This window comes from Dyella sp., from assembly GCF_035277725.1.
Taxonomy (GTDB): Bacteria; Pseudomonadota; Gammaproteobacteria; order Xanthomonadales; family Rhodanobacteraceae; genus Dyella_B.
Genome location: NZ_DATEJY010000065.1, coordinates 1 through 55572, shown reverse-complemented (window position 1 = coordinate 55572; position 55572 = coordinate 1). Strand labels below are relative to the sequence as shown.

Below are 55572 nucleotides of genomic sequence, written 5' to 3'. Positions count from 1 at the left end.
ATGGCCTGCGGCGTGTTGGCAACCGGGTAGAGCTTGCGCGTGGCCTTGTTGACGCCCACGTCGGTGGCTTGCGCGGATAGCACCACCGCCACCAGCAATTCGAACGGCGTGGTGTAGGCCAGTTCGGTGGTGGGATGCGGATTGAGTTCGCGCAGGCGTGAGAACAGTTCGATCACATCCGCTTTTTTCACGGCTTGTCCTTCACGGCTTGGGTTCCTGTTTCCTGGCTTTGGCGCGGGCAAGGGCATCGAGCACGCTTTGGCTGGCGGTGTGTACTTGCGCTTTGCGTGTGGCCAATTCTGCTTCGCGCTGCGCGCGTTGTGCCTCCAAGCGTGTTTCGCGGCGTTGGAAATGCAGGCGTGCCGCATCAGCGTGAGCGGGATCTTCTGCCTGCACCAGCGGCATCGGTTCAAGCACAATGCAGTCGACCGGACAGGCGGGAACGCAGCGTTCGCAGCCGGTGCAGTCGTCGGCGATCACCGTATGCATGAGTTTGTTTGCGCCGACGATGGCATCTACCGGGCAGACCTGGATGCACTTGGTGCAGCCGATGCAATCGGCCTCGATGATGCGTGCCAGGCTGCGTGGTTTTTCGATACCGTTTTCCGGATTCAACGGTAATGGTGCGCGGCCGAGCAGGGCGGCGAGCTTGGCAATGCCATCGCTGCCACCGGGTGGGCATTGGTTGATGTCTGCTTCGCCGTTGGCGATCGCATCCGCGTAGGGGCGGCAGCCGTGGTAGCCGCATTGTTCGCATTGCGTTTGCGGCAGCAGGGCGTCGATGCGGTCGGCGAGGGTGGCCATGGTTATGACAAGTCCGGTCTAGCCTCACCGTCATTCCGGCTCGCCGGCATGACGGTGGAAGCATTACCGCACGGTGGCGCCGGGCGCCGCACCCTGATCCGCATCCAGCAGAAACAGATCGCCGCCACCTTCACCCGCCGAAAGAATCATCCCTTCCGACAAACCAAAGCGCATCTTGCGCGGCGCCAGGTTGGCGATAAACACCACATTGCGTCCCACCAACTTTTCCGGTTCGCCATACGCTGCACGAATGCCTGAGAAGATCTGGCGCTTGCCTAGCGGGCCGGCATCCAGTTCAAAACGCAGCAGCTTGTCCGAGCCGTCCACGAACTCGCATACCAGCACCTTGCCGACACGCAGGTCGAGCTTGGCGAAATCGTCGATGCCGATGAGGTTGGATTCGGTTGCGGCGGCAGGGGCGGTAGCTTCGGTCATGGGCTTGCTTTCTTTCTTGGCGGGCTTTTTGGTTTCAGGTTCCGGCGTGGAACCCAGCGATTCTTTTGACGCCTCGACCATCGCTTCGATCAGCTTGGGATCGATGCGCGACAGCAGCGGTTCGAAGGCGTGGATGGTGTGGTTGTGCAAGGTGGCGCAGGCCGAATCGAAATCGGCGATGGGGGCGGCGAGGAATGTCTCCGCGGCTTCCACCGTCACCGGCAGCACGGGCTTGAGCAAACCGCCGAGCAGGCGGAACGCGGCGAGCGCGAACGAGCACACCTGATGCAGTTCATCGCGTTGCGTTTCGTCCTTCGCCATCACCCACGGTGCCTTGGCGGCGATGTGGCCGTTGACCAGGTCGGCGATCAAGACAATGCGACGCATGGCTTCGGCGAATTCGCCGCTTTCGTACAAGGCCGGCACGCCTTCATAGTGCGAGATCAGCACGCTCCACAGTTCGTTCTGTTCCGGCGAGAAAGCCGCGGCCAGGCGTCCATTGAAGAACTTGTGCACGAAGCCTGCGGTGCGGCTGGCGATGTTCACCCACTTGCCGATCAGGTGCGAGTTGACGCGCTCCTCGAAAGCCTTGAGATCCAGGTCCACGTCCACCGGCGCATCGTTGAGCATGGTGGCGAAGTAGTAGCGCAGGAACTCCGGATTCAAGCCGGACTTCAGATACGTGCGCGCCTGGATGAAGGTGCCGCGCGACTTGGACATCTTGGCGCCGTTCACAGTGAGATAGCCGTTCACGTGCAGCGCGGTTGGCGTGCGCAACTGCGCGCCATGCAGCATCGCCGGCCAGAACAGGCCGTGGAAATTGATGATGTCCTTGCCGATGAAGTGGTGCATTTCCGCACCGCTGTTCGGCGCCAGAAATTCGTCGAAGCTCAGTCCGGCGCGTTCGCACAGGTTCTTGAAGCTCGCCAGGTAGCCAACCGGCGCATCCAGCCACACATAGAAGAACTTGCCCGGCGCATCGGGAATGGGGAAGCCGAAGTAGGGCGCATCGCGCGAGATGTCCCAATCCTTCAGGCCACCGTCCAGCCATTCCTTCAGCTTGGCCACTACCCCCGGATTGGCCACCGGCTTGCCATCGGTGAGCTTACCGCCGAACCAGTCGCGCAGCAGATCTTCGAACTTGCTCAGCTCGAAGAAGTAATGCTCCGAATCGCGCAACACCGGTGTAGCGCCGGATACCACCGAATACGGATGGATCAGGTCGGTGGGTGCGTAGGTGGCGCCGCAGTTCTCGCAGTTATCGCCGTACTGGTCCGGCGTGCCGCACTTGGGGCAGGTGCCCTTGATGTAGCGGTCCGGCAGGAACATCTGTTTGTCCGGATCGTACAGCTGCTGGATGCTGCGCCTGGCGATGTAGCCGCTGTCGCGCAGGCGCGTGTAGATCAGCGAGGCCAGCTCGCGGTTCTCATCCGAATGGGTGGTGTAGTAGTTGTCGTAGCTGAAGTGGAAATCGGTGAAGTCCGCTTCGTGGCTGGCGCGCATGTCGGCGATGAAGGCTTCCGGCGAGACGCCCGCCTTTTCCGCCGCCAGCATGATCGGCGTGCCGTGCGCATCGTCCGCCGCTACGAAGTACACCTCGTTGCCCATCATTCGCTGCGCGCGGACCCAGATATCGGTCTGGATGTAGCCCAGCATGTGGCCCAGGTGCAGCGGGCCGTTGGCGTAGGGCAGGGCGTGGGTGACGAGCAGGCGTCGGGTCATGGGCGGCAGTGGTTCGCGATGGGTTTTGCATTATGGCATGCAGTGTCAAGGGAGCTTCCCCCGCTGCGGCATGGCGCATGGATGTCTGCACGTTTGCACGATGTTGCACGTTTGTGTACATTTATTCGTATTGAAGGCAAGACGGGCAAGCTGTGAAAACGACTTCTGAAACCGCCGCTGCAGGCAGTAATGCGGCATCGCTCTCCAGCGCGCGGCGGGCGACGCGACTGATCTTTCTGGTTTCCGGCATGGCCATGTCAGCGTGGGCGCCGATGGTGCCGTACGTGAAACTCCGCCTCGGGCTGGACGATGCGCAACTGGGCACGGCGCTGCTGGCGTTCGGTGGCGGTTCGATGCTGTCGATGCCGTTCGTTGGCTGGCTTGCGCATCGGTTGGGCAATCGCACCATGATCCTGAGCGCCGGCTTGCTGATGTGTCTTGCGCTACCCGTGCTTGCGCAAGTGTCGAGCGTGGCGATGCTGGTAGGCACCTTGCTCTATTTCGGCGTGATGCTGGGCGCGGTGGACGTCGCCATGAATGCTTATGCGGTCGAGGTGGAGCATCGTAGCGGCGACCGCCTGATGTCCGGATTCCATGGTCTTTTCAGCGTCGGCGGCTTGACGGGCGCCACGTTGTTGAGCGGCCTGCTGGCACTTGGACTTCCCTTGCCGGGGGCCGCCGTGACCATCGCCGTGGTGCTGGCGTTGACCGTGCTGTGGTTGCGTGATGGTTTGCACGGCGATGCGTCTGCAGTCACGAAAGATGCCGAAGAGAAGAGCCGGCTCGGCATGCCGCATGCGCTCGCCTGGCTGTTGGGGCTGTTGTGCTTCGTCAGCTTCATGGCGGAGGGTGCGATGCTGGATTGGAGCGCGGTGTTTCTGCGTGACGTGCGCGGTGTGGCGCCAGCATCGGCCGGTTTCGGCTATGCGTGTTTTTCGGTGGCGATGGCAGTGGGGCGTTTTTGCGGTGATCGGCTGATTGCACGGCATAGTCCGGCGTGGGCCGTGCGCGTGGGTGCGGGTCTTGCTGTTGCAGGATTTTTGCTGGTCGCGTGCGTGCCGCTGACGGTAGCCGCCTTGATCGGCTTTGTGCTGATTGGCTTAGGTGCTTCCAACATCGTGCCCGTGATGTTCAGTGCGGCCGGACGTTTGTCCGGCACGCCACCGGCGATCGCGATCGCGACTGTGACCACGTTGGGTTACGTAGGCTTGCTGAGCGGTCCGGCCTTGATCGGTTTCGTAGCGCATGCCAGCAGCTTGTCGACCGCGTTCGTCGCGGTGGCTGGCTTGCTGGTGCTGGTGGGTTTGTCGGCGAGGATAGTGCGGTGATGAGTGGGCGTATCGATACGGTGATCTTCGATCTTGGCAACGTGCTGATCGGCTGGGACCCGCGGCGGTTGTATCGCCAGTTGATCGAAGACGAAACGCAGATGGAGTGGTTCCTGCGCGAGGTGTGCAACGGCGAATGGAACGAGCAACAAGATGCGGGCCGTCCGTGGGTCGAGGCAACAGCGCTGTTGCGCGCGAAGTTTCCCGAGCATGCCGAACTGATCGATGCCTATCACCTGCGCTGGAAAGAAACGCTGGTGGGACCGATCGAAGGTAGCGTTGCGCTGTTGTCGGAACTGAAAGCGCGTGGTGTGCGCCTGCTCGCGCTCACCAACTGGTCGCAAGAGACCTTCCCGGTTGCGCGGCAGCTTTATCCGTTCCTGCAGTGGTTCGAGGGCATTGTGGTGTCGGGCGAGGAACGCCTGGTGAAGCCCGATCCGCGCATCTACCAACGCCTGTTGGAACGCTACGCGGTCGATCCCGCCACGGCGTTGTACATCGACGATTCGCAACGCAATGTGGCCGCAGCCGAAGTGCTGGGCATGCACGGCTGGTGGTTCCACGATCCGGCCGGTTTGCGCGAACACCTGGTGGAACTCGGTTTGCTCGAGCGCGAAATGCGGGCGATCAACCATGGCTAAGCTTGCACCCACCGTCGATCGCAACGCACTGCCCGAGGAGCGCCAGCAGCGCATTCTTGCGCGGCTGCGTAGCGAGGGGCGCGTGGTGGCGGCCGAGTTGGCGGAGGCGTTCGAGGTCTCGGAGGATTCAATCCGCCGCGACCTGCGCGAACTCGCCGCGCAAGGCTTGTGCAAGCGGGTGTACGGCGGCGCGCTATTGCCCGCAGTCACCGTGACGCCACTCAAGCAACGCCGCACCGAGCATCCGCTGCGCAAGCAGGCGCTGGCACGCAAGGCCGTGAGCCTGGTGAAACCGGGGCAGACCTTGCTGATCGACGCCGGTACGACCAACGCCGCCATCGCGGCCGTGCTGCCGATCGGCGCCGGGCTCACGGTGATTACCAATGCGCCGCATATCGCGCAGTTGCTGTTGGATCGCGAAGGTTTTGAGGTGTTGTTGATCGGCGGCCGCGTTGTTGCTTCGATCGGCGGCGCGATTGGTGCACAAGCGGTCGAGCAGGTGAAGCGCATGCGCGCGGATCTGTGTTTTCCCGGTGCCTGCGCGATCGATGCCGCGCATGGCCTATGGGGTTTCGACAGCGAGGAAACGCTGTTCAAGCGCGCGATGATCGATGCCAGCGACGAAACCGTGGTGGTTGCTACCGACGACAAGCTCGGTGCGGTGGCAGCGCATCAGGTCGCCGAACTCGCGCGCGTGCAGCATCTGGTTGTCGAGCATTCGGCGGATCGTGCCACGCGTGCGGCTTTCGCCGCGCATGGTGTGATGGTCCATCGTGCTGAAGCCGTATCTGGCTGACACGATCCATCGTAGGCTGCGATGAAACCCCAGCATCGGGAAGCACAAGCATGCTGGGATTTCATCCCAGCCTACGAGTCATCCCGATGACCAGCGCTATGGCGCTTGCCGGCAGCCATACCCATAGCAGCTCCGAGGTAATCACCGGCCACGCCTGTGCACTGAAAAAATGCACGCCAATCGGTGAAACACGGATGGGATGCCAGGGAAAGAAATGACGCTGCGCGCTAAACGGCCATGCGATGGCGACGCCGAGGCCACCATCAGTGCACATATCCAGCAATGGATGGGAAGCCGCCGATAAACCGACGAATGCGAACGCGCGCGTTACCGTACTGTGCAACGGACGGTGCAACAGTGCGGCAAGTATGGCGATGCATAAGGCAAACATCAGCGAATGCGCGGCGCCGCGGTGGCCGAAGGCATCCGCGTAAGGAATGCCGAGCTTGAAGCTGAGCGTGTCCGCATCCGGCAACATGGCGGCGATGATGCCAGCGCCTAGCAATCGACGGCTTATGCGTTGCTCGCCGGCAGCCGCGCCAAGCAGGGCAGGGACGGCGGCATGGGTGAAGATGGTGGGCATGATGGTGTGGTGTGGTGTGGCGCGCGGTGAAGCCGGGGATTTTTAGGCTGGGATGAAATCCCAGCTTTCTATGCACCCTGATGCCGGAATGCCATCTCAGCGTGCGGCGGCAGCCTTACTGCATGCGCTCCCACACCTGGCTGCGCCCAAGCAGCGAAAAGCCGATGTAGCCGTGCACATCCAGCTTCTGCCCGCCATCGGTCAGGCTCAGCTTGACGCTGTACACCTTGCCGTTCTTCGGATCGAGGATTTTGCCGCCGTCCCACACGTCGCCGTCCTTGCTGACGTTCCACATGATCACCATGCCTTCGATCGGTTGATCCTTGCGCTCGCCATCGCATTTCTTGCAGATCGGATGCGGGCCATCATCGGAAAGCAGTACCTGCAGCACCTTGCCTTGCAGTTTGCCGTTGTCGTCGGTGATCTGGATGACGGACTTCGGCTTGCCGGTAACGTCGTCGACCTGCCGCCACGTGCCCACCGGGGTGTCGTTGGCGGCCCAGGCGAGGGCCGGGCCTAGCAGCAGACAGGCGGCGATGGCGAATGGCGACAGACGTTTCATGATGGTGGGTCCCTACGTTGGCGTATGGTGCAGCCTGCCGAGCGGCGGCCGAACCGGTCAAGCTGCATTGCGCAAACCGTCGATCACGGCGAGTCGCCAGCCCCTGCTGGCATAATTGCAGGTCCTGACCTACAGCCCCTTTCTCCATGACGCAGGCGAACGAAGCCCTGGTACGCCGGATTCTCGGCGACCTTATCGATCCTCACACCGGCGCTCCCTTGGCCGAATCCATTCGCGCCGTCGGCGTGGATGGCGCCAAGGTTTCGGTGGACGTCCAGCTGGGTTATCCGGCCGCCGGTGCCGGCGAGGTGCTGGCGGCGCAAGCCAGACAGGCGCTGGAGGCAGATACGGCGATCGAGGCGGCGGTCATTTCGCTGTCCAGCCGCATCCATGCGCACAAGGTGCAAGGCACGCTGGCGCCGCTGGCAAACGTGAAGAACATCATTGCGGTGGCGTCCGGCAAGGGTGGCGTGGGCAAGTCGACGGTGGCGGTAAACCTCGCCCTGGCGCTCGCTGCCGAAGGTGCCAAAGTTGGCATTCTGGATGCCGATATCTATGGCCCCAGCCAGCCGCGCATGCTCGGCATCCATGGCCGTCCGGAATCGCCGGATGGCAAGACCATCACGCCGATGACCGCGCACGGCCTGCAGGCGATGTCGATCGGTTTCCTGGTCGATGAGGAAACGCCGATGATCTGGCGCGGCCCGATGGTCACGCAGGCGATGATGCAGCTGCTCGGCGACACGCGCTGGGACATGCTCGACTACCTCGTCATCGATCTGCCGCCGGGCACGGGCGACATCCAGCTCACGCTGTCGCAGAAGGTGCCGGTGGCCGGCGCGGTGATCGTGACCACGCCACAGGACATTGCGCTGCTCGATGCGCGTAAGGCGCTGAAGATGTTCGAGAAGGTGGAAGTGCCGGTGCTCGGCATCGTCGAGAACATGGCGACGCACGTGTGCACGAATTGCGGCCATGAGGAACATATCTTCGGTGCAGGCGGCGGCGAGCGCATGGCGGAGCAATACCAGGTGCCATACCTCGGTTCGCTGCCGCTGGACATCCGCATCCGTGAGCAGGCTGACGGCGGCAATCCCACCGTGGCAGCGATGCCCGATTCGGACTTGGCGGCGCGCTATCGCGAGATTGCACGCAACACCGCCGGCAGGCTCGCACGCCAGCCGCGCAACAAATCGCTGGGGCTCGGCAAGATCGTCGTGCAGGGCCAGCCGGCGGCATGAGCGCCGCGCGGCGGGTGCTTTGTCTTTCTGGCAGTCTGCGGCGCGTGTCATCCAATACGGCAGCGCTGCTTGCGGCGCGCGAGCTGGCGCCGCCGGGGCTCGCGCTGACGTTATATGCGGGTCTCGGCGCGCTGCCGTTGTTCAATGCGGATGTCGAGAGTGAGCAGGTGCCGGACGTTGTCCAGCAGCTGCGCACGGCGGTCGGTCAAAGCGATGCGCTGCTGATCGCTTGTCCGGAGTACGCGCATGGGGTGCCTGGTGCATTCAAGAATCTGCTCGACTGGCTGGTCGGCAGCCTGGAGTTTCCCGACAAGCCGGTGCTGCTGATCAACGCTTCGGCGCGCGGCTCGCATCATGCACAGGACGCGTTGTGCGAAATCTTGCGAACGATGTCGGCGCGCCTGCTCTCGCCGGAGCCGCTGATGGTGGCCTTGCCCGGTAGCGGCTGTACGCCGGCGCAAGTACTGACGAGTCCGGAGCGTTGCCTGGAACTGCGCACGGTGCTGGCCTGCCTTTCCGCCGCGCTGGTTGCGTAGGTGGGTGTGGGCATCGTAGAACCCCAACCTCTGCGGCGGGCATGGCAATGGTGGGGGTTCGGCGGCGCCCCACCCCAGCCTGCAGGCGGGCGCCAAACATCGCTGGCGCAACGCCCCACTCACCATGTATTTTTGCCGCTTTGCGCCTGGGGCCTGCCCGGGCGCGGCAGGCAGCACCGGAGTCCGCGTGAGCATCAAATCCGATAAATGGATCCGCCGCATGGCGGAGCAGCATGGCATGATCGAGCCGTACGAACCGGGGCAGATCAAGCTGCGCGGTGGCGACAAACTGGTGTCGTACGGCACCTCCAGCTACGGCTACGACGTGCGTTGCGCGCGCGAGTTCAAGATCTTCACCAACATCAACTCCACCATCGTCGATCCGAAAGCCTTCGACCCGACCAGCTTCGTCGACGTGGAAGCGGACGTGTGCATCATTCCCCCCAATTCCTTTGCATTGGCGCGCACGGTCGAGTTCTTCCGCATCCCCCGCCAGGTGCTTACGGTATGCCTGGGCAAGAGCACTTATGCGCGCTGCGGCATCATCGTCAACGTGACGCCGCTGGAGCCGGAATGGGAAGGCCACGTGACGCTGGAGTTCTCCAACACCACGCCGCTGCCGGCCAAGATCTATGCCAATGAAGGCGTCGCGCAGATGCTGTTTTTTGAGTCCGATGAGGAATGCGAAACCAGCTACAAGGACCGTGGCGGCAAGTACCAGGGCCAGCAGGGCGTGACCTTGCCGCGCACCTGAACGCGCTCCGCAACCCATCCATCCACCTTCTTCCGGCGGCGCTACACTTGCCTGGCTTCGCTGATATTTGCAGGAGATTCCGCATGATCCGTCTTTCCACGCTGTCAACCCGCGGCGCCGCCGTGCTTATGCTCGGTAGCTTGCTGGTGCTTGGCGGCTGCCATCGCGGCGCGTCCAAGGACACGGTGGGAACCACGCAGACCCAAAGCCAGTTCGACATGACCATGAAGGCTTTCAAGAATGGTCAGTTCCTGATTGATGGTGCCGTGGTTTCCGCGCTCGACGCCGGCAGCCATTTCGCTTTCCTGAAAGAAACGGGCAAGTTGCCCAAGACCGTGCTGCTGTTGCCGAGTGACGATTCGAAGATTCGCAAGCAGCACCTGCAGTACATGGCTCGGCTGCAGCTTGATTATGGTTTCGTTGCTTACTACGACGACGGCGGCAAGCTGGCGCGCATCAACCCGGTGGAGACCAAGGCGCGCGCGCTGGAGGATTACCACGCGCCGGCCAGTGCGCCGAGCGGTGACACCTCCAAGGATGCCAGCGGCAAGTCTTATGGCGACCAGGGCGGCAGCGACGCCTCCGGCGGTCACTGATACCGGACCTGGCCATGTGTTGAAACGAAAGCGCCCGTCATCGACGGGCGCTTTTATTTTTGTAGGCTGGGAAGCAATCCCAGCACTGCCATCCATGCCCAAGCTGGGATTTCATCCCAGCCTACTTGGTGCGAAACATGGATTGCAGTTTTTGCATCAGGACAGACAGCGCATCATCTTGATAGGGCTCGGCACGTCCCTGTCCCCACACCGGACCGGGCCACGCCGCGTCGCCTGTTTTCCTCGCGACGATATGCACGTGCAACTGCCGCACGATATTGCCCAACGCGCCGATGTTGAGCTTGTCGCACGGCGCCACCTCACGCAGCGCCGCGGCGGCCTGATTGATTTCCTGCCATAACAGCGCGCGTGCACCGTCGGCCAGATCGAGTATTTCCGCGCACCCTGCTACCCGTGGTACCAGGATCAGCCACGGAAAGCGGGCATCCTTCATCAGCAGCACCTCGCACAAGGGCAGGGCGGCGACGTGCTGTGTATCGTCCCGCAAGCGCGGGTCGAGTTCGAAATCGGCATCGCTCATGCGTTGGCCAGGTATGTGTCGAAGAAGGCCATCGTACGCTGCAGGGCCAGGTCGGCGCTTTGCGCATGATAATGGCTGGGGTCGACATCGCGATTGAACGCATGGCCGGCGCCGGGATAACTATGGATGTCCATCTGCGGCAGCATCTGGCGATGCTTGGCGACCATCTCCGGTGGAATGGACTTGTCGTCTTCGCCGAAGTGAAACATCACCGGTGCCTTGGGTTGCTCGCCGAGAAACGGCACATTGCGTGCGCCGTAATAACTCACGGAAGGGAGCCCCAGGCGGATGGCCGAAAGAAACGCCACCGTGCCGCCCCAGCAATAACCGACCGTGCCGATCTTGCCGGCGGATTGGATCGCCTCGGCGGCGCTGGCGACATCTTCCACCGCGCGATCCAGCCCAAGTTCCATTACCAGTTGTCGTCCCTTGGCCATGCTCTCATCGGTGTATGCCAATTCGACGCCGGTTTCCAGGTGATCGAAAAACGCGGGCGCCACCGCGGTGTAGCCCATCGCGGCAAAGCGATCCGCCACGCTGCGAATGTGAGCATTTACGCCGAAGATTTCCTGGATCACCACCAACCCGCCCTTGGGCTTTCCCTGCGCTTCGGCCAGATACGCGCCAATACACTGCGTGCCACTGGTGGGTAGGTTGATGTGCTTGCCCATGACGAAATCCTCGCGCTGGAAAAGGGAGTCGTAATGCGAAACGCATAGTATGAAGCTTGCGCGCGGCCGGTGCGGATTCGGCGTGCAATTCACATGAAGCCGGCATGTTGGTTTGTGCTGGCACACGTCGTGTCGTCATGAGTAAGATCGGCACCGTTATGCAGTGATCTGCCAACCGAGGATGTCCATGCTTCCCCTTTCCGCGCTTCAGTCCATGAATGTGCTCTGGGCTACCCCCAGCTATGTTTCCGCGGTATCCATGCATTACGTCACCAGCATGTTCGAACTGACCCACGAATCCATCCGGCTCGGGTTGAAGTCCTCGCTCCATATGTATGCCGACAGTCTCGTCACGCGCGGCAGAAACGAGATCGTGAAGTTCTTCCTCATGCATGAGGAATACACGCACCTGTTCTGGATCGATGCGGATATTTCCTTCAAGCCGGACGCGGTGATGCGCCTGTTGCTCTCCGATTACGATGTGGCCGCGGGCGTCTACCCGCTCAAACGCTTCAACTGGCCCGTGGATGGCGTGCCCGCCGGCACCACACGCGAGATGTTCGAATCGCTGTACACCGACTACCCCTTGAACGCCGTGGGCCACGGTGCCGAACCATTGCAGAAGTTCATGAACGAAGGCGGCTTCGTCGAAGTAGCCGAAGCGCCCACCGGTTTCATGGTGATCAAGCGCGACGTCTTTACCAAAATGATGAAGGCCTATCCGGAATTGAACTATCGGCCTGACGGACCGCCCAACAATCCGCAGCAACCGTATTACTGGCTGTTCTTCGATTGCATGGTCGATCCGGAGTCGCGCCGTTATCTTTCCGAGGACTACGCCTTCTGCCGCCGCTGGCGCGATATCGGCGGCAAGGTTCATGCCGATATGCAATCGGATCTCGGGCATTTGGGGCAGCATGTGTTTCGTGGGAATCTGGCGGAGAGTATTCGGTTGCGGAATACGTGATTGATACGCGTCGCCAAGCGCGAAAGCGGAGAGCGGTACGGATTGCTTTGCAAGGCGCTCATGCGTGTGGCGTGCACGCCCCAGATCAACGCGCGGCGTGCTGTTTTACCGTTATGTCCAGACCGAGCACGTCCAGAACCGACAACATCGTCTTCAAGGTTGGATTGCCATCCTCGCTGAGCATTCGGTAGAGCGCGCCGCGTGCGAGACCTGTCTCCTTGGATACCTGCACCATGCCTTTGGCGCGTGCCGCTACACCAAGGCAATAGGCAATGTGCCCAGGGTCCTTGGTCTCGAAGGCTTCGGACAGGAATAGCTCGATGGCCTCATCCGAGGTAAGGAGTTCGGCAAGATCAAGTTTGGTGAATTTGTCGGTCATTGGTCATTGACCCCAAGATTTGGCGAGCTTCCTGGCAACGATGATGTCGTTGTCTTGCGAGCTTTTGTCACCGCCACAAAGCAGGATGATGATCAAGTTACCGCTACGCTTGAAATAGACGCGATAACCCGGGCCGTGGTGGATACGAAGCTCACTGACACCTTCGCCTACTGGCTTCACGTCGCCCGGGAGTCCATGGATGAGACGAGCAAGGCGAGCGGCGATGGCAGCTTCGGCGCGTGCATCTTTGAGTCCCTTGCGCCATTTTTTGAAGGTATCCGTTTCAATCAACTCCATCATGCGCGCACTGTCACATATATATGACAGTGCGTCAATATCGAGCAGCATCGGCAAAACGCCGGAAAGGGAGGCAGGCTAAAATGTCCGTTTTGCGGCTCCGCCCCTCCCCAAAACGCCTACAGTGAGAACCTCTTTGAAGTCAAACGATAAGCACGCCGATGCGAGCGGCAGCGCTGCACCCAAGGTGGGATTTGTTTCGCTCGGCTGTCCAAAAGCTCTGGTGGATTCCGAGCGCATCCTTACCCAGCTCAAGGTCGAGGGCTACGAAATCGTGCCCAGTTACGACGCGGCTGATGCGGTGGTGGTGAACACCTGCGGCTTCATCGACGCGGCCGTGCAGGAATCGCTGGATGCAATCGGCGAAGCGCTGCATGAGAACGGCAAGGTGATTGTCACCGGTTGCTTGGGCAAGCGCTCCGAGTTGATCAAGGAAGCCTATCCGGACGTGCTCGCCATCACGGGTCCGCAGGACTACAGCAGCGTGATGCATGCCGTGCATGCGGCATTGCCGCCGAAGCGCAATCCGTTGCTGGACATCATTCCGGATACCGGCATCAAACTGACACCGAAGCACTACGCGTATCTGAAGATTTCCGAAGGCTGCAATCATCGCTGCAGCTTCTGCATCATTCCGTCGATGCGTGGCGATCTGGTATCTCGGCCGGTGGATGAGGTGCTGGTCGAAGCCGAGCGTCTGGTCAAGGGTGGTGTGAAGGAACTGCTGGTGATCTCCCAGGACACCAGCGCCTATGGGGTGGACGTCAAATACGCGGAACGCACCTGGCGCGAGAAGCGCTATCGCACGCGCATGACCGATCTATGCGAAGGGCTGGCCGAACTTGGTGCGTGGGCGCGTTTGCACTACGTCTATCCGTATCCGCACGTGGACGAAGTAATGCCGTTGATGGCGGAAGGCAAGATCCTTCCGTATCTCGATATTCCGTTCCAGCACGCCAGTCCGCGGATCCTCAAGCTGATGAAGCGTCCCGGCAACATCGACAAGACGCTGGAGCGCATCCAGAACTGGCGCAAGCTGGTGCCGGATCTCACGCTGCGCAGCACCTTCATCGTCGGCTTTCCCGGCGAGACCGACGCGGAATTCGAGGAATTGCTCGACTTCCTGCGCGAAGCGGAGCTGGATCGTGTCGGCGCGTTCACCTATTCACCGGTCAAGGGGGCCAAGGCCAACGAACTGCCAGATCCGGTGCCGGAAGAATTGAAGGAAGACCGCCTGGAGCAATTCATGGCGGTGCAGGCGGAGATTTCCGCGGCGAAGCTGCAGCGCAAGATCGGGCGCACCATCAAGGTGCTGGTCGATAGCGCAAGCGCCGAGGGTGCCGTGGCGCGTTCCGCGGCCGATGCACCGGAAATCGATGGCGTGGTGCGCATCCACAATGGGCAGAAGCTGAAGCCGGGGCAGTTCGTGGACGTGATGGTGGAATCCGCCGACGAGCACGATCTGCACGCGGCGCTCATCAGCTGACCTCATGTAGCCGTGCGTTACGTTGCGCCAGCGCGAGAGGTGGTCGATCCGGTCGTCTTCACGCATGCGCCATTGAAGCAATGGGGTGAATTCGCCGATTGGCTGCAGGGAGCGCGCTGGCCGTCGATCGACGAGCTCAATGCGCGCTGGTCGTTGCATGCACCGGAGCGATTTGTCGCGCAGACGCGCGAATTGCTTGAAGACGGGCTGCATTATGAGGAACGCATCGCGACGCGTGGCTTGATCGCCACGCGCGAGGCGAACTGGCATGACCTGTTCAACGCGATGATCTGGTTGCGTTACCCGCAACTGAAGCGCGCGCTCAACCGCCAGCAGATGGCTGAGATCGCGCAGGTCGGCCGGCGCGAACGTTCGCGTCCGCAATGCGCGCAGACGCATTTCGACGAAGCTGGTGTCATCGTGACCGTGAAAGATCCCGGGTTGCTGGAACTCTGGGATCGACACGATTGGTACGCCCTGTTTTGGCGCCGACGTTCGGCATGGGTGGAAGGCCTGGTGGCGGTGGAGCTGTTTGGTCATGCCTTGCTGGAGCATGCATTGACGCCGGGCAAGCTGCTGGTGGGCAAGGCGCTGGTGGTGATGGCAGGGCAGGAGGCGGACAGCTCAGAGGCGCTTGCCTGTTGTGCGCGGGCCATCGCTGAAGCGCGCTGGTTGCGCGATCCGCTGGAGCTGCGGCCGTTGCCGCTGTCGGGTATTCCAGGTTGGCATCCAGGCAATGCGGAGGAAGCCTTTCATCGCCATGCAGCGTGTTACCAGCCGTTGCGAGAAGGTCGGCACTATCCCGCACCGCTTCGCCTCGCGTAGGTTGGGGTGCTAACCCCAACATCGCCATGACTGTACGGAGCGGAACGTTGGGGTTCGCGCCCCAACCTACACGTCGTATTCCACCGCGATGACTGCGAATCGCGTGCGGCCTGCCGGCAACTCCGCTTCGAACTCGTCATCCAGCTTCTTCTTCAACACCGCGCGCGCCAGCGGTGAATCGATACTGATCCAGCCGCGCTTGGCATCGGTCTCGTCCGGACCGACGATGCGGTAGCGCGCCGTCTCGCCGTTATCGGTGTTTTCCAATTCGATGATCGCGCCGAAGAACACGGTTTCACGGTCGGCGGGCGCGCCTTCGGCCACTTTCAGGGAAGGAATGCGCTTGCTGAGGTAGCGCACGCGGCGGTCGATTTCGCCGAGTTGCTTCTTGCGGTAGGTGTACTCGGCGTTTTCCGAGCGATCGCCTTCGGCCGCGGCGGCGGCAAGTGCTTTCACCACTTCCGGGCGCAGGGTATGCCACAGGTGATCGAGTTCGCTCTTGAGCTTTTCGAAGCCCTCGCGGGTAATGATCGCGGTGGAGCGGGGGGCAGGGGGACGCCAGCGAGTCATGGTGATACAACGCCCGAAGTTTCCAGATCATTAAGTACGAGCGAACAACGCAGACCGCGTCTGCCCGCGGTCAAGCGATGTCCGTTGTAGGTAAAGCGCGTTTTCCGCAAACAATTGTTGCGTTTATCGCAAATGTCTGGCATGAAAGCCTCCAAAGACTGGGGCCCGATTTTAGCGGTGTAGCCGCGCGGTATCGAATAAAGACCGCGCGACATCGACAAGAACGTGTTTTGAGTCTGCCCGCGCAGCCGGGCTTAGGCTGCGCTCTTCAGTACCCGGTATAACTCGCATGCCTTATCGTTCCACCCTACGTTCGTTGCGCCTGGTTTTCTCAGTGGCAGCCCTGATGCAACTGGCAGCCTGCGCAGCCACTCAAGGCAGCGTAACGCCCAAGCCGCCATCCGCGACCGTCATCGCCTTATACGGCCAGCTTGATCAGGCCAGCAGCAGCTACGAAACCGCCTTGCAGCAGATTCGCGCAGGCGACACGCAGGGAGCGCAAAAGACGCTGGACACCTCGCTCGACCAGTTGCGCGATGCCGCCGCGCGCTGCGGCGGCACACCGGGTTGCGACTCGCAGCGCTTCTTTTCGGTGTTCGATCACCTGTTGCGCTTGAAGGATGGCAGCTTTATCGGCGACCAGACCCCGGACGAAGAAACCAGCGGCCCGCCGTTGGCGCCCCTCGCCGGTGAAGCCGGTGCCGGCAGCCTGCCGGAGGCGCAACGCAGCGTCACGTTGTTGCGCGGGCATCAGCTTTCCGAACTGATCGCCATGAACGGCCCGGTGAAGGCCGCGCTGGAAATGTGGCTGACGCAGTGGCGCGGCAATCTGATGGATGCGTACGTCAACTATCAGTTCCTGCGTCACGAGATGTGGCCGCAATACCAGAGCGAAGGTCTGCCGGAGGCTTTGCTGTTCGGCATCATGGCCAAGGAATCCGGCGGCAAGGTGCATGCGGTCTCGCGTTCCGGCGCGGCCGGCCCGCTGCAATTCATGTACGCCACCGGCCTGCGTTTCGGGCTGACTGAGCAGGATGGCTTCGACACGCGTTTCGACCCAGCCGAATCGGCGCGCGCGAATGCCGAATACGTCAACGAGCAGTTGAAAGCCTTCAACGACAATCTGGAGCTGACGCTGGCGGCCTATAACGGTGGCGAAGGGCGCATGCGCCGCCTGGTCGGCGACGACACCGCGGTGAGTTTCTACGATCCGCGCATCTATGCGCAGGTATCGCAGGAAACGCGCGACTACGTGCCAGCGGTGCTGGCGGCTGCCTGGCTGTTCCTGCATCCGGATAGCTACAACCTGCGCTTCCCGCGTGTGGATGGCCAGCAGGGCAGCATCACGCTCAAGCGCAGCGCGTCGATTTCGGAACTCACCGTATGCCTGGGTTCGGCCAACGACATGCCGGATGGCTGGTTCCGCACCTTGCGCAATCTCAATCCGCGCCTCGATCCGCAGCAGGAGCAGCCGGTGGGTGCGGTGCTGCAGATACCCAAGTCGCTGGAGAAGGTCTATGCGGCGCGCTGCGTCGATGGCCCATGGCCGATCCTCGCCAGCGACCTGCATAACGCGGTGGTGCCGGTGTTCCCCAATCCGCCCGCTGCAACCGATCCGGTGGTGCGCTACACGGTGCGCCGCGGCGACACGCTGGGGACGATCGTGCGCAAGCATGGCAGTTGCAGCAGCGAGACCGAGGTCGCGCGCATGAACAACCTCAAGTTCAATCACGTGAAGGCAGGGCAGGTGTTGAAATTGCCCAGTTGCCGCTGATCGAATGCATGTAATTCGTAACCTCATGGTCGTCATTTCCGCTTTCGCGGGAATGACGACCATGGAGGTAATATCCATCTCAAGGCCGAGAGACGAGTAGCGAGGTTGCTTGAAACGGACGCCGCCTGGAGCATCCGTGTCTCGCCTCGTCAGTCACCGTTTCAATTCCGCGGCGGGAGCAAAGGCTGTGACGCCCTCGCTACTCGTCGCTCGCCCCTGTCATGCGGCGCAGTGCGCCGCGCCGGCGTTGCATGAGCGCAGCCGGCTTTCAAACCATCAAGAGAAGCTCAGGCTGCCGCGCCTGAGCGCATCCACTGCGCCATGGTGTCCGGCTGTTCGCCAGTGGCGTCGCGCAATTCGCGCAGCACGCGCAAAAACTGGCGATGTTGCGGTTGCAGGCTGCTGTACGACGAATCCTTGGTTTCGTGATACGCCACGGCCAGCCACAGCGCGATGCCGCGCAAGGCGACTTCGGGATTGTCGGATTGGGCGCGGCTGAAGCCGATGTCGGTGCCCTGGCCCCACGGCTTGTAGCGCTGGTCGGGCGAGGTGCTGTACAGATGCGGAAACTCGCAACGGGAAGCTTGGCCGATTTCACGCAGCGTCATGACGCCCAGGCGGGCGCGGGTGCGTTGAGGCAAGGTGGAGATGCTGCGTTCGATGTGCCGGAACTGACGCTGCAACTGCCGGGCGCGAATCATCGCGATCAGGCGGGTGACAATCTGCATGTGACCCCTCGTTGGACAGGTCCGCACAGGTGCGCGGATTGGGCAAGAGGATAGCCATCCATGTCGACGCTAGGCGCCGAAAACGTCACAAAATGACGACAAATGTCAAAACGCGGCAAGTCGTGCTTGTCATCACGACTTGTCTTGCGCTTCAAGTGTGATGCATATCACCTAATCGCTGGCCAACCTTGATCACTTGCTGCGCGGCAAGGGGATCCAGCTCGCCCACGCCGTCCGGTAGCAGCACGATCACGGTCGAGCCCATGTTGAAGCGCGCCATCTCGGCGAAGCGATCCAGCTCGATGTGCTGTGCTTCGAAGGATTTGCGGCGAATCGACGGTGCATACGGCGGGATCACCAGGCCATCCCACACGGTGGCTACCGACGACACCAGGATCGCGCCTACCATCACCACGGCGAACGGGCCATGCGCGCCTTCGAAGTGACACACCAGTCGTTCGTTGCGCGCAAACAGGCGGGGAATTGCATCCACGGCAAATGGTGCCACGCTGAAGATGCGCCCCGGGATATGCACGGTTTCCTTCAACTTGCCGCGCAATGGCATGTGCACGCGGTGATAGTCGCGCGGCGACAGATAGATGGTGATGAAGCGGCCGTTGCGATAGGGCGCGGCCGCTGCTTCGTCGCCAAGCAGTTCGGCGGCGGTGTAGCTCTGGCCTTTGGCCTGAAATATGCGTCCGTCGTCAATGGGGCCCGCTTGGCTGATGCGGCCATCGGCAGGCGAAATCAGGGCGCCGGGAGCCGCATCTGCCCGGCGGGCATCGGGGCGCAATTTGCGCGTGAAGAACGCATTGAAATGAGAATAGGCAAACGGATCGGGTTGGGCGGCTTCGGTCATGTCGACCTGATAGCTGTGCACGATCTTGCCGATCAAAAAGTTCTTCCACGGCGCAAAGGTCCAGCGTGTGGCCCAGTAGACCACGCGTGACAACGCCCGATGGGGAAGGATGTATTGCAGGAATACCTTGAAAGTCATCCGGCAAGTATAAGGAATCGGGGGCGATTCTTGACGACGCCGGGGAGGCCATCCCATGGGCTTGCATGAGCCGCGTGACCTTGAGTCGCTATACTTCACGACCCCTAAGCCGGACCGTGCCCACGTGACTGCCGAACTCGCATCGATCATCGACTTCATTCGCTACGGCGCCAGCCGCTTTTCCGCAGCGGGTCTCACCTTCGGGCACAGTCACGACAACCCGATCGACGAAGCCACCCACCTGGTGCTGGCCAGCCTGCATCTGCCGCCGGACATTCCGCCGGCCTACGGCGCCGGCAAGCTCACCGAGGAAGAGCGCGTACGCGTGCTGCAGCTGATCGAACGCCGCATCAGCGAACGCCTGCCGGTGGCTTACCTGGTTGGCGAAACCTGGTTCGCGGGCATCAAGTTCAAGAGCGATCGCCGTGCCCTGGTGCCGCGTTCGCCCATCGCCGAGTTGATCGAGTCCGGCTTTACGCCGTGGCTGGATGGTCGGCACGTGGAGCGCGCGCTGGACTTGTGCACCGGTTCGGGCTGCATCGGCATCGCCATGGCGGCCTACAACCCGCACTGGCAGGTGGACGTGGTGGATATCAGCGATGACGCGCTGTCCCTGGCGCGCGAAAACGTGGGCTTGGTCCATGTGGGCGAGCGTGTCGAGGTGGTCCGCTCGGATCTGTTTGCGGGCGTGCAGGGCCGCAAGTACGACCTGATCGTGTCCAACCCGCCGTACGTCACCGAAGACGAATACGCCGCGCTGCCGGGCGAATACAGCCATGAGCCCAAGCTGGGCCTTACCTCTGGCGAAGATGGCCTCGATGCCTGCCTGCGCATTCTCGACGAAGCCGCCGATCACCTTACCGAAGAAGGGCTATTGATCGTCGAGGTCGGCGAGAGCGAGCAAGCCCTGGTCGCCTTGCTGCCGGACGTGCCGTTCGTGTGGATCGAGTTCAAGGTCGGGCAAATGGGCGTGTTTGCGCTGGAGCGGCGCGATCTGGTCGAGCATGCCGATGCCATCCGTGCGGCGGCGCTGGAGCGCAATCGCGGTTAGCTCCGTAGGCTGGGATGAAATCCCAGCTTTCTTTGCAAATCCCGATGCTGGGATTTCATCCCAGCCTACGCGGCGGTGTGCGTGGCCTCATGCGCCGACGATTCATAAGCGCATGGCCTCCACCCATGGCAAGATGCAAGACCGCCCCGGCTGAGGCCAGGTCAGTCCCACCGCCATTTCGGTTCCCTACGTGTCCAGCAATTCCACCGGCAAGCTCTTTACCGTCACCACTTTCGGCGAAAGCCACGGACCGGCCATTGGCTGCGTCATCGACGGTTGTCCGCCTGGCCTGGCGATTGCGCCGGAGGAATTTCGCACCGACCTCGATCGCCGCGCCACCGGCCGCAGCCGGCATACCTCGCAGCGCAAGGAAGCGGATGAGGTGGAGATTCTTTCCGGCGTCTATGAGGGCCGCACCACCGGCACGCCGATCGCTCTATTGATCCGCAATACCGACCAGCGCAGCAAGGATTACGGCGATATCGCGCAAACCTTCCGCCCGGGTCATGCCGATTACACCTATTGGCAGAAATACGGCATCCGCGATCCCCGCGGCGGCGGCCGTTCGTCCGCGCGCGAGACCACCATGCGCGTGGCGGCGGCGGTGATCGCCAAGAAGTGGCTGGCCGAGCGCTATGGCGTGCGCGTGCGCGGCTACCTGGCACAGTTGGGTGACGTCGTTCCGCAAGGCTTCGACTGGGATGCGGTTGAGCAGAATCCGTTCTTCTGGCCGCACGAAGCGCAGGTGCCGGAACTGGAGAAATACATGGACGCGCTGCGCAAGTCCGGCGACTCGGTCGGCGCGCGCGTCAATGTCGAAGCCGACGGCGTGCCGCCAGGCTGGGGCGAGCCGATCTACGGCAAGCTTGATGGTGACCTTGCTTCCGCGCTGATGTCGATCAATGCCGTAAAGGGCGTGGAGATCGGCGACGGTTTTGCCGCGGTAACGCAGCGCGGCAGCCAGCATCGCGACGAAATGCATATGGACGGCTTTACGTCCAACCATGCCGGTGGCATTCTCGGTGGCATCAGCACGGGGCAGGCGGTATGTGCCTCGATCGCGCTCAAGCCCACCTCGAGCATTCTGATTCCCGGCCATAGCGTGAACCTGGCCGGTGAGCCGGTCGACGTGGTCACCAAGGGGCGTCACGATCCCTGCGTCGGCATACGCGCCACGCCGATTGCGGAGGCCATGATGGCGCTGGTGCTGATGGATCACGCCTTGCGCCATCGTGCGCAGTGTGGCGATGTGGGCGAGATAAAACCGCGCATTTCTTGATCGAACGCAATCCCTGCTGCAAGGGGCTTAAAAATGCTGGGATTGTCATCCCAGCCTACGTGGAAGCCGAATCTTCAGGTTCCACGGCTATAAAGAAATACGATGAGCAAGCAACACAACGTCTGGGTTTCCCGCCCGCTCTTTCCGGAAGTACTGGACCATCTGGCCCAGTACGTGGACGTGCGAGCGGAGACCAGCGAGCGCAAGCATTCGGCGGCTGAATTGCGCGAAAAGCTTGCGGACGTCGATGGCGCCCTCATGGGTTTGAGCGACCGCATCGACGCCGATGTGATCGCCGGCAACCGCCGCTTGCGCGTGATCGCCAACCTTGCCGTGGGCTACAACAATCTCGATGTGCCCGCGCTGACCGCGGCCGGCATTCTGGCTACCAACACGCCAGACGTGCTCAACGAAACCACCGCCGACTATGCGTGGGCGCTGCTGCTCGCTGCAGCACGGCGCGTCAGCAGCGCGGAGCGTTGGCTGCGTGCGGGCCACTGGCGCGGCGGCATGCGCTTCGACGACTGGCTGGGTTTGGACGTCTACGGCAAGACGCTGGGCATCCTCGGCATGGGCCGCATTGGTCAGGCGATTGCGCGGCGTGCCCAGGGTTTCGGTATGCCGGTGCTCTATCACAACCGTTCGCGCTTGCCGGCAGATACGGAACACGCATGCCGCGCTACCTGGGTGGAAAAAAACGATCTGCTCAAGCGGGCCGACCATCTGATGCTGGTGCTGCCGTACAACGCGCAGAACCATCACGCGATCGGCGCATCCGAACTCGCACTGATGAAGCCCACCGCCGTGCTGGTGAATATCGCCCGCGGCGGCATCGTCGATGACGCCGCGCTGGCCGCTGCCTTGCGCGAAGGCCGACTCGCAGCGGCAGGGCTTGACGTCTTCGAAGGCGAACCTGCCGTGCATCCTGCCTTGCGCGAACTCGACAACGCCGTGCTCAGCCCGCATATCGCCAGCGCCAGCGCCGATACGCGCCGCGCGATGGCGCAACTGGCGGCCGATAATCTGCTGGCTGCACTGGGTCATGGACCCGATGCAGGACATCCTCCTTCATTGCTCAACCCGGACGCACGGGGAAAGCATGAGGCGAAAACGTGATACACCTCACGTCAGCAGTGCTGTGCCGTGCCGTTCGCGCACTGTGCCGGCTAGATTCCCAGATCGGGTTTAGCCAACGCGGTGATCTTTCAATCCAGGCAATTCCATACGACAAGTGACCTAACGAGATGAGCAAGAAGAGTAGCTACAAGGTAGCGATGGTGGGCGCCACGGGCGCCGTCGGCGAAACCCTGCTGAGCATCCTGGCTGAGCGCGAATTCCCGGTCAGCGAGCTGGTGCCGCTGGCAAGCGCGCGTTCGGCCGGCAGCAAAGTGGCGTTCGGCGGCAAACAGATCACCGTGCAGAACCTGGATGACTACGACTTCAAAGGCGTGGACATCGCCTTCTTCTCGGCCGGTGGCTCAGTGAGCCGTGCGCACGCGCCGCGCGCGGCGGCAGCCGGTGCGGTGGTGATCGACAACACATCCGAGTACCGCTATCAGGACGACATCCCGCTGGTGGTGAGCGAAGTCAATCCGCACGCCATCGCGCAGTACACCACGCGCGGTATCATCGCCAATCCGAACTGCTCCACCATGCAGATGCTGGTGGCGCTGGCACCGATCCATCGCGCGGTGGGCATCGAGCGCATCAACGTGGCGACGTACCAGTCGGTGTCCGGCGCGGGCCGCTCGGGCATGGAAGAGCTGGGCAAACAGACCGCCGCGTTGCTCAATTTCCAGGACGTGGAAAAGTCCAAGTTCCCCAAGCAGATCGCGTTCAACGTGATTCCGCACATCGACGACTTCCAGGCCAATGGCTACACCAAGGAAGAAATGAAGATGGTGTGGGAGACGCGCAAGATTCTGGAAGACGAATCCATCCAGGTGAACCCCACCGCGGTGCGCGTGCCGGTGTTCTATGGACACTCCGAAGCCGTGCACATCGAAACACGCGACAAGATCACCGCCGAGCAGGCGCGCGAGTTGCTGGAGCAGGCGCCTGGCGTGGTCGTGCAGGACGAGCGCAAGCCCGGCGGCTATCCCACGCCAGTAGGCGATGCGGCCGGCCAGGATCCGGTGTACGTCGGCCGCATCCGTGAAGACATCTCGCACGATCGCGGGTTGGACATGTGGGTCGTCTCCGACAACATTCGCAAAGGCGCCGCGCTCAACGCGGTGCAGATCGCGGAATTGCTGATTGAGGATTATCTGTAATGCAACGCTTTGGTCTGGTTTTGCTGGGTTGCCTGCTGGCTTCGACTCTTTTTGCTCAAACGTCTGCCGACACCGCTCGCCAGACTGAGAAGGTCAACCAACGCGTGGTCCAGCACCAGGCCGAAGTGCAGCATTTGCAGGAGGATGTAAGCCAGCAGGAATCCGCCAGCCAGCAGGCGGCGGAGCGGTTGCAGCAGCAGGACCGCACCATCGCCGAGCTGCGCAAGCAGCTCAAGGCGGTCCAAAACAACGCCAAGGCGCCGGCCACCGGTCATTGATGGCCGTCACGCCCGGCGGAAAAAATCGCCGTGAAACAGGTTCGGCGGGTAAATCTGGTATTGTTGATTGACGTTTATCTAACTAAAGTGACGCCTTCCAAGAGGAAGGCGCCGCAAGCTGCGGTGTCTTTTCAATAAAGCGTCCGGGGTGTCTCGGGGGAGCCAAGCGATGAATCGTTCGTTGAAGCTGTCGATACTGCTGGCGCTTGCGCTCGGCAGCACTCAGGCGGCAGCCGTGGAGCTGGGGCAGGCCCATATCAAATCGGCATTGGGCCAACCCTTGCTGGTCGAGATACCCGTTACCCATGGCACTCCGGCGGAGCTGCAAAGCCTGAGCGCCGAACTGGCCCCGAACGACGCCTTCGTCAAGGCTGGCAGCCAGCGCCCGGCCATCCCCCTGCAATTCAGCGTGGTGGATGACAACGGCCACAAGGTGATCCGCGTCACCAGCAGCAGCCCCGTCGACGATCCCTACCTCGACCTGCTGGTGGAAGTGAACAGCAGCACCGGCAGCAACGTACGCGAGTTCGCAATCCTGCTCGATCCGCCGACCAAGGTGACGCAGGCGGCCAGCAGCGCTCCTTCGCGCCGTCGCGCGCCGGCGAGCAGTGCATCCAGCAGCAACGAAACCGCCGCTGCGCCGTCGCGCCGGTCGAGCGTGCCGGCGCGCAATGCCGCCGGGGCTGCGCCGGAAGTGAAGAACGGCCAGTTCGGCCCGGTGGAGAAGGGCGCCACGCTGTCGCATATCGCGGCCGAGGTCGCGCCCACCGGCGTCGACACCAACCAGATGATGCTGGCGCTGAAGTCCGCCAATCCGGATGCCTTCTACCGCGACAACATCAACGCCCTGAAGGCCGGCGCCATCCTGCGCGTGCCTTCGCGCGATGACGCGGTCGCCACCGCCGTGGCCGCTGCCGCGGCGACGGTGCGTCAACAGAACGCCGATTGGCGCAACGGCACCACCACGCCGGTGGCCGTTGCCGCCGGTGGCACGCGCGAAAACGCCACGGTGGCCCCGACCGCCAACAGCAACGCCGATCGCCTGGCGCTGGTACCGCCGGGTAGCGAAGGCCAGGCCGCTGGTGGCACGAACGGCAAGGGCGGCGCCAATGCCGCCGTGCGCCAGGAATTGCAGCGCAGCCAGGAAACGCTCGCCTCCCTGCAACAGCAGAGCAGCGAGCTGAAGTCGCGCCTGAAAGACCTGGAAGACATCAACGGCAAGAACCAGCGTCTGCTGTCGCTGAAAGACAACGAAATCGCCGATCTGCAGAAGCAGTTGGCCGACGCACGCAAGGCCGCAGGCAAGCCTGCTGCGCCGGCCGCCACCCCGGCACCCGCGCCGGCTCCGGCGCCAGAAGTTGCCAGCAAGACGGTCGCTCCGGTCGCCGCGCCGGCTCCGGCTCCGGCTCCGGCCATGGCGACGGCAGCCAGTGCGCCCAAGCCGGCCGCTGCAGCGTCGGCGCCGCACAACGTGGTGACCACGCCGCTCAATGCGCCGGCCAAGCCCAAGCCGGTGGCCCAGCCGCATCACGTGCCGACACCGGCGCCGGAAGAACAACCCTGGTACATGGAAACCTGGGCCTGGGCTGCAGGCGCCGCGGTAGTGGTACTTGGCCTGGTGGGGCTGCTGCTTTCGCGTCGCGGTAAGTCCGGTGCCAAGCCGCCGAAGAGTACGGCACCGGTCAAGGGCGGCTCGCTGGCTGATCGCTTCGGTACGGCGGATGAGGGCGAAGCCCACGCCGGCTCTGATCCGGATCAGGACGAACTGCTCGACCAGCTGGCCGAGCAGCCCGACGACATCGGCCTGCATCTGGAACTGGTCAGCCTGTACTACACGCGTCGCGACGTCGAGCATTTCGAAGCCGCTGCCGAAGCCATGCACGCGCATATCACCGATCCCGACCAGCCCGAGTGGCAGGACGTGGTGCACATGGGGCGCGATCTGGCGCCGGGCCATCCGCTGTTTGCCGAACCGGGCGCCGATGCCACCACCATGCGCGAGCCGGCCCATCATTTCGATCTGGACAGCTACAGCAACTCGCCCGCGTCGGAACCGGTTGCCCCGTCGCCGGCCAGGAGCCCTGCAGCACAGCCTTCCAAGGTCAGCGAATACCATTTCGATTTCGACCTGACGCCGCATCATCCGGAAGCGCTCAGCCGCGCTGCCGCTCCGGCTCCCGCGCCTGCCGCCGCCGTGAAAGAGGCCGAAGAGGAAGAGCCGATTTCCACCTGGAAGTTCGACGAGCCGCTGGATGCACCGCAAACACATACCGAGCACGCGGAGCACACCGACCACGACAACTTTGGCGAGCTGCACGACGATCCGGTCGATACCAAGCTTGACCTGGCGCGCGCCTATCTCGACATGGGCGATCCGGATGGTGCCCGCGCCATGCTGGAAGAAGTCATGCACGAAGGCAGCCAGATGCAGAGGGAAGTGGCCAAGCAGTTGCTCGACAAGATCAGCTGATTCGGTTTCATCGCTAACGCACCTGCTCGGGCCGGCCATGCCGGCCCGATGCATTTTCGGCACCTGTTACTCTTATCCACTTCTTGAGTTTTGATCTGCACGGTCACGCATGCGCATCGCCCTGGGCATCGAATACGACGGCACCGATTTCTTCGGCTGGCAACGGTTGAGCCATGGCGCCAGCGTGCAGGCGAGCCTGGAGCGGGCGCTTTCGTTCGTCGCGGCCGAAACCATCGACGTGACTTGTGCCGGCCGTACTGACGCCGGCGTGCACGGCCGTTGCCAAGTGGTGCATTTCGACACCAGCGCACAGCGCGACTTGCGGGGTTGGGTGCTCGGCGGCTGCTCGAATCTTCCAGCGAGTGTGGCCGTGCTGTGGGCCCAGGTGATGCCCGATGATTTCCACGCACGCTTTTCCGCGCGCAGCCGGCGCTATCGCTATACCTTGCTCAATCGCGCCATTCGACCGGCGCTGGATGCACGCTACGTTGCCTGGGAGCGCCATCCGCTGGATGCCGAACGCATGCATGCTGCGGCGCAAGCCCTGATCGGCGAGCACGATTTCTCCGCGTTCCGCGCCATCTCGTGCCAGGCCGCGCATGCCCGCCGCGAAGTGAAATACCTGCGCGTGCATCGCGAGGGCGAGCAGGTGATCGTGGACGTTGAAGCGAACGCGTTCCTGCATCACATGGTGCGCAACATCGTCGGCTCGCTGTTGATGGTGGGACGCGGCGAACAAGCACCCGAATGGATCGCGGAGCTATTGGCGGGGCGAAACCGTGAAGTGGCCGGTCCTACGGCGGCCGCTTCGGGACTAACCTTTATTGGCCCGCGCTACGAAAAGCATTGGGGTCTACCTGAGGAGGTGAGCGAATGACGCGCATCAAATGTTGCGGCATGACCCGCGTCGAGGATGCCTTGCTCGCCGCCGAACTCGGCGCCGATGCGATCGGCGTAGTGCTTACCTCGCATAGCAAGCGGCAGGTATCGATGCAGCAGGCGCGCGCCATCGTCGAGGCGATGCCGCCGTTCGTCACCACCGTGGCGTTGTGCATGGATGACGAAGCAAACTTCGTGCAGGAAATCATCGACACCGTGCGTCCCTCGATGCTGCAGTTCCACGGCAACGAGATCGACGAATGGTGCAGGCAATTCGGTCAACCGTACTTGAAGGCCATCGCGATGGGCGAGGGCGCCGCCGCGCTGTATCAGCTGCGCGATCATCCGCATGCCGCCGGTCTGCTGCTCGATGGCCATGGCCTTGGCGAACCCGGCGGTAGCGGCAAATTATTCGACTGGTCGCTGATGCCGCGCGATCTGAAACAACCGCTCTTGCTGGCTGGTGGTCTGACAGCTGAAAACGTGGCTGCGGCGATCCGTATGGCGCGACCATGGGCGGTAGATGTATCCAGCGGCATCGAATCGGCGCCGGGCATCAAGGATCACGGCAAGATGCGCGCGTTCATCGCGGCGGTTCGCGCCGCGGCATGACCGCTGGGATGAAATCGTAGGCTGGGGTGCGAACCCCAGCATCGCCACGCATGATCATGCTGGGATTTCATCCCAGCCTACGTCACGCGCTTAGTGCATGGCGCATCCACGTTGCCAGCGCATCGACCCGACGATCACTTCGGCGTCCCGGTGTCGCCAGAATCCAGCTCGCATCCGTTTGCTTGAATCCCCATGGCGCAAACAAACGCCCTGCATCGATATCGTCCTGCACCAGCTGCGCCGGCGCGATGGCGATGCCAAGTCCGGCAACGGCAGCCTCCAGCAGATAGAACAGGTGCGTGAATCCCTGCCCGTAATGCAGGGACTCGAACGCTATGCCGGTCGCCCGCGCCCAGGCCGGCCACGCTTGCGGACGTGAGCTAGTGTGCAGCAGGGCTTCGTGGCTCAGCGCGGACGTGCCTTGTTCCAGCAGGCGCTCGAGACTTGCATGGCGGGGGCTGACTACGGGGCCGATGCGCTCCGGCGCCAGCACGTGCACTTGCCAGCCGACCGGCCACGGGGGTGCTGCCACCGCCAGTGCGGCATCGGGTTCGGCATGCCTGGGGGCGAGCGGATCTTCTTCGGGTGACAGGTGCAGCCGCAGCATCGGCAGGTCGCGTTCCAGCCGTTCCAAACGAGGAATCACCCAGCGGGCGAGCAGGCTGCCTGCGCAGCCGAGCACGAAGGGCGCATCGCTGCGGACGCGCTGCAGATCGGCCCAGCCATCCCGCAGTTGCTCGAATGCGCTGCTGACGCGGTCGCGCAGTTCCTCGCCAATGGCCGTGAGCGCCACGCCGCGCCCCTGGCGAACAAACAGGGGTTTGTCCAGGGCTTCTTCCAGCACGCGAAGCTGCCGGCTGATGGCGCCGTGGGTGACGTGCAACTCCTCGGCCGCACGGCCGACGCTGCCCAGGCGGGCGGTGGCCTCGAAGGCGCGCAAGGCGTTGAGGGAGGGCAGGTCGCGCACGTGCGGTGAGTTTTTCTAACAGGTGGCGGCGATCATATCGCTTTTTCGCACACCACAATCGCGCTATTTTTCTTACCCCAAGGCGTCCATCCGGCGCCTCCGTCTCCCATAGGATTTCTGACCAATGATCCAGGATTTCCACCAATGGCCCGATCCCCACGGGCGCTTCGGCGATTTCGGCGGGCAATACGTGGCCGAGACCCTGATGGCGCCGCTGGCCGAGCTCACAGAGGCCTACCTGCGACTGCGCGAGGACCCCGAGTTCCTGGCCGAACTGGATCGCGACCTTACCTACTACGTCGGCCGTCCCAGCCCGATCTACCATGCCGAACGTCTGTCCAAGCACGTCGGCGGCGCGCGCATCCTGCTCAAGCGCGAAGACCTGAACCACACCGGCGCGCACAAGATCAACAACACCATCGGCCAGGCCCTGGTCGCCAAGCGCATGGGCAAGCCGCGCGTGATCGCCGAAACCGGCGCCGGCCAACACGGTGTGGCCACTGCGACGGTCGCGGCACGCTTCGGCCTCAAGTGCGTGGTGTACATGGGCGCCGTCGATATCGAGCGGCAGAAGATCAACGTTTACCGCATGAAGTTGCTCGGCGCCGAGGTGGTGCCGGTCACGTCGGGATCGAAAACGCTTAAAGATGCGTTGAACGAAGCGATGCGCGACTGGGTCACCAACGTCGCCGATACGTTCTACATCATTGGCACCGTGGCCGGTCCGCATCCGTATCCGATGATGGTGCGCGATTTCAACGCCATCGTCGGGCGCGAAGCGCGCGCACAGGTGCTGGAGCAATACGGCCGTTTGCCGGACGTGCTTACTGCATGCGTGGGCGGCGGTTCGAATGCGATCGGTTTGTTCCATGCGTTCCTCAACGACAGCGGTGTGCGCATGGTCGGCGCCGAAGCAGCAGGCGAGGGCATTGCTACCGGACATCATGCTGCGTCACTTGCGGCGGGACGCCCCGGTGTGCTGCACGGTAATCGCACTTACGTGCTGTGCGACGACAACGGCCAGATCACCGAAACGCATTCCGTCTCGGCCGGGCTCGATTACCCGGGCGTGGGTCCAGAGCATGCATTCCTCAAGGACAGTGGCCGCGCCGACTACGTTGGCGTAACCGACGACGAAGCCCTGGAGGCTTTCCACTTGCTGGCGCGCACCGAAGGCATTCTTGCCGCACTGGAATCCAGCCACGCCGTGGCGCAAGCCCTGAAGCTGGCACGCGAGTTGCCGAAGGACGGCATCGTGCTGTGCAACCTTTCCGGACGAGGCGATAAAGACGTGCATACGATTGCCGCACGCGAAGGAGTGCAGGTATGAGCCGCATCGATCAACGCTTCGCCGCACTGAAAGCTGCCGGCCGCACCGGACTGATTCCGTTCGTCACTGCCGGCGATCCCGCGCCGGAGCACACCGTGGCCTTGATGCACGCGCTGGTCGATGCCGGTGCCGACGTGATCGAGCTTGGCGTACCGTTTTCCGATCCGATGGCCGATGGCCCGGTAATCCAGCACGCCAGCGAACGCGCCATCGCCAAGGGCGTGGGCCTGGCCGATGTGCTCACGTGGGTGACGACGTTTCGCGAGCGCGACCAGGACACGCCGATCGTGCTGATGGGCTATCTCAATCCGGTCGAAATCCGCGGCTTTCAGCGCTTCGCGGACGAAGCCGTCAAGGCGGGCGTCGATGGCGTGTTGCTGGTGGATTGCCCATTGGAAGAAGCCGCAGTGCTGGCGCCGTTGCGCAACGCCGGACTCAAGCAGATTCTGCTCGCCGCACCTACGACCGCACCCGAGCGTATGGCGCAATTGTGCGAGGCCGCCGACGGTTTCCTGTACTATGTATCGTTCGCCGGCATCACGGGGGCGGGACGCTTGAGTACGCAGGACATCGCCGCACGCGTGGCAGATATCCGCCGACGTGCCAAAGCGCCGGTCGCTGTTGGGTTCGGCGTGAAGGATGCGCAGAGCGCAAAAGCCATCAGCGAGTTCGCCGATGCCGTCGTGATCGGCAGTGCATTGGTGGAGCGCCTGGATGGTGCGAAGACGGCGTCGGAGATCACCGCAACGATCGATGATTTCCTTCGCCCGATCCGCGCGGCATTGGATGCTGCTTGAAGTTTTAGGTGATTGAGGCGGAATCCATGAATTGGCTGCAAAAAATCATGACACCCCGCGTGCGGACGCAAGGCGCCGCCGCCGGCAAGGGCAAGGGCAAGGTACCCGAAGGTGTGTGGGAGAAGTGCGGTGGCTGCGGCGCCGTGCTGTACAAACCGGAGCTGGAACGCAATCTCATGGTGTGCCCCAAGTGCGGCCACCATCATGCGATCGGCGCACGCGAACGCCTGCTGTCGTTCCTTGACGAAGGCAGTGCGCAGGAACTCTGGGCCAGCATGGAGCCCAACGATCCGCTGAAGTTCCGCGATTCCAAGAAGTACCGCGACCGCATCGTCGCCGCGCAGAAATCCACCGGCGAGAAAGATGCGCTGATCGCGATGAGCGGCAAGCTCAAAGAGCATCCGATGATGGCGGTGGCCTTCGAGTTCTCCTACATGGGCGGCTCGATGGGCTCCGTGGTGGGCGAGAAGTTCACGCGCGCCGCCGAGCGTGCCTTAAGCGAACGCAGTGCGCTGGTGTGCTTCTCTGCCACCGGCGGTGCGCGCATGCAGGAGGCACTGTTCTCGCTAATGCAGATGGCCAAGACCTCCGCCGCGTTGGCGCGTTTGCGCGAAGCTGGCGTGCCGTACATCAGTGTGTTGACGCATCCGACCACTGGTGGCGTGTCAGCCAGCCTTGGCATGTTGGGTGACATCAACGTGGGTGAGCCTAAAGCCCTGATCGGCTTTGCGGGTCCGCGCGTGATCGAGCAAACCGTGCGCGAGACCTTGCCGGAAGGTTTCCAGCGTTCGGAATTTTTGCTGGAACACGGTGCAATCGACATGATTGTCGACCGCCGCCAAATGCGCGACAAGCTGGCCGATGTGTTGAACATCCTGCGCAAGGTGCCGCGCGCGGCTTGACGTGTGTGGCATGGTGTATGGAGCAACGCCGCCTTCGGGCGGCGTTGTCGTTTGTAGGCCGGGATGACAACCCAGCATCACCATCTACGAGCATGCTGGGATTTCATCCCAGCCTACGAAGTGCATGCAATGCGCGTTGCACTTTTCCACAACAAATGTGGACGCCTTCTTGAAAAGCCTGTGGACAACCCGCGCACGCATCTTTCCCATCAAGCACTTGGCACACGCTGATGAAATTTTGCGCAGCAAGTGCGCGTACTTTTCCACAGCGGTTGTGGAAAGTATCCGGTAGAGCCTGTGGATAGATGCGCTATGTCGTTGAGCGCAAAGGTTGTGAGTACAGCGTGATGATCAATTGATCAGCGCAGACATTGATCAGGCGAACAGATGCGGTGCGCTGTGCACCAGCCACAGCGACAGCGCGCCGAGACCGCTGCCAACGAAAATCGCGGCGAGCACGTCGCTTGGATAATGCAAGCCAAGAATCACGCGCGATGCCGCGACCAGTGCCGTGAACGTGAGCAACAACGGTGCGAGCAGCGGATACCACGCCAGCGCCACGATGGTGAAACCCACTGCTTGCAGCGTGTGGCCAGAGGGGAAACTGAATTCGTCCAGCGGCGGCACGTGCGCGATCACGCCGGGACAAGTGCGGAATGGACGCGGGCGGCGTGTCCAGCGCTTCAGTACGCGATACAAGCCCAACGCCACCAAGCCGGTGGCCGCCATGTGCGCGGCAGCTTCCAGGCCGCGCAAGCCGTCGATCAGCGCCAGCGCTGCCATCAGCGAGTACCAGAACACACCATCGCCGAGACGGCTGATGATGCCGAAAAACAAACCGACGGTATGCCGCGTTCCCCAGCGATTGGCGGCAATGCACATGCGCCGGTCGAAGGCATGCCGCGGCAGCGCGACGGGCTCAGGCAGGTGCGATGGTGACATGGTGGTCATGCATGTTCTCCTCGACCAGTTCGCGCAGCAGGGTTTCGAATTCGCGGATCACCGCGTCCGGTGAGAGCCGTTCCACGCTCTCCACCGCAGCGCGGCCCATATGGCGGATCAGGTTTACGTCACCAGCCAGCATCACGGCAGCTTTCGTAAAAGCAGCCGCGTCACCGGAAGCGATGCGGAAACCATTGATGCCGTCGAACAGATGCTCGCGTGCGGCGCCTTCGGCATAGGCGACAACCGGCAAACCGGCGGCGAGCGCTTCCAGAATCACATTGCCGAAGGTTTCGCTGAGGCTCGGAAACGGAAACAGATCCGCACTGGCGTAATGCGCGGCCAAGGCTTCGTCGCGCTTCATGCCGGCGAAGATGAAATCCGGATGCGCCGCCTGCAGCGCCGCGCGCGCCGGACCATCGCCCACCCATACGTAGCGCGCGTTCGGCGCCACGCGCTGCATCGCGCGGAATGTTTCCACCGCCAGGTCGAGATTCTTTTCCGGCGCAATGCGGCCGACATACAGCACAACCGGCGTATCCGTATCCACGCCCCAACTTTCGCGCAAGGCGTTATCGCGCTTGGAGGGATGGAACAGCTTGGTGTCCACCGCGCGCCGCAACAGGCGCGCGTGATCAACGCCCATCGCCGTGAGTTCAGCCGCGAGCGCATCGGTAGGCACCAGCGTGACGTTGGCGCGCTGGTGAAAGCGACGCAGGTAGCGGTGCACCACCGGCGTCAGAAAACCTACGCCGTAGTGATTGGCGTAGGCATCGAAGCGCGTATGAAAACCGGTAGCGACCGGAATACCCAAGCGCACTGCCGTCTTTACCGCAGAACGGCCAAGCGGACCTTCGGTGGCGACATAGATGGCATCGGGGCGGCGTTGCGTCCAGCGCTGGCGGAGTGTGCGATAGGCAGGCAACCCGAAGCGCAAACCCGGATAGCGGGGCAGCGCCGCGCCGCGCGTTTCCAGCGCATGGATGCCCGGTTCGTCGGTATGGCTGGCGGTTTGACGGGGACGGATGAGATCGATCTCGTGGCCCTTTGCGGCCAGACCGGTCGCCAGACTATGCACGGTGAGTGCGACACCGTTGATCTCCGGCGGATACGTCTCGCTGATGATGCCGATACGCATGGCGCATCCTCGTCTTGTACGGCGATAGCATCCGCCTGTGTCATTTCTTACGGATGGCGCTCACGTGACAGGGCGGTTACGGGTATGACGGAATGAGGAAAACCGTGTGCTGGTGGCCTTAACTCGGCTAGATTGCGTGAACGGATATCTGGATAGGAGGTTCTACATGAAACGTCTGCTGCTCGCTGTCGCATTAACCGCCGTGGCCGGTGCTGCCCTTGCTGCCGATGCTCCTGCTTTGCCTGTCACCAAAGCCCCGGCTGGCGCCGAGGTCTACATCATTTCGCCGCAGGATGGCGCCACCGTGCCGCAAACGTTCACCGTGCGCTTCGGACTCAAGGGCATGGGCGTGGCGCCTGCCGGTGTCGCCCGCGACAAAACCGGCCATCATCACTTGCTGGTGGATGTGAAGGAACTGCCGCCGGCCGGCCAGCCCATTCCGAACGACAAGCAGCACCTGCACTTCGGCGGAGGCCAGACCGAAACCACACTGACGCTGCCGCCCGGCACGCACACGCTGCAATTGGATCTTGGCGATGCCAACCACATTCCGTTCGATCCGCCGGTGGTGTCGAAGGTGGTTACGGTGCATGTGAAGTAAGCAGAGCCACCCCACGCCCGTCGCCCCGGCGAAGGCCGGGGCCCAGCGACGTTAATGCCGAAAGACGCTGGGCTCCGGCCTCCGCCGGAGCGACGGGCATGAAGCAAACGGATGACCCGAGATTCGGCGCTTACGGGCTCGGAAGGAAGGGGAGTAAAGCATCGCGATCGGCTAAAATTTCCGGTTCCATCCGCTGCATCTCCAAAAAAATGACCGTCCGCACCCGCTTCGCCCCCAGTCCCACCGGCTTCCTGCATATCGGCGGAGCGCGCACCGCGCTGTATTGCTGGCTGGAAGCGCGCCGTCGCGGCGGGGAATTCCTGCTGCGCATCGAGGATACCGATCGCGAACGCTCCACGGACGCGGCCGTGCAGGCCATTCTCGACGCCATGCAATGGCTGGATCTGAGCGCAGACCAGGCGCCGATCTTCCAGACGCACCGCCTGGAGCGCTACAAGCAGGTGGCGCTCGAACTGGTGGCAGCCGGCAAGGCTTATTACGCCTACGAAACCAAGGAAGAAATCGAAGCGATGCGCGAAGCCGCCATGGCGCGTGGCGAGAAGCCGCGCTACAACGGCTACTACCGCGACCGCAACGAGCCCTATCGCGACGATCCGAGCCGCGTGATCCGCTTCAAGAACCCGCTGGAAGGATCGGTGGTGTGGGAGGACAAGGTGAAGGGCAGGGTGGAATGGTCCAACACCGAGCTGGACGATCTGGTGATCTTCCGTTCCGACGGCTGGCCTACCTACAACTTTGCCGTGGTGGTTGACGATATCGACATGGGCATCACCGAGGTGATCCGCGGCGACGACCACGTCAACAACACCCCGCGCCAGATCAACATCTATCACGCGCTCGGCGCGAAGGTGCCGGAGTTCGCGCATCTGCCGATGATTCTGGACAAGGAAGGCAAGAAGCTTTCCAAGCGCACCAATTCGGTCAGCGTGATGGAATACCGCGAAAACGGCTTCCTGCCGCACGCGATTCTCAACTATCTGGTTCGCCTCGGTTGGTCGCACGGCGATCAGGAAATCTTCTCGCGCGAGGAAATGATCAGGCTGTTCGACGTCGCTGACGTCAACAAGGCCGCATCGCGTTTCGATACTGAAAAACTGCTATGGCTAAACCAGCATTACCTGAAGACGGATGATCCGCAGACGCTGGTGTCGGAATTCGAATGGCATCTGGAGCGTGCCGGCATCGACACCAGCAAAGGCCCCGCACCGGCCGATGTGATCGTTGCCTTGCGCGATCGCGTGCAGACCTTCAAGGACATGGCCGAGCGCGCGAAGATCTGGTACGGCCCGATCACCGAGTGGGACGACAAGGCGGTCGCCAAGCATTTGAAGAACGACAGCGTCGTGCAGGTGTTGCAGGCTGCGCGCGAACTGCTCGTCCATTGCGAATGGAAGCCTGAGCCGATTCATCAGGTGATCGAGCAAATTGCCGCCAAGCTGGAACTGGGCATGGGCAAGATCGCCCAGCCGCTGCGCGTCGCGATGACGGGTACGCAGGTCTCGCCGTCGATCGATCACACCATCTATCTTGCGGGGCGTGACGTGGCGCTCAAGCGGATCGACGACGCAGTGGCGCTCGCCCAGTCCTAACTGTAGGTTGGGGTGAGCGCATGCGAACCCCAACATCGCCATCCGTGGACATGCCATGTCGGGGTTCGCATTCGCTCCGCCCGACTTACGAACGGTCCTGAGCGCATCATCGATGGAAGAACTACTCGCCAAAGCCACCCAGGGCGTCGACATGGACGCCCCTGGTGCCTTCATCCACATCTTCATCAACTTGATGACGATGATCCCGTGGGCCGCGTTGTTCTGGTGGAACCTTGTCTTCGTCGCCGTCGGCGCCTTGCTCGGCTGGTGGCGCGGCAAGCTGCTGAGCGGTGTGATCTGGGCGCTCGTGCTCGGGCCGATCGGCTGGATTGTCGTGCTGCTCGCCCCCAGATCGGCCAAGCCCCCGCCGTTGCCTCGTTAAGGCAACACTGATCAAGTATCGCCGTCGTTATGATGTCTGGAAGGCCCGCAGGGTGTGTCGCGTGGCGCCGGGAAGACTGGCCGTCTTGCCAAGCCGCGCGGCGCACCCTGCGGGCCTTCCAGACATCACCCATCACTTTAAATTTCACCTGTTGGGCCAGCCCTGTCTGTCCGCATGCCGCAGGTCCGCCAGCTCGACAGACAACCAGTCTGCCTTCGCCGACGGCCCTGTGCCCTGCGAACAGACAGGGCTGGTGACGACGGCGATACTTGGTCAGTGTTGCCTTAAGCTGCGGTGTATGATCGCCCCGAGGTGAATTCCATTGAGCAACGGCACGTCCAGCAAAGATCACATCCATCACCATCACGAAGGTCCAGCGGATTTCGTGGCGGCGGTGGAGCATGCCAGCGAGGCGCGCGGCCTGCGCCTGACGCCGCTGCGCAAGGAAGTGCTGGAGCTGATCGCGGCGGCCGGCAAGCCGGTGAAGGCGTATGACTTGCTCGATCAACTGCGTGAACGTCATGGCAACGCGGCGCCGCCCACCGTTTATCGCGCACTGGATTTCCTGCTTGAGAACGGCTTCATCCACAAGCTGGAATCGATCAATGCGTTCGTCTCCTGCCATCACCCGGCCGAAGCACACCAGGTGCCATTCTTGATCTGCGACGTCTGCTCCAGCGCGCAGGAAGTGTGCGATGAGCGCGTGGCGGAGTTGATCGAGGCGCAGGCCAAGGCGTTCGGTTTTCGTCCCCAGGCGCAGACGCTGGAAGTGCATGGCGTGTGCAAGCAGTGCCGCAAGTCCTGAGCCTCCAGGCCATGTACAGCTCCGGTGTCCCTTGCGGATAGCCCAGGGATGTTATAACGTAACAAAAGTTCCGGTGCCCCGCCGGACATGCCGCATGGTGTCGTCCCATGGATCCCACGCCAACGCAACAGAAAAACCGCTGGTGGGCCCTGCTCGATCGCGTGGGTGCCACCGCGTCGTTTCTGTGCGCCATCCATTGCGCCGCGTTGCCTTTCGTCTTAGCCATACTGCCGCTGCTCGGCTTGAGCTTTCTCGCCGATCACGCTTTCGAGCGCGGCTTTGTACTGTTTGCCAGCGCACTGGCGCTGGTGGCCCTGGTGAATGGCTATCGCCGCCATCATCGTCCGCTGCCGTTGCGCTTGGCGTTGCCGGGGCTCGCGCTGCTGGTGGTTGGCGTCACCTTCGCGGAAAGCTATTCGATCGCCGTGCATAGCGTGCTGGTGACGTGCGGTGGCTTGCTGGTCGCTTGCGCGCATTTCTTCAATCTTCGCTTCGACCGCGTTCATGGCCACGTGCATGGGGCGCAATGCGCGCACGGTTGAGTCGATTCCGGCGCGGTGATTGTGTAACGGCCGCACCGCTTTCTAGCATGACGGCATGAATCACGCGCACAGCCACACTCACGATCGTCATGACCATGATGATCACCACCACGCGCACGCCGCAGATGTAGCCGGGCGCGAGCGCAAATTGCTGTTCGCCTTTGTACTCACCGCGGGCATGATGCTCGCCGAAGCGTTGGGCGGCTGGTGGTCCGGATCGCTCGCCTTGCTCGCCGATGCCGGCCACATGCTGGTGGATTCGGCCGCCTTGATGCTTGCTTTGTTTGCGGCACGCATGGCGCGGCGCCCGGCCGATGCCCGGCGTACATATGGTTATGGCCGCATGGAAGTGCTGGCAGGTTTCGTCAATGCGCTGACGCAGTTCGTGCTGGTGGGGCTGATTGCCTACGAAGCCATCGAGCGCTTCTTCAAGCCGGTGCATATTCTTTCCGGCGTCATGCTGGGTGTCGCGATCGTTGGTCTCCTGGTAAACCTGATCGTGCTGCGCAGCCTGCATGACCACGCGCACGACGACGTCAACATCGGCGCAGCCAGCTTGCACGTGCTGGGCGATCTGCTCGGTTCGGTCGGTGCCGTGCTGGCTGCCTTGGCGGTGCGCTGGCTGGGCTGGAACTGGGCGGATCCCGCGCTATCGATCCTGGTCTCATTGTTGATCTTGAACAGCGCGTGGCAGTTGCTGCGGCGTTCTACGCACATCCTGTTGGAAGGCGTGCCCGAAGGCATGGACCCGCACGACGTGGAAACCGCGCTGCGCGGTGCCGATGCATCCATCCGCGACGTGCATCATCTGCACGTATGGCAGCTCGCTTCCGGTTCGCGCATGGCGACGTTGCATCTGGAACTGCATGATCGCGATGCCGGCGCGCGTGTACTGGCTGCGGTCAATCGCATCTTGCTGGAGCGCTTCGGCATCCGCCATGCCACCGTACAGATCGATCCGGGCGATTGCCCGGACGGCAGCCCGGGCTGCAATGCCCAGCCGCAGCACCACTCGCATCATCATTAGCCGTAGTCCGAGGCTGCTTGCGCTTTGGCTCGCCGCTGCTACGATGACCAGCCATCAACACATTACGATTCAAGGAGTTTCCTATGGGTAAGGGCGATCGCAAAACCCGCCGCGGCAAGACCTACCGCAGCAGCTATGGCAACACCCGCGCGCACTCCGTGAAGCCGGCAGTAGCTGGCGCCGGTGCGGCGGTGACCAAGCCTGCCGCGGTGAAGAAGGCTGCTGCCGCTCCGAAGAAAAAATCGGCCTGAGCGTTAGTTAGCTCGCTGATGTGGAAAACCCCCGTTGATCGGGGGTTTTTTTATGGCTGGTTATGAGTGCTAACAATGATAGCGGGAACCGATAGATGCCGATGTCAGCCAAGTCTGGGGAAGGCTTCGTGTACCGCATCCCGAGCATGAGTTGGACAAGCTTATTGCGGCCACAGCGCTGGTGCATGACTTGACGGTAGTGACCCGAAGCGTCGTTGATTTTGCGAAAACGCGAGTGCCGTTGCTGAATCCGTTTTCCGAGTAGCTCAGTGAGGGAAGGCCCGGCATCAGGGTGCGGACTCCTGATCCGCGTAGTTGATCACCTAGCCGGGTGGTTCTAAACTTGTACCTAAATTTGTACAAGTTGGAGTGAATCCCGTGCGAACCATCAATTTCAGTGACGCCCGGGGTAATCTCAAAGCGGTGTTGGATACCGTGGCATCGGATCACACCATCGCGCTCATCAAGCGCCGTGACGCTGAGGACGCAGTAGTGATGTCCTTGAGCGACTACAACGCGTTGCAAGAAACGCTGTACCTGTTCGGCTCAAGAGCGAATGCAGAACGCCTGCATGCGGCGATGGATGAAGCAGACAGGGTGCTCCCCCAAGGGGCGCGAATTCTGGAACCTCAGGCCCCCATTTACGATTCGGGTGTGATCAGGACCAAGCCGGCCAGCCGGGTTTCGAAAACTCGAAAAGGGCCGACCAAGGCCGCAGCCAAGCCGCGCCGTTCCAGGGGATAAATCGTAAATGGCAGTGCACAGGGACAGGGACGACCTTTGGTGGAGTGGCCATGCCTGGGAGGATTACCTGTATTGGCAGAGCAACGACCCGAAAAAGGTCGACGTCATCACTCGCTTGATCGAAATTATCCGGCGTGAACCCTGGACGGGCCTCGGCAAGCCCGAACCACTCAAAGGCAGCTACAAAGGCTGGTGGTCACGCAGGATCGATCAAGAACATCGCCTGGTCTATCGCCTGTTCGACATGCCAAGGCCGCCAGGCAAAGATACTCGGGAAAGCATCACCGTTATCCAGATTTCGCAATGCAGGTTTCATTACGACTAGGCTTAGCCGCATGGGTCAGTGCGCAGCTCGGCAGCCCATTTGTGTTGCGAACAAAATCTCCCTAGAAGGGTGCTGCAACGCCCCCGATCCAAACCTGCCGCACCAGCCTGCCGCCAATCCAATAGCAAAGCTCCGCCGGCTGCGTCGCATTCCACACCACCAGATCGGCACGCTTGCCGACCGCCAACATGCCGCGATCATGCAACCCCAGCGCACGCGCTGCGTTGACCGTGATACCGCGCAGGGCTTCCTCCGGCGTCAAGCGGAACAACGTACAGGCCATGTTCGCCGCAAGGCGCAGCGAGAGCAGGGGAGAGGTGCCGGGGTTGCAGTCGGTGGCGATGGCGATGGGGACGCCATGCGAGCGCAGGCTTGCGACGGGCGGCAGCTTGGTTTCGCGCAACGCATAGAACGCACCCGGCAGCAGCACGGCCACGCTGCCCGCGCGCGCCATCGCTTGAATGCCTGCATCGCTGAGGTATTCGAGATGATCGGCCGACAAGCCGCCGAATTCGGCTACCAAGGCAGCACCATCCAGATCGGATAACTGCTCCGCATGCAGCTTCACGCGCAAGCCAAGCTGCCGTGCATGCTCGAACATGCGTTGCGTTTCGGCGCGCGTGAAGCCGATGCCTTCGCAGAACGCATCCACCGCATCCACCAGGCCTTCGTTGGCCAGCGCCGGCAGCATGTCATCGCACACCAGGTCGACGTATTCGTCGCGTCGATCCTTGTATTCGGGCGGCAGCGCGTGCAAGCCGAGGAAGCTGGTCTGCACGTGGATGCCAAGCTCCTCGCCGATACGGCGCGCCACGCGCAACATGCGGCGCTCGGCATCCAGCTCCAGGCCATAGCCGGATTTGATTTCCAGCGTGGTGACGCCATCGGCCAGCAAGCTGCGTGCGCGCGACAGTGATTGCGCAAGCAGCTCGTCTTCGCTGGCGTTGCGCGTAGCGCGCACGGAGGAGACGATGCCGCCACCGCTGCGTGCAATCTCTTCGTAAGTGGCGCCGTTGAGGCGCAGATCGAATTCCTGCGCGCGGTCGCCGCCGAACACCAGGTGCGTGTGGCAGTCGATCAATCCCGGCGTGACCAATGCGCCGCCGACATCATGCACCTCACGCGCCGTCGCTGCCGATGCGGCGGGCAGATCGCGCATTGGCCCGATCCACACGATCTGCCCATCCTGGCATGCCACGGCGGCATCGCTCAGCAATCCGTAAGTGGCTTCGCCAACGAACGTCGCCAGCGAGGCATGCGTCAGTAGCAGATCCCAGTTCATCGGTCGGATTCTTCCGTTTCGGTTTCCGCGCGCACCGTAGGCTCACCGTATGCGCTGGTAGCGCCAATGTCTTCGGCTGGTGTTGGAGCAAGTTGCTTTTCCGCCTGCTGCTGCTCGAAATCCCGGATCATGCGCTCGGCGAAATCGCGGTAGACCGGCGTGGGCGAAAAAATGGAAGACGCAGCGCGTGCCAGCAGGCAGACTGCCATGATCGGAATCACCATGTCCTGGTTGTTGGTGAGTTCCATCGCGATCACTGCCGAGGTCAGCGGTGCGCCAGTGACGCCCGCGAGGTAAGCGCTCATGCCCAGCAACACCACTGCGGCCTCCGGCGCGTGCGGCAGGAAGTAGGCGATGTTGTGACCGAGCCCCGCGCCCACCGCCAGCGCCGGCGAGAAGATGCCGCCCGGAATGCCCGCCCAATACGACACCACGTTGGCCAGCAGCTTGAGTACGCCAAAGCCTTCGCCGGGCGTGTCAGTGCCACCCTGCACAAAGGCGCGCGCCTGCGCATAGCCAGTGCCATACACGGTGCTGTGCGACAGCACGCCGATCACCGCCAAGGCGAGGCCGCAGCCGACGGCAAACAGCACGGGATTGCGCTCGCGCAATTTGCCGATGACTGCCAGCGGCCCGCGTCGGCCCAGCAGAATCAATCGCGCAAACACGCCGCCCGCCAGGCCGCCCACGATGCCGCACTCAAGCACCGCCAGCCACGCATGCCCCAGCGGCAAGCTGGCCTGCACCGTGCCGAAGTAGGCGTAATTGCCAAGGATGCCCAATGACACCACGCCGCCCACGAATACGGCGGTCAGCAGCAAACCGCTGAAGCGGTGCTCGAAGGTGCCGGCCAATTCCTCAATGGCGAATACCACGCCGGCCAGTGGCGTGTTGAATGCCGCGGCGATACCGGCGGCGCCGCCGGCAAGGATGAAGCGCGATAGCGCCGTCGGATCGTTGAAGCCAAAGCGCCGGCCCAGCCAGTGCATCAATCCTGCACCCACGTGCACGGTCGGCCCCTCACGGCCGATGGACGCACCCACGGCCAGGCCGAGCAAGGTCAGCACCATCTTGCTGACCGCGATCGGCAAGGCCAGCATCTTTGCGCGGAAACCAACCTCGTCCACGTGGATCGTCGCAATCACTTGCGGAATACCGCTGCCGCGCGCCGCCCGCAGCCGCCCTTCGGTAACCCAGCACAGCAGGCCGAACATCAGCGGCGTGAGAATCAAGGGTATCCAGACGCCGTGCGTCAGCAATTGCTCGAACAGCCGGTACGCCCAGTCGCTGGCCTTGGCGAACAGAATGGACGCAAGCGCAACCAGGATGGCGCCGCTCCATAGCGCCATGCGGCGTTTCCATTGGTAGGGCGCGAAGAATTCGTGACCGAGCACGGCGCGCAGCCGCGGATTGGAGGCTTGGTGGGATGATCCTGACATCGGCCGATTATGACAGACGCGCGCCGTTTCCCCGTAGGTTGGAGTGCAAACCCCAACATCGCCATCTCCGCGCTGTGTGATGTTGGGGTTCGCACCCCAACCTACGGGGCATCATCGCGACTGCCGCAACCATCGCGTCTCATACAGGTCATACCGCCGATCTTTCAAGTTCTGCACCGTGCCTGCATTGCGCGCCCGCGCCAGGCTCTCCAATCGCAGATCGGCGAACAACACTGTTTCGATATTCGGCGTGGAATCCGCCGCCACCCCGTCACGCGCAAACACAAAATCGCTGGGCGTAAGAATGCAACTCTGTCCGTATTGAATGTCGAAATTGCTCACCCCAGGCAGGTTGCCGACATTGCCCGAGAGAATCACATAACACTGGTTTTCGATCGCCCGCGCCTGCGCGCAATAACGCACGCGCAGGTAGCCCTCGCGCACGTCGGTACAGAACGGCACGAACAGCATCAGCGCGCCCTGGTCCACCAGGTGTCGCGCAACTTCGGGGAATTCCGAGTCGTAGCAGATCATCACGCCGATCGGTCCGCAGTCGGTGGGAATCGTCGCGGCGCTGTCGCCGCCGGAAATATTCCATACGTTGCGTTCGCTTGGCGTGGGATGCAGTTTCTCCCGCTCGTGCACCGAACCGTCGCGCAGGCACACGTAGCACACGTTGTGGATATCGCCGTTCGGCTGTTCGGTCGGATGCGAACCACCCACGATGTTGATGTTGTAACGCACCGCCAAACGGCTGAAGAGCTCCTTCACCTGTGGCGTGTAATGGCTAAGTTTGCGAATGGTTTCCACCGGCGAGAGTTCTTCGTTTTCGATCGACAGCAACTGCAGCGTGATCAATTCCGGGAACGTCACAAAATCCGCGCTGTAATCCGCGGCGATATCGGTGAAGTATTCAACTTGCGTGGCGAATTCCTCGAACGACTTGATGCGCCGTTGCAGATATTGCACGGTCGCCACGCGTACCGCGTCGGGCAGATGCCGCGGCGATGGCACTGCGGGTATGTCGGGCTGATCGAGCAGGGCAGGGTTGCGCCATACCAAGTGTGCAGCGTAACCCAGCGATTCGTGGTCAGAAGGCACGTAACCGCGCAACAGTCCGATGATCTCGAAATCATTGGCCAGCTGAAAACTCAGCGTCGGATCGCGGCGGCGTCCCTCCACCACCGCTTGGAGATATGCCTCCGGCGTGCCATAGCGCTGGATGTTGCGCGCCAGTCCCGGAATGCGTCCGCCAAAAGTGATGCCGCGCAGTTTCAGATCCATGCATAGCCGTTTGCGCGCCTGATACAGGCGTTGCCCGATGCGCATGCCGCGGTAATCCGGATGCACCACCACTTCCATGCCATACAGCCAATTACCGTCCGGGTTATGGCGCGAGGCCATGCCGCCGCCGGTGATTTGCATCCAGGTATGCGGTTTCAGTGCCAATGACTCATCAAGGCGAAATGTGCCGCAGTAACCGACGACGTTGCTTTCGTACTCCACCACGAACTGGCCTTCGGGAAAATGTGTCTGCTGGGAGCGCAGCATTTCCGCCGAGTGGCCCCATTCGCGCGTATAGACGCGGGCGGTGAGATCGACCAGCGCCGGTACATCGCCTGGCACGGCCTGGCGCAGGGTGAGAATAGGCGCATTTTCATTTTTCTTAGCCATGGCTTTCATCCTTTCTTAGGGAAGGTGAAGCGAATGCGAGTATTGCCGGAATGGCCGGTTACACTTGGCTGGCTATACGGAGATTGTTCATGAGCGATACGCCCGCGGTCTACCAGTTTGAAGCCCATCACCTGTGGCACGACACCCAGTGGCGAACCGATACCGCCTTCGGGGTGGACAGTACCGGGCGCATTGTTGCCTCCACCGGCGCATCACCCGAGTATCTCGATGGTTGGGTACTGCCCGGCATGCCTAATTTGCACTCGCATGCCTTCCAGCGCGCCATGGCCGGCCTGGCTGAACGCCGCGGCCCCGGCGACGATTCCTTCTGGACCTGGCGCGAAACCATGTATGGCTTCGCCGAGCGCATCGACCCCGATACCTTGCAGGCGATTGCCGCGCAGCTTTACGTGGAAATGCTCAAGGCCGGCTATACCCAGGTCTGCGAATTCCACTACCTGCATCACCAGCCCGACGGACAACCCTACGCACAGCCGGAAGCGATGTCGCTGGCCCTGATCGAGGCGGCGCGCGAAGCCGGGATCGCGCTCACACTGCTGCCCGTGCTCTACATGAGCGGTGGTTTCGACGGCCGCGCGCTGTCGCCACGCCAGCGTCGTTTCGGCAACAGTGTGGAGAGCTATCTGCAACTGCTCGGCAATCTGCGCAAGCATGAAAGTCATGATGTGCGCGTGGGTGTCGCCTTGCATTCGCTGCGCGCCATTCCGGAGCAGGCATGGCGTGGCGTGATCGAACACGATGCGTTGAAAAACGGACCCATCCATATCCATATCGCTGAACAGATCGGCGAAGTGCAGGACTGTCTTGCCACGCGCGGTGCACGTCCGGTGGAATGGTTGCTCGATCACGCATCGGTGGATCAGCGCTGGTGCCTGGTGCATGCCACCCATCTCACCGAGAAAGAAACCACCCAGCTCGCGCGCAGCGGCGCCGTTGCTGGCCTGTGTCCCACGACCGAGGCCAATCTGGGCGACGGCCTGTTTCCATTGGCACGTTATCTTGAGGCGGGTGGTGTGCTTGGCGTCGGTTCGGATTCACATATCTCCATATCGCCGGTCGAGGAATTGCGCTGGCTCGAATACGGCCAGCGCCTGAGCACGCGCCATCGCAATGTGGCGGCACGCCATGCCGGCGACAGCGTGGGTGAAACGCTATGGAGAACTGCGCTCAAAGGTGGTGCGCAGGCGGCGGATATGCCGATCGGCGCCATCGTTGCAGGCCAGCGCGCGGATTTCATCGTGCTGGATCAGGAATCGCCTTTGCTGGCCGCACGCGATAGCCGTTCGGTGATGGATAGTTTCCTGTTCGCCGGCAATGTCTCGCCGGTGCGTCACGTGATGGCGGGTGGCAAGTGGGCGGTGCGCGATGCTGAGCATCGCGATGAAGCGCGCATCGCCGCGCGCTATCGCATGGCCGTGACGCGCCTTGCCGACGCCTAAAAACACGGATGTCCAGCAGGTTTGCAGCCGGAGCCGGATCATCGGAAGGCTGCTGCCCGCTACCTCGCGTGGCGGCCTCCGGCTGCAAGCCTGCTGGACATTGGCGTGGCGTGCATGGTGGCAAAGGCGGCATAGAAAGCGAGTAAACGTTGCGCCGGTTGGCGTAGAGAATGCGTAATTTGGAGCCCGGAACGCGTAGGCTGGGATGAAATCCCAGCATCCGGAAGCGAAAGCAAGCTGGGATTTCATCCCAGCCTACGCGCCTCAACTCATCATTCCGGCCTTCGCCGGAATGACGGTGTAGTGTTTGCCGTGCGCCACACACTGGCTACTCCACCTCATCCCCGCCATCCAACACCCTGCGCTGAATCCGATCCAGATAATCATCCAGCTCGCGCACGTTCTCGAAGATCTCTTTCACCGGCACTGCCTTGACGATGTCGAACACCTTGCGCACCTGCACCTGCGGATTCACCAGCAAGGTATGGCCATCACGTGCACGCATGGTTTTCCTGGCCTTGGCGATGCTGCGCAAGCCCGCGCTGCTGATGTAATCAAGTGCGGATAGATCGAGCACCAGGGTGCTGCCGTCGGCCATTTGCTCCAACACCTTGTCGGCCTCCTTGTCGAAATCGCCGAAGCTCATGGCATCCAGGCGGCCTTCCAGATAAAGCGTGGACCGCTCAGGGCCGAGCGGATCGATGCGTAGATTAAGTGCCATGGCCGTGCTCCGTGGGATGGGCAAAACGCAATTGCAGATGATTGCCGTCTTCGTCGTGCGTGTAGTTCAGTTCGCTGGACATCGCCCGCACGAGATGAATGCCCAGGCCGCCGTCGTCGTCGCGGTCGGCGAGATCACCGGTGAGTGTGGGCGATTCCAATTGCAGCGGATCGAATGGTGCGCCGTTGTGGTTCAGTTCCGCCAGCACCGCTTCCTTCACCACCGTCATGCGCAAGCCGATCATGCCTTCGCCCGCGGTGCGGTGGCCGTGATGAACCATGTTCACCATCAGCTCTTCCAGCACCAGGCGCACGTCGGCACGCACATCGCTGCGCAGGCCGGCTTCGCGCAAAGTCTCTTCGCACAAGTCGAGCGTTTCGAACACCTTTTCCAACGAAGCAGGAAAGACCAGATCGAGCATCGGTGTCCCCTTGTCCAGTCCGGCGTGATTCCAGCGCAAGGCAAGCAAGGCGATATCATCGCTCTGACCGTGGCCGGTTGAGAACGCCTCGACATCCTCAACCAGGAATTTGGCCGGGTCGCCGTGGCCGGTCTCATCGCCTGCATCGTGGAACTGTCCCAACCTGGCCAGCAGCCGATCGCCGCCGTATTGCTCCATCGCCTTGTTGGCGGCTTCCGTGACGCCATCGGTATATGCCAACAGGGTATCGCCCGGTTTCAGGCGCATGCGCATGGCCGGAAACGAGGCATCCTCATCCAGGCCCAGGGCAGGGCCCGAGACCACCGGCAGCCAGCGCGGCGCATGATTGCCCCACAATGCGGGTGGATCGTGTCCAGCGCTGGCAAGCGTCATCTGTCCCGTTGCCACATCCAGGAAGCCGCACAGCAAGGTGACGAACATGCAGCTCTCATTGTTGCGGCACAGCTCTTCGTTGATGAGCTGCAACAGCTGTTGCGGCGACTGCGCGCGCGATGCCATCGCCTTGGCGAGCGTAATCGTGCGCGCCATGAATAGCGCGGCGGGAATGCCTTTGTCGGCGACGTCGCCCACCATGAAGCAGAAGCGCTGATTGGGCAGCATGAAATAGCTGTACAGATCGCCACCGACCGTGCGCGCTGGTTTCAGCACGGCAAACAATTCGAAGTTGTGGCAACGCGCATCCAGATAATGCGGGCCGGGCAATAACGCTGTCTGGATCTGCTGTGCAATGTCCAGTTCGCTGGCGAGCCGGGCCTGTTCCTGTGCAACGCGCGTCAGTTCCTCCAGATGCGTGGCCAGTTCAAGCCGCATCCTGTCGAAGGCGTGCGTAAGCCGGCCGATTTCATCGCAATGGCGTATGCGCGGCAGCGCAAAATCCAGTGCGCCGCGAGCGACCAGTTCCGCACGCTCGGCAAGCACACCCAGCGGCATGAGCGTGCGGCGGATGGTGATCATCACGATCAAGCCCAGCAGCAATAACGTCAGCGCACCAAGCACCAGCACCGACATGAACGCATGGCGCACCTGCGCATAGATAAGCGCTTCGGGCACGGCTACGACGAGTTTCCAATGGGTGCCTTGGATCGGCTGGTCATAAATCCACGTACGTTCACCTTGCAGCGTCAGGCGATGTTCGCTCGCTGGCGCGCTCAGCTGATTGAGCAAAGCAGCGTCCGCCTTGTGGCCGACCTGGTCGATCGCATCATTCGCCAGATAGCTGCCTTGCTGGTCGATCACGAAGGCATGTGTGCCTACCGGCAGATGCATCGACGACAGCACGCCTTGCAGCCAGTCCAGCGTGATATCCGCATTGATCACGCCGATAATCTTGCCGTCGACCAGCATGGGTGCCGAGTAACTCACCAGCAGCCGATGCCGCGATTGCGACCAGAACACCGGATGCCAGCATCCTTGGGTACAAGCCACACCTTGCTGGAACCATGCGGCGGTCCAGTAAGGCTGCGGGTCTTTGAAAAGATCGCGTTGCGCAAGCGTGCCATCGCTCTGCCGGCTCACAAAGGGTGATTGCCCGGCCTCTTGTGCCGCCGTGCTCGCGGGCACGAACGCGGCCGCCAGGCTGGCAATATCCGCGTTGCCTGCCAGAGCATCGTGGATCAGCGGCGCCGCATCCAAGGGGCGTGGGCCGATCACCGAGGCGAGCACGCGGCTGGTGTTGGTGATGTCGTCCAGGCGCTCCTGGACAAGGCTGCTGCCCTGGCTCGCCAGGGCACCGGCTTCCCGCTGCGCCTGCTCCAGCAACGGATGCCCCACCATGCGGAACAGCGCATAGCCGCTCGCCACGAACACGAGCGTCGCACCGGCCAGCACCCAGAGGGCCAACCTCCATGCAAGACTGCGCAACGGCATGATTCCCCCGCCTGTCATCACCGGCGGTTATAGCTCATCGCGTGACAGCTGGGGTGCGAAAGAGTGCGCAGCTTTTCCGATTTGGCGACGTAACTTGGGTTACGCGTAGGCTGGGATGAAATCCCAGCGCTCTGGCGGGATTCCGATGCTGGGATTCCATCCCAGCCTAACCCCCTGACGTGCCGCGCCGCGGGGAAAGCAAGCTTTCCAGCGACGCTCCTGCAAAAAGTTACGCCTTAACCATCGGCATCAGTTCAGCTAACCGGCGTCATCGCCAGCTTTTTCCCCCGCGTTTCCCGCCATGAGTTTCCAACACTCCATCGGGAGAACATCATGCGTCGTTACCTTCCCAAGCTGTTGATCGCGCTGGCCGTGTTCGGTGGTGTCATGGTGCAAACCGGCTGCATCGTGGTGGCGCCACGTCCGGCGCGGGTATGGGTGCCCGGTTACTGGGGCGCGGGGCACGTGTGGGTCGGCGGCTATTGGCGTTATCGCTGAGTACGTGGCTGCGACGTGTTCAATTCGCGCGTGCCCCATTCGCGAATGAAGTCGATGAACACGCGCAGCTTCGGGGGAACCTGGAAGCGGCTCGGGTAATACAGATACATGCCGTCGAACGGCGGCAACCACGGCTCGAGCACGCTTTCCAGCCGTCCATCGGCAAGGGCGGCGCGCGTGGATATTTCCAGCAGGTAAACCAGGCCGATGCCATCAACGGCCGCGCGCAGCGACAACGGAACATCGTTGACGGTGAGGCTCCCGTCGACGGCGATTTCGAACCAGCGACCCTTCTGCGCACCGCTGCGATGCGCGAATTCCCAGCGATAAATCGCTCCGCTGCTGGGAAGGCGATGCTTGATGCAGTTGTGTTTCTGCAGATCCTTCGGTTCCTTCGGGTAACCGTAGCGCTTGAAGTAATCCGGTGATCCCGCCACCACCGCGCGCATGGCTCCGCCAATGGGCACTGCCACCATGTCGCGCTGAAGGCTTTCGCCGAGGCGAATGCCTGCATCCAGGCCTTCGGCCACCAGATCCGTAAGGCCGTCTTCCACGCGGATATCCAACTGCACATCCGGCCAGCGCGCCATGAATTCGCCGAGGATGGGCTCGATGACAGCGCGCGATACCACGCCCGCGACGGTCAGGCGGATGGTGCCGCGCGGGCGGTCGCCGTGTTGGCGGATGGCATCCAACGTCAAGTCCAGTTCGTTGAGTGCGGGCCCAATGCGTTGAAGCATTTCCTGACCGGCTTCCGTAAGCCCCACGCGTCGCGTGGTGCGCTGAAGCAGTCGCGTGCCGAGCTGATGCTCGAGTTGCTGCACAGTCTGGCTCAGGGCCGAAGGCGTCACGTCCAGCGCCGCCGCCGCGCGGGTGAAGCTGCCGCATTCGGCGACGGCGCGGAACGCGCGCAGGGCGTAGTGGTCACGCATGGCTTAGCTCCATTTGTTAGTTTGGCTAAATAATGCATCAAGCCGGCCGTGGTTTTTCATCAGGATCGCGCAGCGCACACTGCGCTCCGTCAACCACGGGAGTTTCGCCATGTCGCTCGATCACTATTTCACGCTTGGACGTTCCGGCCTGCGCGTCAGCCGCCTAGCCCTTGGTGCCATGACCTTCGGCGATGATTGGGGCTGGGGCACCGCCGAGCACACCGCCCGCGCCATGTTCGACCGTTACCTGGACGCCGGCGGCAATTTCATCGACACCGCCGACCTGTACACCGAAGGCACCAGCGAAAGCATGCTGGGCAAGTTCATCGAGGAAAGCGGCACGCGCGATCGCGTGGTGCTCGCCACCAAGTTCACCTACAACGCGCAGCCCGGCAACCCGAATGCCGGCGGCAACGGCCGCAAGAACATCATGCGCGCGGTGGAAAGTTCGCTGCGCCGCCTGCGCACTGACTACATCGACCTGTACCTGCTGCACACCTGGGATCGCATCACGCCGGCCGAAGAAGTGGTGCGCACGCTGGACGACCTGGTGCGTGCAGGCAAGATCCGCTACGCCGGGCTTTCCGATATCCCAGCCTGGTATGCCGCCCGCGCGCAGACGTTTGCCGAACTGCATGCACTGACGCCGCTGGTCAACATGCAGCTCGAATACTCCCTGGCCGAGCGTCATATCGAGCACGAGTACGTACCGCTGGGACAAAACCTTGGCATGGGCATTACCGCGTGGAGCCCGATGGCAATGGGCATGCTGTCGGGCAAATACAAGCCGAGCCAGCAAGGCGGCGAAGGCGATGGACGGCTGGCAAAAGTCAGCAGCGCGCCCGGATTTGAGCGTTTTACCGAACGCAACTGGAAAATCGTTGCGGAGCTGGAACAGGTGGCGAAGGAAGCCGGCCAAAGCATGGCGGCCGTCGCCTTGAACTGGGTGGCCACGCAGCCGGGCATTGCTTCGGTGATTATCGGTGCCACCAAAATGGAACAGCTCGATGCGAATCTGTCTGCGCTTTCCTTCCAGTTGCCGACGGAATTGCGCGCGCGTCTCGATGCGGTAAGCGCGCCGGAAAAACCGTTCCCGTATTACATGTTTGCCGATATCCAGCAGACGCGAATTCATGGCGGTGTGGCGGTGGGCGACAAGCCCGCGGGGTATGCGCAACCGGTGTTCGTGCCGAAGCTGGAAGCGCGGGAGATCAAGGCGAGTTGATCTTCAGTTATCTCCTCTCGGGCCTCGCCTGTGCCGTCATTCCAGCGGAAGCTGAGGCGCTTCACAACAGCGAAGCTGGTCAATCCAGTGCCTTGATGTCGAAGCAAAGTCACTGGACACCAGCTTTCGCTGGGGTGACGGAACCAAGTTACTTTTGAGGCCCGGACGAGGGAGTGATTACTCGGCAGGATAAAAAAGCCATGACCAACATCACCAGCCACACCATCGACGTTCCCCACGCCCACCTTTACGCCGAACAAGCCGGCGAAGGTGACACCGTCACCATGCTGCACGGCTTCCTGGTCGATCGCCGGCAATGGGATCACGAATTCGCCGCACTGGCCGCCACGCATCGCGTACTGCGTTACGACGCGCGCGGCTTTGGCCGCTCCAGCATCGAGCCCGGCAGCTACGCGCATCACGACGATCTGGCCGCTGTGCTCGATGCATGCGGCGTGCAGCGCACTGCCTTGCTCGCGTGCTCCGGTGGCGCTGCCACGGCGCTGGATTTCGCACTGGCCCATCCACAACGCGTCAGCTCGCTGGTCTTCGTCGGAGCAGGTTATTGGGGTCGCTTCGCCGACAGCACGCCGGCAGCACGCGCTTTTCTGCAGGCGCTTGGCACCTTCGACGTCAACGGCCTGATCGACAGCTCGCTGCGTGCCTTCACCGATGGTCCGCGCCGTGCCGTCAACGAAGTGGACCCGTCCGCCCGCCGGCACACCGAGGCAATGACCACGGCATTATTCAAGCGTGAAATGAGCTACTGGACACGCGCGGCGCAGGATCAACGCACACCCGCGCCCAGCGCACTCGAACGCCTGCACGAGATCGACATACCGACCGTGCTGATCGTCGGCAGCGAAGACCAGATCGAAGTGCATCAACTGGCGAAGGAATTGCTGCAAGGCTTGCCGCAGGCGCGCATGTATGTGGTGCATGGGGCAGGGCATCACGCCAATCTGGAAGCGCCTGCGCAAGTGCTCGGCATCGTGCGTGAGGCGTTGTCGACGGCAATGCTGGCGGATTGATACGTGCCGGCTATCGAGCCGGACGTGGGGTGTTATCGACCTTCCATGCGTGGAAATCTATGCTTGGCTTACCTCAAAACGCCCAACACACTTCGCTCGTCATTCCGGCGAAAGCCGGAATCCAGTCCAAACATTTCGTACGAAGCGCTCGACATAAAGGTTTTGTGTGCTTCGCACGATGTATTCGCACTGGATTCCGGCTTTCGCCGGAATGACGATGAGGGAGCCCAAGCGCCGCTATGCACGCCACCGACAGCCTCATCCACCGCGGCACTCCAGCCTTCAGGCGCACCAATCTCGCGCTATTCGCCGCGGGCCTGGCCACCTTCGGCCTGCTTTATTGCGTGCAACCGCTCATGCCGCAATTCAGCCAGCACTACGGCATCAGTGCAGCCACCAGCGCCTTGTCGCTGTCGTTGACGACAGGCGTGCTGGCCTTTGCCATGCTGTTCGCGGGCGGCATTTCCGATGCGTTGGGGCGCAAGTCGGTGATGGTAGCGTCGCTGCTGTCATCCGCCGTGCTGGTGCTGCTCACCGCCTTGATGCCGAACTGGTACGCGCTGCTTACGTTGCGGACATTGCTCGGCATCACGCTCAGCGGTTTGCCGGCGGTGGCGATGACCTATCTCACCGAAGAAATGCACGCCGAATCGATCGGCCTCGGCATGGGCTTATACATCAGCGGCAGCGCGATCGGCGGGATGAGCGGACGTTTGATTGCAGGCGTCGTGGCCGATGTGGCCGGTTGGCGCGTCGGTGTTGGCGTGGTAGGCGTGATTGGGTTGACCTCCGGCCTGGTGTTCTGGAAAGCCTTGCCGCCGTCGCGCCACTTCCGTCCGCAAGCCTTGCAGTGGCGTGCGTTGTTTGCACGCTTTGCCGGCATCTTTCGCGATCCGGGTTTGCCATGGTTGTTCCTGGAAGGCTTTCTGCTGCTTGGTGCCTTCGTCACGGTCTACAACTATCTGGGTTATCGCTTGATGGCACCACCGTTCAACTTGAGCCAGACAGTGGTCGGCTTGATCTTCGGTATTTATCTGGTCGGTACCTTCAGCTCGGCCTGGATGGGGCACCTGGCGGGCAAGCTGGGCCGGCGCAAAGTGCTGTGGACAGCGTTCGCGCTGATGCTGCTGGGTGTGGCATGCACGATGACCGCGTCGCTGTGGCTGATCATGCTTGGCATCACGGCGATCACCTTCGGTTTCTTTGGCGGACATTCCATTGTCAGCAGCTGGGTCGGTCGGCGTGGTGGTGCGGCGAAGGCACAGGCGTCGTCGATGTATCTTTTCAGCTATTACATGGGCTCCAGCGTGGCGGGGTGGAGCGGTGGTTTGTTCTACGCCGCGGATCATTGGCTAGGCGTCGCGTTGTTTGTCGGCGCGCTGGTGTTGATCGGTTTGCTGATCGCGTTGCGGCTGTATCGCCTGCCGCCTTTGCCACAACTCGTTACACCGCCTACGCCGATGAGCAAGGGCGCCATGCCGTAGACGCGTAGGCTGGGATGACAATCCCAGCATCAGCAAGCCGCCATCTGATGCGAAAGGCAAAATGGATTCCCGCTTTCGCGGGAATGACGGCGGTGGGTTACGTTAGCCCTTCGCCGCCGTCAGCAATTGCACAAAGCGTGGCACCAATGGCGAGCGTTCGTCTTCGCGATATACCACGTGGATTTCCGACATGGCGTTTGTTTCCGCCAACGGCACGTAGCTGACACCCTCCACGTGAATGTGATCGCACGACTGCGGCAAAATGGCCACGCCAAAACCCGCGGCCACCAAGCCGATGATGGTGGATGCCTCGCGTGCTTCTTGCGAAATGCGTGGCGCAAAGCCTGCGCCACGGCACAAGGCCATGACATGTTCATGCACGCCCGCGCCCGCATTGCGTGCGAATACCACGAACGGCTCTTCCGCCAAGGCTTTCACCGACAGCTTGCCGCGCGCGCCCACGCGTTTCAGCACGGGATGATCCGAACGCAATACCGCCACCAGGGGATCGCGGAACAGCCGCTTGGAAAGCAGCGATTCTGGCAGCGTACCCGGACGCAGAATGCCTACTTGCAGGCGTCGTTCAAGCAACGCATCGATCTGCTGCAGCGAGTTCATTTCTTCCAACTGCAGATGCACGGCGGGGAAGCGTTGGCGGAACGCAAAGATGGCGCCGGGAATGTCCTGTGAAAGCGGCGTCGTGCGCGTAAAGCCGATCCGCAGTTCGCCTAGCTCACCCCGTTGCGCACGCTGCACCAGATCCACGGCGCGATCGGTGCGCGCCAGGATCTCGCGCGCTTCCTGCAGCAACACGCGTCCCGGTTCGGTGAGCGCCACGCGCCGGTTGGTGCGCGTCAGCAGCCGGGCGCCGACGGCGTCTTCAAGCTGGCGAATCTGCTGGCTGAGCGGCGGTTGCGACATGCCCAGCCGTTCGGCTGCCTTGCCGAAATGCAGCGTGTCGGCGACGGCGACGAAGTAACGCAGGTGGCGGAGTTCGATGTTCATGGCCGCTACTTTCGCGGCATGCGGCGCGCGGCTCAAGTGCTGCCGGTGCGGGCCCCTCGTAGGCCGGGATGCAAT

58 protein-coding genes (1 of these 58 only partly in view) are annotated in these 55572 nt (G+C 62.3%); 36 read left to right on the top strand and 22 right to left on the bottom strand.

Features of this window, described 5'->3' with window-relative positions; all coding sequences use genetic code 11:
* The 3 genes from nth to metG all read right to left on the bottom strand — a co-directional run.
* Positions 1-191: the start of an endonuclease III gene (nth, locus tag VJR68_RS06260; protein WP_324146805.1), read on the bottom strand. The gene continues 445 nt to the left of window position 1, outside the view; 191 of the gene's 636 nt are visible here — the first part of the coding sequence; its start codon is at positions 189-191; the stop codon falls past the left edge of the window.
* A 10-nt stretch (positions 192-201) separates the two neighbouring features.
* The gene (locus VJR68_RS06255) at positions 202-804 is read right to left on the bottom strand and encodes an RnfABCDGE type electron transport complex subunit B (protein WP_324146803.1); all 603 of its coding nucleotides are present in this window, start codon (positions 802-804) and stop codon (positions 202-204) included.
* Between the two features lie 63 nt (positions 805-867).
* Complete coding sequence (metG, locus tag VJR68_RS06250) at positions 868-2961, bottom strand: methionine--tRNA ligase (protein WP_324146801.1); 2094 nt, start codon at positions 2959-2961, stop codon at positions 868-870.
* Positions 2962-3113: 152 nt separating this feature from the next.
* Here metG and VJR68_RS06245 point away from each other — a divergent pair, with 152 nt between their 5' ends.
* Genes VJR68_RS06245 through VJR68_RS06235 form a run of 3 tightly spaced genes read left to right on the top strand, consistent with a single transcriptional unit; the run spans position 3114 to position 5726 of the window.
* The gene (locus tag VJR68_RS06245) at positions 3114-4289 is read left to right on the top strand and encodes an MFS transporter (RefSeq protein WP_324146799.1); all 1176 of its coding nucleotides are present in this window, start codon (positions 3114-3116) and stop codon (positions 4287-4289) included.
* The gene (locus tag VJR68_RS06240) at positions 4289-4930 is read left to right on the top strand and encodes an HAD family phosphatase (protein WP_324146798.1); all 642 of its coding nucleotides are present in this window, start codon (positions 4289-4291) and stop codon (positions 4928-4930) included. Before VJR68_RS06245 ends, VJR68_RS06240 begins: the two co-directional genes overlap by 1 nt.
* Positions 4923-5726, top strand: a complete 804-nt coding sequence (locus tag VJR68_RS06235) for a DeoR/GlpR family DNA-binding transcription regulator (RefSeq protein WP_324146796.1) — start codon at positions 4923-4925, stop codon at positions 5724-5726. Before VJR68_RS06240 ends, VJR68_RS06235 begins: the two co-directional genes overlap by 8 nt.
* Positions 5727-5787: 61 nt before the next feature.
* Here the strand turns inward: VJR68_RS06235 and VJR68_RS06230 are convergent, their stop codons facing one another.
* Positions 5788-6309, bottom strand: coding sequence for a metal-dependent hydrolase (locus VJR68_RS06230; RefSeq protein ID WP_324146795.1), 522 nt, complete (start codon positions 6307-6309; stop codon positions 5788-5790).
* A gap of 115 nt (positions 6310-6424) precedes the next feature.
* The gene (locus VJR68_RS06225; protein WP_324146793.1) at positions 6425-6871 is read right to left on the bottom strand and encodes a DUF2147 domain-containing protein; all 447 of its coding nucleotides are present in this window, start codon (positions 6869-6871) and stop codon (positions 6425-6427) included.
* A gap of 146 nt (positions 6872-7017) precedes the next feature.
* On the opposite strand from VJR68_RS06225, the gene apbC reads away from it, so the two are divergent.
* The 4 genes from apbC (at position 7018) to VJR68_RS06205 (ending at position 9998) form a co-directional block, all read left to right on the top strand.
* Complete coding sequence (apbC, locus tag VJR68_RS06220) at positions 7018-8112, top strand: iron-sulfur cluster carrier protein ApbC (RefSeq protein WP_324146791.1); 1095 nt, start codon at positions 7018-7020, stop codon at positions 8110-8112.
* Entirely contained in the window at positions 8109-8648 is a 540-nt protein-coding gene (locus VJR68_RS06215) for an NADPH-dependent FMN reductase (RefSeq protein WP_324146789.1), read from the top strand. The genes apbC and VJR68_RS06215 overlap by 4 nt, the downstream gene beginning before the upstream one ends.
* Positions 8649-8835: 187 nt before the next feature.
* Positions 8836-9402, top strand: coding sequence for a dCTP deaminase (gene dcd, locus VJR68_RS06210; RefSeq protein WP_324146787.1), 567 nt, complete (start codon positions 8836-8838; stop codon positions 9400-9402).
* Between the two features lie 83 nt (positions 9403-9485).
* Entirely contained in the window at positions 9486-9998 is a 513-nt protein-coding gene (locus VJR68_RS06205) for a hypothetical protein (RefSeq protein WP_324146785.1), read from the top strand.
* Between the two features lie 121 nt (positions 9999-10119).
* Here VJR68_RS06205 and VJR68_RS06200 read toward each other — a convergent pair whose 3' ends face one another.
* The gene (locus VJR68_RS06200; RefSeq protein WP_324146784.1) at positions 10120-10539 is read right to left on the bottom strand and encodes an HIT family protein; all 420 of its coding nucleotides are present in this window, start codon (positions 10537-10539) and stop codon (positions 10120-10122) included.
* The gene (locus tag VJR68_RS06195) at positions 10536-11210 is read right to left on the bottom strand and encodes a dienelactone hydrolase family protein (RefSeq protein WP_324146782.1); all 675 of its coding nucleotides are present in this window, start codon (positions 11208-11210) and stop codon (positions 10536-10538) included. The genes VJR68_RS06200 and VJR68_RS06195 overlap by 4 nt, the downstream gene beginning before the upstream one ends.
* 214 nt (positions 11211-11424) lie before the next feature.
* Between VJR68_RS06195 and VJR68_RS06190 the strand changes: the two genes are divergently transcribed.
* Positions 11425-12177: a hypothetical protein gene (locus VJR68_RS06190; RefSeq protein ID WP_324146780.1), complete on the top strand. Its 753-nt coding sequence runs from the start codon at positions 11425-11427 to the stop codon at positions 12175-12177.
* Between the two features lie 85 nt (positions 12178-12262).
* Here the strand turns inward: VJR68_RS06190 and VJR68_RS06185 are convergent, their stop codons facing one another.
* Positions 12263-12556: an addiction module antidote protein gene (locus VJR68_RS06185; RefSeq protein WP_324146778.1), complete on the bottom strand. Its 294-nt coding sequence runs from the start codon at positions 12554-12556 to the stop codon at positions 12263-12265.
* Positions 12557-12559: 3 nt separating this feature from the next.
* Positions 12560-12856: a type II toxin-antitoxin system RelE/ParE family toxin gene (locus VJR68_RS06180; protein ID WP_324146829.1), complete on the bottom strand. Its 297-nt coding sequence runs from the start codon at positions 12854-12856 to the stop codon at positions 12560-12562.
* Between the two features lie 133 nt (positions 12857-12989).
* On the opposite strand from VJR68_RS06180, the gene rimO reads away from it, so the two are divergent.
* Positions 12990-14339, top strand: coding sequence for a 30S ribosomal protein S12 methylthiotransferase RimO (gene rimO, locus VJR68_RS06175; protein WP_324146776.1), 1350 nt, complete (start codon positions 12990-12992; stop codon positions 14337-14339).
* 12 nt (positions 14340-14351) lie between these two features.
* Entirely contained in the window at positions 14352-15164 is an 813-nt protein-coding gene (locus tag VJR68_RS06170; RefSeq protein ID WP_324146774.1) for a DUF3025 domain-containing protein, read from the top strand.
* Positions 15165-15230: 66 nt separating this feature from the next.
* Here VJR68_RS06170 and greB read toward each other — a convergent pair whose 3' ends face one another.
* The gene (gene greB, locus VJR68_RS06165; protein WP_324146772.1) at positions 15231-15734 is read right to left on the bottom strand and encodes a transcription elongation factor GreB; all 504 of its coding nucleotides are present in this window, start codon (positions 15732-15734) and stop codon (positions 15231-15233) included.
* A gap of 289 nt (positions 15735-16023) precedes the next feature.
* Between greB and VJR68_RS06160 the strand changes: the two genes are divergently transcribed.
* Positions 16024-17508, top strand: coding sequence for a transglycosylase SLT domain-containing protein (locus VJR68_RS06160; protein WP_324146770.1), 1485 nt, complete (start codon positions 16024-16026; stop codon positions 17506-17508).
* Positions 17509-17795: 287 nt separating this feature from the next.
* On the opposite strand, the gene VJR68_RS06155 is transcribed toward VJR68_RS06160, so the two are convergent.
* Positions 17796-18236, bottom strand: a complete 441-nt coding sequence (locus VJR68_RS06155; protein WP_324146768.1) for a hypothetical protein — start codon at positions 18234-18236, stop codon at positions 17796-17798.
* A gap of 151 nt (positions 18237-18387) precedes the next feature.
* Positions 18388-19233 (bottom strand): archaetidylserine decarboxylase, encoded by an 846-nt coding sequence (asd, locus tag VJR68_RS06150; protein WP_324146766.1) that lies wholly within the window; start codon positions 19231-19233, stop codon positions 18388-18390.
* 124 nt (positions 19234-19357) lie between these two features.
* On the opposite strand from asd, the gene prmB reads away from it, so the two are divergent.
* From prmB to VJR68_RS06110, 8 genes are all read left to right on the top strand, one after another.
* A complete protein-coding gene (prmB, locus tag VJR68_RS06145; RefSeq protein ID WP_324146764.1) occupies positions 19358-20284 on the top strand; it encodes a 50S ribosomal protein L3 N(5)-glutamine methyltransferase in 927 nt (308 codons plus the stop codon).
* 190 nt (positions 20285-20474) lie between these two features.
* Positions 20475-21563 (top strand): chorismate synthase, encoded by a 1089-nt coding sequence (gene aroC / locus VJR68_RS06140; protein WP_324146763.1) that lies wholly within the window; start codon positions 20475-20477, stop codon positions 21561-21563.
* 102 nt (positions 21564-21665) lie between these two features.
* Positions 21666-22679, top strand: a complete 1014-nt coding sequence (locus tag VJR68_RS06135) for a D-glycerate dehydrogenase (protein ID WP_324146762.1) — start codon at positions 21666-21668, stop codon at positions 22677-22679.
* A gap of 128 nt (positions 22680-22807) precedes the next feature.
* Positions 22808-23836: an aspartate-semialdehyde dehydrogenase gene (locus tag VJR68_RS06130; RefSeq protein WP_324146761.1), complete on the top strand. Its 1029-nt coding sequence runs from the start codon at positions 22808-22810 to the stop codon at positions 23834-23836.
* Positions 23836-24114 carry a hypothetical protein gene (locus VJR68_RS06125; protein WP_324146759.1) on the top strand — a complete coding sequence of 93 codons (279 nt, stop codon included), beginning with the start codon at positions 23836-23838 and terminating at the stop codon, positions 24112-24114. The genes VJR68_RS06130 and VJR68_RS06125 overlap by 1 nt, the downstream gene beginning before the upstream one ends.
* Positions 24115-24283: 169 nt before the next feature.
* On the top strand, positions 24284-26584 hold the full coding sequence (locus tag VJR68_RS06120) for a FimV/HubP family polar landmark protein (RefSeq protein ID WP_324146758.1): 2301 nt from the start codon (positions 24284-24286) through the stop codon (positions 26582-26584).
* A 109-nt stretch (positions 26585-26693) separates the two neighbouring features.
* The gene (gene truA, locus VJR68_RS06115) at positions 26694-27461 is read left to right on the top strand and encodes a tRNA pseudouridine(38-40) synthase TruA (RefSeq protein WP_324146756.1); all 768 of its coding nucleotides are present in this window, start codon (positions 26694-26696) and stop codon (positions 27459-27461) included.
* The gene (locus VJR68_RS06110; protein WP_324146754.1) at positions 27458-28075 is read left to right on the top strand and encodes a phosphoribosylanthranilate isomerase; all 618 of its coding nucleotides are present in this window, start codon (positions 27458-27460) and stop codon (positions 28073-28075) included. The genes truA and VJR68_RS06110 overlap by 4 nt, the downstream gene beginning before the upstream one ends.
* Before the next feature lie 82 nt (positions 28076-28157).
* Here the strand turns inward: VJR68_RS06110 and VJR68_RS06105 are convergent, their stop codons facing one another.
* On the bottom strand, positions 28158-29042 hold the full coding sequence (locus VJR68_RS06105; RefSeq protein WP_324146753.1) for a LysR family transcriptional regulator: 885 nt from the start codon (positions 29040-29042) through the stop codon (positions 28158-28160).
* Between the two features lie 124 nt (positions 29043-29166).
* On the opposite strand from VJR68_RS06105, the gene trpB reads away from it, so the two are divergent.
* From trpB to accD, 3 genes are read left to right on the top strand one after another with little or no spacing between them, the layout of a single operon-like run.
* Positions 29167-30372 carry a tryptophan synthase subunit beta gene (gene trpB / locus VJR68_RS06100; protein WP_324146751.1) on the top strand — a complete coding sequence of 402 codons (1206 nt, stop codon included), beginning with the start codon at positions 29167-29169 and terminating at the stop codon, positions 30370-30372.
* A complete protein-coding gene (trpA, locus tag VJR68_RS06095) occupies positions 30369-31169 on the top strand; it encodes a tryptophan synthase subunit alpha (protein WP_324146749.1) in 801 nt (266 codons plus the stop codon). Before trpB ends, trpA begins: the two co-directional genes overlap by 4 nt.
* 26 nt (positions 31170-31195) lie before the next feature.
* Positions 31196-32071, top strand: a complete 876-nt coding sequence (gene accD / locus VJR68_RS06090; protein WP_324146747.1) for an acetyl-CoA carboxylase, carboxyltransferase subunit beta — start codon at positions 31196-31198, stop codon at positions 32069-32071.
* 375 nt (positions 32072-32446) lie between these two features.
* Here the strand turns inward: accD and VJR68_RS06085 are convergent, their stop codons facing one another.
* Both VJR68_RS06085 and VJR68_RS06080 read right to left on the bottom strand, forming a co-directional pair.
* Positions 32447-33022 carry a phosphatase PAP2 family protein gene (locus VJR68_RS06085; RefSeq protein WP_324146745.1) on the bottom strand — a complete coding sequence of 192 codons (576 nt, stop codon included), beginning with the start codon at positions 33020-33022 and terminating at the stop codon, positions 32447-32449.
* Positions 32991-34151, bottom strand: a complete 1161-nt coding sequence (locus VJR68_RS06080) for a glycosyltransferase family 1 protein (RefSeq protein WP_324146743.1) — start codon at positions 34149-34151, stop codon at positions 32991-32993. The genes VJR68_RS06085 and VJR68_RS06080 overlap by 32 nt, the downstream gene beginning before the upstream one ends.
* 166 nt (positions 34152-34317) lie before the next feature.
* Between VJR68_RS06080 and VJR68_RS06075 the strand changes: the two genes are divergently transcribed.
* The 9 genes from VJR68_RS06075 to VJR68_RS06035 all read left to right on the top strand — a co-directional run bounded on the left by VJR68_RS06075 (position 34318) and on the right by VJR68_RS06035 (position 40438).
* Positions 34318-34752, top strand: coding sequence for a DUF4399 domain-containing protein (locus tag VJR68_RS06075; RefSeq protein WP_324146741.1), 435 nt, complete (start codon positions 34318-34320; stop codon positions 34750-34752).
* A 209-nt stretch (positions 34753-34961) separates the two neighbouring features.
* Entirely contained in the window at positions 34962-36362 is a 1401-nt protein-coding gene (gltX, locus tag VJR68_RS06070) for a glutamate--tRNA ligase (RefSeq protein ID WP_324146739.1), read from the top strand.
* A 112-nt stretch (positions 36363-36474) separates the two neighbouring features.
* On the top strand, positions 36475-36744 hold the full coding sequence (locus VJR68_RS06065; RefSeq protein WP_324146737.1) for a hypothetical protein: 270 nt from the start codon (positions 36475-36477) through the stop codon (positions 36742-36744).
* Between the two features lie 322 nt (positions 36745-37066).
* Positions 37067-37549, top strand: a complete 483-nt coding sequence (locus tag VJR68_RS06060; RefSeq protein ID WP_324146735.1) for a transcriptional repressor — start codon at positions 37067-37069, stop codon at positions 37547-37549.
* Between the two features lie 107 nt (positions 37550-37656).
* Positions 37657-38091: a MerC domain-containing protein gene (locus VJR68_RS06055; protein ID WP_324146733.1), complete on the top strand. Its 435-nt coding sequence runs from the start codon at positions 37657-37659 to the stop codon at positions 38089-38091.
* 55 nt (positions 38092-38146) lie between these two features.
* Positions 38147-39118 (top strand): cation diffusion facilitator family transporter, encoded by a 972-nt coding sequence (locus VJR68_RS06050; RefSeq protein WP_324146732.1) that lies wholly within the window; start codon positions 38147-38149, stop codon positions 39116-39118.
* An 83-nt stretch (positions 39119-39201) separates the two neighbouring features.
* Entirely contained in the window at positions 39202-39369 is a 168-nt protein-coding gene (locus VJR68_RS06045) for a 30S ribosomal protein THX (protein WP_324146730.1), read from the top strand.
* 378 nt (positions 39370-39747) lie between these two features.
* Positions 39748-40113 carry a type II toxin-antitoxin system prevent-host-death family antitoxin gene (locus VJR68_RS06040; RefSeq protein WP_324146728.1) on the top strand — a complete coding sequence of 122 codons (366 nt, stop codon included), beginning with the start codon at positions 39748-39750 and terminating at the stop codon, positions 40111-40113.
* 7 nt (positions 40114-40120) lie between these two features.
* Entirely contained in the window at positions 40121-40438 is a 318-nt protein-coding gene (locus VJR68_RS06035) for a Txe/YoeB family addiction module toxin (RefSeq protein WP_324146726.1), read from the top strand.
* 61 nt (positions 40439-40499) lie between these two features.
* On the opposite strand, the gene hutI is transcribed toward VJR68_RS06035, so the two are convergent.
* The 3 genes from hutI to VJR68_RS06020 all read right to left on the bottom strand — a co-directional run bounded on the left by hutI (position 40500) and on the right by VJR68_RS06020 (position 44833).
* Positions 40500-41720 (bottom strand): imidazolonepropionase, encoded by a 1221-nt coding sequence (hutI, locus tag VJR68_RS06030; protein WP_324146724.1) that lies wholly within the window; start codon positions 41718-41720, stop codon positions 40500-40502.
* Positions 41717-43159, bottom strand: a complete 1443-nt coding sequence (locus VJR68_RS06025) for a chloride channel protein (RefSeq protein ID WP_414647743.1) — start codon at positions 43157-43159, stop codon at positions 41717-41719. The genes hutI and VJR68_RS06025 overlap by 4 nt, the downstream gene beginning before the upstream one ends.
* A gap of 111 nt (positions 43160-43270) precedes the next feature.
* Positions 43271-44833: a GNAT family N-acetyltransferase gene (locus VJR68_RS06020; protein WP_324146722.1), complete on the bottom strand. Its 1563-nt coding sequence runs from the start codon at positions 44831-44833 to the stop codon at positions 43271-43273.
* Positions 44834-44922: 89 nt separating this feature from the next.
* Between VJR68_RS06020 and VJR68_RS06015 the strand changes: the two genes are divergently transcribed.
* The gene (locus VJR68_RS06015) at positions 44923-46293 is read left to right on the top strand and encodes a formimidoylglutamate deiminase (protein WP_324146720.1); all 1371 of its coding nucleotides are present in this window, start codon (positions 44923-44925) and stop codon (positions 46291-46293) included.
* 328 nt (positions 46294-46621) lie between these two features.
* On the opposite strand, the gene VJR68_RS06010 is transcribed toward VJR68_RS06015, so the two are convergent.
* A complete protein-coding gene (locus VJR68_RS06010; protein ID WP_324146718.1) occupies positions 46622-47014 on the bottom strand; it encodes an STAS domain-containing protein in 393 nt (130 codons plus the stop codon).
* A complete protein-coding gene (locus tag VJR68_RS06005) occupies positions 47004-49322 on the bottom strand; it encodes a SpoIIE family protein phosphatase (protein WP_324146716.1) in 2319 nt (772 codons plus the stop codon). The genes VJR68_RS06010 and VJR68_RS06005 overlap by 11 nt, the downstream gene beginning before the upstream one ends.
* A 333-nt stretch (positions 49323-49655) precedes the next feature.
* Here VJR68_RS06005 and VJR68_RS06000 point away from each other — a divergent pair, with 333 nt between their 5' ends.
* The gene (locus VJR68_RS06000) at positions 49656-49820 is read left to right on the top strand and encodes a hypothetical protein (RefSeq protein WP_324146713.1); all 165 of its coding nucleotides are present in this window, start codon (positions 49656-49658) and stop codon (positions 49818-49820) included.
* Here VJR68_RS06000 and VJR68_RS05995 read toward each other — a convergent pair.
* Positions 49811-50752 carry a LysR family transcriptional regulator gene (locus tag VJR68_RS05995; protein WP_324146712.1) on the bottom strand — a complete coding sequence of 314 codons (942 nt, stop codon included), beginning with the start codon at positions 50750-50752 and terminating at the stop codon, positions 49811-49813. The genes VJR68_RS06000 and VJR68_RS05995 overlap by 10 nt on opposite strands.
* A gap of 109 nt (positions 50753-50861) precedes the next feature.
* On the opposite strand from VJR68_RS05995, the gene VJR68_RS05990 reads away from it, so the two are divergent.
* The 3 genes from VJR68_RS05990 (at position 50862) to VJR68_RS05980 (ending at position 54492) form a co-directional block, all read left to right on the top strand.
* Positions 50862-51977, top strand: a complete 1116-nt coding sequence (locus VJR68_RS05990; RefSeq protein ID WP_324146711.1) for an aldo/keto reductase — start codon at positions 50862-50864, stop codon at positions 51975-51977.
* Positions 51978-52177: 200 nt separating this feature from the next.
* Positions 52178-53008 (top strand): alpha/beta hydrolase, encoded by an 831-nt coding sequence (locus VJR68_RS05985; RefSeq protein ID WP_324146709.1) that lies wholly within the window; start codon positions 52178-52180, stop codon positions 53006-53008.
* Positions 53009-53247: 239 nt separating this feature from the next.
* Complete coding sequence (locus VJR68_RS05980; RefSeq protein ID WP_324146707.1) at positions 53248-54492, top strand: MFS transporter; 1245 nt, start codon at positions 53248-53250, stop codon at positions 54490-54492.
* A 102-nt stretch (positions 54493-54594) separates the two neighbouring features.
* On the opposite strand, the gene VJR68_RS05975 is transcribed toward VJR68_RS05980, so the two are convergent.
* Complete coding sequence (locus tag VJR68_RS05975; protein WP_324146706.1) at positions 54595-55497, bottom strand: LysR family transcriptional regulator; 903 nt, start codon at positions 55495-55497, stop codon at positions 54595-54597.
* Between the last annotated feature and the right edge of the window lie 75 nt (positions 55498-55572).

What these genes read in the sequence shown, in the direction of transcription:
- VJR68_RS05980 (WP_324146707.1), top strand. Translation starts at nt 53,248, where the DNA reads ATGCACGCCACCGACAGCCTCATCCACCGCGGCACTCCAGCCTTCAGG.
- VJR68_RS06065 (WP_324146737.1), top strand. Translation starts at nt 36,475, where the DNA reads ATGGAAGAACTACTCGCCAAAGCCACCCAGGGCGTCGACATGGACGCC.
- VJR68_RS06205 (WP_324146785.1), top strand. Translation starts at nt 9,486, where the DNA reads ATGATCCGTCTTTCCACGCTGTCAACCCGCGGCGCCGCCGTGCTTATG.
- apbC (WP_324146791.1), top strand. Translation starts at nt 7,018, where the DNA reads ATGACGCAGGCGAACGAAGCCCTGGTACGCCGGATTCTCGGCGACCTT.
- VJR68_RS06225 (WP_324146793.1), bottom strand. Translation starts at nt 6,871, where the DNA reads ATGAAACGTCTGTCGCCATTCGCCATCGCCGCCTGTCTGCTGCTAGGC.
- VJR68_RS06050 (WP_324146732.1), top strand. Translation starts at nt 38,147, where the DNA reads ATGAATCACGCGCACAGCCACACTCACGATCGTCATGACCATGATGAT.
- gltX (WP_324146739.1), top strand. Translation starts at nt 34,962, where the DNA reads ATGACCGTCCGCACCCGCTTCGCCCCCAGTCCCACCGGCTTCCTGCAT.
- metG (WP_324146801.1), bottom strand. Translation starts at nt 2,961, where the DNA reads ATGACCCGACGCCTGCTCGTCACCCACGCCCTGCCCTACGCCAACGGC.
- VJR68_RS06055 (WP_324146733.1), top strand. Translation starts at nt 37,657, where the DNA reads ATGGATCCCACGCCAACGCAACAGAAAAACCGCTGGTGGGCCCTGCTC.
- VJR68_RS06120 (WP_324146758.1), top strand. Translation starts at nt 24,284, where the DNA reads ATGAATCGTTCGTTGAAGCTGTCGATACTGCTGGCGCTTGCGCTCGGC.
- VJR68_RS06255 (WP_324146803.1), bottom strand. Translation starts at nt 804, where the DNA reads ATGGCCACCCTCGCCGACCGCATCGACGCCCTGCTGCCGCAAACGCAA.
- VJR68_RS06160 (WP_324146770.1), top strand. Translation starts at nt 16,024, where the DNA reads ATGCCTTATCGTTCCACCCTACGTTCGTTGCGCCTGGTTTTCTCAGTG.
- VJR68_RS06025 (WP_414647743.1), bottom strand. Translation starts at nt 43,159, where the DNA reads ATGTCAGGATCATCCCACCAAGCCTCCAATCCGCGGCTGCGCGCCGTG.
- VJR68_RS06195 (WP_324146782.1), bottom strand. Translation starts at nt 11,210, where the DNA reads ATGGGCAAGCACATCAACCTACCCACCAGTGGCACGCAGTGTATTGGC.
- greB (WP_324146772.1), bottom strand. Translation starts at nt 15,734, where the DNA reads ATGACTCGCTGGCGTCCCCCTGCCCCCCGCTCCACCGCGATCATTACC.
- VJR68_RS06015 (WP_324146720.1), top strand. Translation starts at nt 44,923, where the DNA reads ATGAGCGATACGCCCGCGGTCTACCAGTTTGAAGCCCATCACCTGTGG.
- VJR68_RS06230 (WP_324146795.1), bottom strand. Translation starts at nt 6,309, where the DNA reads ATGCCCACCATCTTCACCCATGCCGCCGTCCCTGCCCTGCTTGGCGCG.
- VJR68_RS06215 (WP_324146789.1), top strand. Translation starts at nt 8,109, where the DNA reads ATGAGCGCCGCGCGGCGGGTGCTTTGTCTTTCTGGCAGTCTGCGGCGC.
- VJR68_RS06020 (WP_324146722.1), bottom strand. Translation starts at nt 44,833, where the DNA reads ATGGCTAAGAAAAATGAAAATGCGCCTATTCTCACCCTGCGCCAGGCC.
- hutI (WP_324146724.1), bottom strand. Translation starts at nt 41,720, where the DNA reads ATGAACTGGGATCTGCTACTGACGCATGCCTCGCTGGCGACGTTCGTT.
- trpB (WP_324146751.1), top strand. Translation starts at nt 29,167, where the DNA reads ATGATCCAGGATTTCCACCAATGGCCCGATCCCCACGGGCGCTTCGGC.
- accD (WP_324146747.1), top strand. Translation starts at nt 31,196, where the DNA reads ATGAATTGGCTGCAAAAAATCATGACACCCCGCGTGCGGACGCAAGGC.
- VJR68_RS06200 (WP_324146784.1), bottom strand. Translation starts at nt 10,539, where the DNA reads ATGAGCGATGCCGATTTCGAACTCGACCCGCGCTTGCGGGACGATACA.
- VJR68_RS05990 (WP_324146711.1), top strand. Translation starts at nt 50,862, where the DNA reads ATGTCGCTCGATCACTATTTCACGCTTGGACGTTCCGGCCTGCGCGTC.
- VJR68_RS06075 (WP_324146741.1), top strand. Translation starts at nt 34,318, where the DNA reads ATGAAACGTCTGCTGCTCGCTGTCGCATTAACCGCCGTGGCCGGTGCT.
- VJR68_RS06185 (WP_324146778.1), bottom strand. Translation starts at nt 12,556, where the DNA reads ATGACCGACAAATTCACCAAACTTGATCTTGCCGAACTCCTTACCTCG.
- VJR68_RS06240 (WP_324146798.1), top strand. Translation starts at nt 4,289, where the DNA reads ATGAGTGGGCGTATCGATACGGTGATCTTCGATCTTGGCAACGTGCTG.
- VJR68_RS06180 (WP_324146829.1), bottom strand. Translation starts at nt 12,856, where the DNA reads ATGATGGAGTTGATTGAAACGGATACCTTCAAAAAATGGCGCAAGGGA.
- VJR68_RS06035 (WP_324146726.1), top strand. Translation starts at nt 40,121, where the DNA reads ATGGCAGTGCACAGGGACAGGGACGACCTTTGGTGGAGTGGCCATGCC.
- VJR68_RS06005 (WP_324146716.1), bottom strand. Translation starts at nt 49,322, where the DNA reads ATGCCGTTGCGCAGTCTTGCATGGAGGTTGGCCCTCTGGGTGCTGGCC.
- VJR68_RS06080 (WP_324146743.1), bottom strand. Translation starts at nt 34,151, where the DNA reads ATGCGTATCGGCATCATCAGCGAGACGTATCCGCCGGAGATCAACGGT.
- VJR68_RS06010 (WP_324146718.1), bottom strand. Translation starts at nt 47,014, where the DNA reads ATGGCACTTAATCTACGCATCGATCCGCTCGGCCCTGAGCGGTCCACG.
- VJR68_RS06190 (WP_324146780.1), top strand. Translation starts at nt 11,425, where the DNA reads ATGAATGTGCTCTGGGCTACCCCCAGCTATGTTTCCGCGGTATCCATG.
- asd (WP_324146766.1), bottom strand. Translation starts at nt 19,233, where the DNA reads ATGACTTTCAAGGTATTCCTGCAATACATCCTTCCCCATCGGGCGTTG.
- VJR68_RS05995 (WP_324146712.1), bottom strand. Translation starts at nt 50,752, where the DNA reads ATGCGTGACCACTACGCCCTGCGCGCGTTCCGCGCCGTCGCCGAATGC.
- VJR68_RS06235 (WP_324146796.1), top strand. Translation starts at nt 4,923, where the DNA reads ATGGCTAAGCTTGCACCCACCGTCGATCGCAACGCACTGCCCGAGGAG.
- VJR68_RS05985 (WP_324146709.1), top strand. Translation starts at nt 52,178, where the DNA reads ATGACCAACATCACCAGCCACACCATCGACGTTCCCCACGCCCACCTT.
- VJR68_RS06135 (WP_324146762.1), top strand. Translation starts at nt 21,666, where the DNA reads ATGAGCAAGCAACACAACGTCTGGGTTTCCCGCCCGCTCTTTCCGGAA.
- VJR68_RS06000 (WP_324146713.1), top strand. Translation starts at nt 49,656, where the DNA reads ATGCGTCGTTACCTTCCCAAGCTGTTGATCGCGCTGGCCGTGTTCGGT.
- VJR68_RS06045 (WP_324146730.1), top strand. Translation starts at nt 39,202, where the DNA reads ATGGGTAAGGGCGATCGCAAAACCCGCCGCGGCAAGACCTACCGCAGC.
- trpA (WP_324146749.1), top strand. Translation starts at nt 30,369, where the DNA reads ATGAGCCGCATCGATCAACGCTTCGCCGCACTGAAAGCTGCCGGCCGC.
- VJR68_RS05975 (WP_324146706.1), bottom strand. Translation starts at nt 55,497, where the DNA reads ATGAACATCGAACTCCGCCACCTGCGTTACTTCGTCGCCGTCGCCGAC.
- VJR68_RS06130 (WP_324146761.1), top strand. Translation starts at nt 22,808, where the DNA reads ATGAGCAAGAAGAGTAGCTACAAGGTAGCGATGGTGGGCGCCACGGGC.
- VJR68_RS06085 (WP_324146745.1), bottom strand. Translation starts at nt 33,022, where the DNA reads ATGACCACCATGTCACCATCGCACCTGCCTGAGCCCGTCGCGCTGCCG.
- VJR68_RS06155 (WP_324146768.1), bottom strand. Translation starts at nt 18,236, where the DNA reads ATGCAGATTGTCACCCGCCTGATCGCGATGATTCGCGCCCGGCAGTTG.
- truA (WP_324146756.1), top strand. Translation starts at nt 26,694, where the DNA reads ATGCGCATCGCCCTGGGCATCGAATACGACGGCACCGATTTCTTCGGC.
- VJR68_RS06110 (WP_324146754.1), top strand. Translation starts at nt 27,458, where the DNA reads ATGACGCGCATCAAATGTTGCGGCATGACCCGCGTCGAGGATGCCTTG.
- VJR68_RS06125 (WP_324146759.1), top strand. Translation starts at nt 23,836, where the DNA reads ATGCAACGCTTTGGTCTGGTTTTGCTGGGTTGCCTGCTGGCTTCGACT.